Source organism: Mongoliibacter ruber (assembly GCF_003003005.1).
GTDB classification, from domain to species: domain Bacteria; phylum Bacteroidota; class Bacteroidia; order Cytophagales; family Cyclobacteriaceae; genus Mongoliibacter; species Mongoliibacter ruber.
The window spans coordinates 108890-166560 of sequence record NZ_PVTR01000003.1; the positions used below are offsets into that span (position 1 = coordinate 108890).

A 57671-nucleotide genomic window follows, 5' to 3' on the forward strand; every position below is an offset into this window, starting at 1 on the left:
TGACTCAAGAATCCGAAGGTCCAACCTTCGGATAACGCACCACCTTAACCATCAATTGATTTAAATAGCTTCTTAAAAAAAACAAATTTGCGCTGAAAGATGCGTTGTCACGCGGTTGTACCGCGGGACTGATAAGTATTGAGTTTTTAACTCCAGCACTTCAAAATCAATATAGCAAAACATCCACCAATCCCTTCTTCCCCGCATAATCCCTGGCAGAACTGTAAATGTAATGTTCAGCTTCTTCTACAATCAAAGCCCTAACAGGATTTTGATGGATGTAATCCAGTTTCTGTTCTAAAAATTTTGAAGAAGTAATGCTAATCCCATGATAGCCATCTTTCCAAAACTTATATTCCTCAACTCTTTGGAGGATGTTTCCTCTAAATTTCATTTGATTCAAAATCCATTTTCTTCTGGATTCAATGGATTCATCTTGAAGACTTTTTAAAATAATTCTGGCTGTGAATCTTTTAAAATCTCTAATTATATCACTCAGTTTGCCTGGTTCTGCTGCTCTGCAAATCAAATGCAGGTGATTTGACATCAGGCACCAACCATAAACTTCCAAACCCTTGTTTTTGATACAGAAATTAAGACTATCAACTATATCAATTTTGTAATCTTTCCTAGTAAAAACATCTATCCAATCAATGACTGTAAAAGTCAAAAATTGAACTTCGTTTTGATCGTTAATTTTAAAAGGTTTATTCATCGGTTAAAAAGTTAAAAACTAAAAGAAATTTAGCTAAATATAGAATGAAATCAAACAATCATTAAAAAAAGAGCTACAAGCTCTTGACTCAAGAATCCGAAGGTGCAACCTTCGGATAACGCACCAGCTTTACCAGCAAATGATTTTCCCAGCTGCTCAAAAAAAACCGAATTTGCGCTGAAAGATACGTTGTCACGCGGTTGTACCGCGGGACTGATAAGTATTGAGTTTTTAACTCATGTATTATCGAGCTACAAGCTCTTGACTCAAAAATCCGAAGGTGCAACCTTCGGATAACGCATCACCTTAACCATCAATTGATTTCCATCACAACGTAAAAAAAGTTTAAAGTTTTTGGAGTAGCGTTGTCACGCGGTTGTACCGCGGGATAACGCATCACCTTAACCATCAATTGATTTCAACCGCTGCTCAAAAACGAGTAAAACAATGAGAGAAGTGGGTAGCGCAGTGTTAGATTTTTATATCGCCGAAGGAATATATCAATTTATATCGCAAAGCATATATGTATCAAATTCCGGTTGTACCGCCGGAGGACTGATGAATAAGTCAATCGTTTGCATAAAATTTGACAGCTTTTTTAGCTTCAAAATATACCCAACAACAAGCCGAATTATGTACTTTAGCCCTATGAGAAAAAGGCTTTTACTTTCCCTTGCAATAATTTCGGCAGGTGTGTGCATCTTTTCCTGTCAACGTGAACAATCACAAAACCTTGAAGAACTTGCCATGAAGGAGCAACATAAGATAGTAGTATACCAGGTTTTTACCCGACTTTTTGGGAACACCAACGACAATAACCAACCATGGGGCACTTTGGAAGAAAATGGAGTGGGTAAGTTCAATGATTTTACGGATAAAGCTTTGGAAGAAATCAAAGCCTTAGGCATAAGCCATATCTGGTACACAGGCGTGCCACATCATGCTGTGATCAGAGATTATACTGCATATGGAATTTCAAATGATGACCCAGATGTAGTCAAGGGAAGGGCAGGTTCACCCTATGCTGTCAAAGATTACTACCAGGTCAATCCAGATCTGGCTGAAGACCCAGCAAAGCGCATGGAGGAATTTGAAGCATTGATTGCCCGAACCCATAAACATGGCATGAAAGTCATCATAGATATCGTGCCCAACCATGTGGCAAGAAAGTATGTGGGTAAAAACAATCCTGAAGGAATTAGTGATTTTGGTGCTGAAGACGATACGTCTGTGGAGTACAAAAGAGACAATAACTTCTATTACATCCCAGGCAAAGACTTCAAAGTACCCGAACCTATGGATGGATATAAACCATTAGGTGGGGAAGAGCATCCATTGGCAGATGGTAAATTTGACGAATCACCAGCCAAATGGACAGGAAATGGATCCAGAGAAGCACAACCTCATTTTCATGATTGGTATGAGACAGTAAAGGTCAATTATGGCGTCAAACCGGATGGAACCAAAGATTTCCCACTCCTTCCCGGAGAATTTGCGGAGCAAGATTATCAGGCCCATTATGAATTTTGGGAAAACAAGGATGTCCCTGATTCATGGAAAAAATTCAGGGACATTGCACTTTTTTGGACGAAAAAAGGAGTTGATGGATTCCGCTTCGACATGGCTGAAATGGTTCCCGTGGAATTTTGGTCTTACATGAATTCTGCTATCAAAAAAGAAAACCCAGAGGCATTTCTACTCGCTGAAATTTACAATCCACAAGCTTACAGAGACTATATCCATTTGGGAAAAATGGATTACCTCTATGACAAGGTTGAATTGTACGACACGCTCAAAAACATCATGCAGGGTAAAGGTTCTACCGATAACCTCATCCCTATTCAAAGTGGACTTTCTGATATCAATAAACACATGCTGCACTTTTTGGAAAACCACGACGAACAGCGGATTGCAAGTCCTGAGTTTGCCGGAAATGCCAAAAAAGGCAAACCTGCCGCAGTCGTATCCGCCACCATAGACACTGCTCCAATGATGGTATATTTTGGGCAAGAAGTGGGTGAACCTGGGGCTGAGGATGCAGGTTTTGGCAGCCCGAGCCGTACTTCAATTTTCGATTACATAGGCGTCCCACATCACCAAAGATGGGTGAATGATGGTAAATTTGATGGAGGCAGACTTTCAGAGGAAGAAAAAGAACTAAGGGATTTTTACAAGCGCTTGTTGAATTTGACACTTTACAGCCCTGCATTGGGTGGAGAATACCTGGAAATCCATTCCTATAACCGGGAAAACACAGAATGGTACAACGATCGGGTATTTTCATTTGCCAGATGGGGCAAAGGACAAAGATTGCTCATCATCAGCAATTTTGATACAAGCGAAAGCTTCGGTTTTGAACTCCAACTCCCCAAAGACCTGATTAGCAAGTGGGGCTTGCAAGATGGTGATTACACTTTGGAGGAGCAGCTTTACAAAGAAAATAAAGCTACATTAATCGTGGAAAACAGAACTGCAAGGGTTAGAGTTGATTTAAAGCCTCTCGAAAGTTGGATATTGGAATTGAGGTAAAAATCTTTCAGCTTGGAACCCACTATTGATATTGAACCTTTATTTAGATAATTTCGATAATATATCAAGTATAAAAATTACTAATGTGCTAAATAGAAATATAATTCTTTGAAAATGAAACAATTGACTTTAAATATAGACAGCAACAAGTTCAAAACATTTCTTGAGTTTGTCAAGACTTTAGACTATGTCGAGATTGAAGAAATTGATGGAAAGACCTTGGAAGAGCTTCAAATCAGCCTCAGGCAAGTAAAGTTGATGCAAGAGGGTAAGTTGGAGAAACAAAGCGCAGAAGACTTTCTCAATGAGTTTTAATGTAATTCCTACTCCAGAGTTTAAAAAGCTTTTTAAGAGGCTTGCAAAAAAATACCCGTCACTAAAAAATGACTTAAGCCGACTTATTGAAATACTTAAAGAAAAACCAACAATCGGTATCCCTCTAGGCCATAATCTTTTTAAAATACGGATGGCTATTTCTTCAAAAGGCAAGGATAAATCCGGAGGTGCGAGAGTGATAACCTTCTTGATAAATACAGACAACGAAATTTTTCTAGTCCACATTTATGACAAAAGTCAACTCGGAAATTTATCTAAGGAACAGATTATTTTAATCTTAAAAAATGCTGGTTTAATGTAAATCTCTAACCAGACATTTATATCAATGGATATTTTCAAAAGAAAAGATAATTTACCACCAAAACAACCCCACTTTTAAAACTGTTTTTTTTATTAACTTAGAAGAACTAACCTGATCAGTGATGTCGAATTTTGACCGTGTATCCCTTTTTGTAGTTTTTATCTCATTACTATCTGCTTGCTCGAAACCTGAAAGTCCGGAAGAGCTATTGCAGCGGAGTCAAGAAAAATATTTCTCATCCATGGCTTATAGTTACAATACCACTTTGATATGGCCACATCCTATGTTTGATGAAGTGGATACTTTTCGATATGAATTGCAATTTGAAAAACACCCCAATGAATTACTGGACTACAATTTCATAGGAACAAGTGCCAGAAGTACTAGTATCTATCAGGATAACACCCTCACGCTATACATTCATAAAGACAGCACAGTACAAATGCTGGATGCTGACACCCTCAGAAAAAGTCCTGATAGACTGATGTCTAATATGCAGCTTACCTTTTCCCCATTGAAAATATTGAAAAATGGAGACTTGCTCTATAAAGGCGATACGGCAATACAGAACAAAACTTACCGGCTTTTTTATAAGGTTTTGCTGGATAAAGTATTTGAAGAAACCAAGGTGTATTCGGAAAATCAGGTCCTCATCAACCCTGCCAATGCACAGATAGCGCTCATAAGGCACCTTTTGTTTCACGATGATAAACCCAAGCAATTTATTGATGCCTGGTTCGATAAGCAGGAGTTTTTTGATAATCCTAGGGCCTTGGAAATCAACCTTCATCAAGGATATGTGACTGCAACAAATGACAAAAAGAAGTCAAACAGAAAACTATTGCAGCCCGGCAAAAATGCTCCTGATTTTTTACTTTCAGATTTGGAAGGAAATAAAGTCAATCTCAAAGATTACAGAGGAAAAAGAGTCCTCTTAGACTTTTCCATGATCAATTGCGGTTTTTGCAAACATGCATTGGATCATTTCAATAAGGCTGATTTTTCTTTTGCATCTGATGTGGAGGTATTTTACATCAATCCTGTTGACAGTCTGGAAAGGATGCAAATGTACGTGGAGAAGGTAAATATTCCTTTCACAGTTCTCCTGAGTTCTGATGAATTGGCAGCGTTATATGGTGTTTCAGGCTATCCAAGTTTTTTTATACTTGATGAGAAAGGAACCATTACCGATGCTTTTGCGGGGTATTTCCCAGAAAAGTTTGAAGGCTTAAGAGAATCATTGTAAGCTGGTTGTATTCCGTATTCCCCAAAGAATCACCTCTTGCCCTCCCAAGGCACATAAACCACTTTTTTGGTTTCGAAGAAGTCCTCTTTGAAATAATCTTCTAAATGGTAGGTAATGTATCCAACATTCCTTTCTTCCATCTCTTCATCTACATCACCACCTTTCAACAATAAAAGCCCGTTTTGCATCTCGTTGATGTCTTCTTTACGAAACTTATTTTTTACCCAAGGAATAAAATTGGCGAACCTGGTAACTGCCCTACTGACCACAAAATCATATCTCCTGACCAAAGTCTCAGCCCTCGCCTGTTGTGCCTCCACATTGCTCAACTTCAATTGGCGGGCAATATCCTTCACCACTGTGATTTTTTTACCAATGGAATCAACCAAGTGGAAATGACATTCGGGAAAAAGTATAGCCAAAGGAATCCCCGGAAAACCTCCACCTGTGCCAATATCCAAAATCTTAGTTCCAGGCTCAAACTGTAACACTTTGGCAATTCCCAAAGAATGTAAGACATGCCTTTCATAGAAATGCTCCACATCTTTACGGCTGATCACATTGATCTTCTCGTTCCATTCGGTGTAGAGCTCTTCAAGTTTTTTGAATTTATCAATTTGATCTTCAGTAAGGTCGGGGAAATATTGTAGGAGCAATTCCATAAGCTTTGTTTAATGAAAGCCAAAATTAATCTTTTAAATCAATTCTCCGCTAAATTTTCAGATTTGGTATTTACCCTTCCAAGCAAATGATGTCCGACTTTCTGCCCTTTACTTGCTCCATTTACGATGGCCGGCATGTAATGAATCCCACCATAAAGTCTACTGATAGCTGCCTCATCTGCTGCTCCTCTAAAAGAATCAAATTCTCTGATCGGCAAACCATAGGCTACTTCGGTAGAGTCCACAAAATGAAACGGCTCTCCAAAAACTTTGGTTAGGGTTTCTGCCGCGGCATTGGAAATCACACTATGCCCTGATGTGTACTCAGGAAATGGTGGAGTCTGCAATAGCGGCAACCAATCTTCGTCGATGTATTTGTTGATATAAGTTTCAGGGCGGATCAATACAGACCTGTATTTCTCATCCCAACAAGCTATAAATCCATCAAAAAGCGCTATACCTGTTAATGCCAAGGCTTCAGTAGTTCCTTTCCAATCAAGCTCAGCTGTTTTGGCAGCAATGGCTGCTATTCCCATCCAATGTCCCCCTGGAGTGATTTTTTTCTCTGCAAACATCACGTGCCCCTTGACATTCACTTTGTATGGGTTGCAATCCCAGAAGTATGCGATATCTTTTTGGTCCTCGGTGATATCTTTTACCACTTTGAATACTTCCTCAGCTTCTCTAAAAAAAACAGAGTTGGGATCTGCTGAAAACTCAGTAGGCGGTTCCGATTTAAACTGTGCCGCAGAATCCAACACGAAAGGCCTGATTTTATTCCAGTGTGGCTCTATTCCCTCCATATATGCTGGAGGCGTAGGCTGCCATGTATTCGGATTGTTGCTTACAGTGTATTTTTCATAGGACCGGCTTTGATGGTAGGTATCCTTCTTAGAATATTCAATTACATGATCCGCTACCTCTTCGCCAAAAGCCACAGAAAGATCAAATATTCTCTTAGGAACTCCCTTTTTGCGAATTTCCTCATAAGCCATATCTCTGTGATCAGTCATCATGTCTTCTGAAAAAATAAGGGCTGTAGCCACTTTATAGTATGCCGCCAACGAAGCCAATGGGAAATACACTTCTTCATGAACCTCAAACTCCTTTTTCTCAAAATCATTTAACTGACCCATGAGGGTTTTATACTGAGGATCTGCCATTACAGCGACTTCATAAGCAGCTATCGATGGATAAGCATATATTCTACTCGCTACAGGCGGAGAGAAAATATCATGTATAATCACATTGGTCAGCCTGATTTGAGCTGCTGTCTGGTAAGATCCGTCAGTGATTACCTCATGGTAATCTTTATTTTCCTGACAAGCCATCAAGACAAGTATAGCTAATACAGACAGCATCAGGTTGTTAAGTACTCTTTTCATGCGTGTTTGTTATTGGGTATTGTTCTTCAAAGATAATAAATCCCTCTTAGTCAGTCAAAAACACGAGAGATAAGGTGCTTGGTTCTCAAATCTAATGAAATATTTATTATGATTATCCGCAATTATGCCACTAATCAATTAAACGAGGGTTTTATGGCGAAGAGATACTAATAGATATTTTATATTTATTCTTGGTTCGAAATCACAGGTTAATTCAATTATTTAGATACTACTGGTATTAAAGCAGTTATACATAATATTCATTATGCGTATCTTCAATGCTAAAACTAAATAGATGACACATTTATTTTATTCAATTCGATATTCATTGATACTTACCTGCCGTCAGCAGCTTGGATATTTACTGATATTATCTCTACACTGAAATAAATATTTTATGCTCGTACGGAATTATACCGCAATGCCTAAATCTCAAAACAAACATTGAGACGGAACTTAATATCTATCAATATCCATGAATACTATATTTTTCTATACAGGAAATCAATTGACCTTTAAAAATACCGGGCTATCATTATTCCTCAAGGCAACGATGTGTTTTTCTCCTTTGATGGTTATGACCTGACATTGTCTATATTCTCCCCAAAATGCATCAGAGGGGAAGTCCAAAAGTATTTTTTCTATCCCTTTCTCAGTGACTTCCATCAGTGTAAGGGGTTGGGCAGAAGCATTTCCCAAATCTGTTCTGAATCCAAAAAAATTACCAAGTGACAGGATCAATTGCCTACCGTTTTCATCATCAAAAATAATAAAATCCCTGATCGGACTGAATTGGGCTTCTAAAGGGAATGGGAAAAACCGACTAGGACCATTTTTTTCAAAACTCAACATACCGGATTCTTGATGGTTAAAGACCAATTTATTGGCCTCCGCTAAGACAGACTTTTCAAACAAATCCTCTGGAGTCTTGACCTGACTGTAAGCTTTGTAATCTATATGCACCCGCTTGATCCCTGGCAACTGGCGCATCAAATCGTCTCTACTAGCAAAAGGGACCAGGTAACCACTCATATAATGGAAGATTACAGGCTCATTTTGGCCATTATTATCAAAATCATGGTGGTACAGGTACACAGGATTTTCCTCACTCGCTTTCAATTTGGAATTCAAACCTAAGTTCCCCAAAAGCAATTGTTGACCAGAGTCCGATTCTATCAAGCGCAAACCTGTGTACCAACCTGCGAAAGCGCCCAATTCTTTTTCCCAAAGCCTTTCAAAATGCCCTTCTCTGTTTTGCTTGTAAATCTGAAGTGGATTCCACTCCCCTGCCAATACCAATTCTTTTTCGCCATCTACTGTAAGGTCTGCCCATATGGCTTTTTGAATCATGCCAAATGAGATGTCTTTCCCGAAATACTTTTCGGTCATGTCAGTAAACCTCCCTTTACCATCATTGACCAGCAAATAAGACTTCGGACTCGCCCCATAATCTCCCGTCACTGAAGAAGCACCCACAAAAATGTCTGGGTAGCCATCTCCGTTGATATCATGTAGAGCTACCGTAGAGGTGTTTTCTCCAATCGGAGGAAGGGCATTCATGGCAAATGAAAAACCCCCTTTACCGTCGTTGATAAATACCCGATCAAAATTAAAAATCTCTCCTGTCTTAAATTCATTGCCTCCACTTCCTACATACAGATCCGGATAGCCATCTCCATTCAAATCTTCCAAGACAGCAACCACATCTTCTGCCATTTTGAGTTGTTCAAAAACAGGCATATCCTGCTTGCTGAAGCTACCATCCTGATTTTGAAAGAAAACCGAAGAAGCTTGTCCTTTGGCGCCACCCAAAAACAAATCATCTAAACCATCCCCATTTACATCACCTACGGCCAATGCCGGACCTTCTGTTCCATACCTTCTGGGCATAAGGTATTCCCTTCTAAATTCGTCAAATGCTATATTCTCTTCATGCTTCCAATCCAAATCAACCTCAGCTATAGAAAGAACAGGTGAAGAAAAAGACTTCTTGGGGAATAAGGTAGTCTTACCCTTCCCTTTTTGAAGTTCTAGTTTTTGGTTGGCATCGAAACTCCCAAAATTCTCTGTCTGATCTACAGCCCAGCTGACAAGTACGGAATCCACCTTTTCTTTTTCACCCAATCCGAATGTCAAAACTGTCGATCCACCGGACTGAAATCCCCTAGAGGTACTCAAAGTTTGATGATAAACATCACCATTAGCATATATCCAAACTTGGGCACCTATACCAAACACATTTTGGGTATCTCCTTTAAGTTCTACCTGGAAAAATGCATTTTCTGATTTTTCAGAACTCCAATTTCTATAAATAAAAGCTTCTTGGTCGAGGTTATTGATCACCAAATCCAGATCTCCATCATTATCCAAATCAGCATATGCGGAACCATTGGAATAGGAAACTTGGTCAAGCCCCCATTGGGCAGCAACATTTTCAAATTGCAATTTGGAAGATTGCCTGAAGGCATAATTGGGCAGCTTCATGGTAGGCAACATGTCCACCTGTTTCTGTTGGATTTCCTTTTCAGATAATCCTGGCGAAGGTTCCTGACTGTATTGAATAAAATCCAGGTCATTGGGTCTTTTGACAATGCCATTGGTCACATGAATATCAGGAAAACCATCATTGTCCATGTCAAAAATCAAAGGTGACCAACTCCAGTCTGTGGCAAAAGTATTGGTCAACAAGGCGATGTCACTGAATTTACCATTACCGCGGTTCAATTGCAGGTGGTTGCGTACATACTGGTCACCATAACCCATTCTCTTTTTCACATCAAAGACTTCCTGTTTGTCCTCTCCAACGGATTTCATCCAAATCTCAGGGTCTTCAGGAAGCATATCTGTGGTAAATATATCAGGCAACCCATCCAAATTGATGTCAGACAAATCATTCCCCATGCTGTAGCGGCTGGTGCTGGCGATATAATCTTTGAGCGATTCCACAAAAGTCCCATCACCCTGATTGATGTACAGGTAATCGTCTTCCGTAAAATCGTTAGACACATAAATATCCAACCAACCGTCTTGATTAACGTCAGCAATACCCACTCCCAATCCAAAACCCAAGCTACTGGAAAGTATGCCAGCTTCCAGTGTGACATCCTCCATTTTTTCTACGCCTTCACTTAGTAGGTTTTTGTATAGCCTGTCTCCTCCTTTTTCATCTACTGAAGTAAACTTGGTGTCTGCATGGGAAAAAACTTCGGGTTTTTTGATAGAATGATTCAATAAATAAAGGTCCAAATCCCCATCCTGATCATAATCAAAAAATAAGGCATGCGTGGAAAACCCAACAAAGTCAATCCCATATTTTTCGGCTTCTTCGGTAAATGTAAGGTCACCGTTATTGATATAAAGACGATTTTTACCTTCCAAGCCTTTGTAGTCTCCTACTTGGCAGACATAAATATCCAACAATCCATCCCCGTTGACATCCGCCATGGTCACCCCTGTAGACCAACCTCCAGCACCGTTTACACCGGCAGATTGTGTAATGTCTTCAAACTGGAAATCACCCTTGTTGAGGTACAGCTTGTTTTCTCCCTGATTGGATGTAAAGTAAATATCAACCAGACCATCATTGTTGATGTCCCCTAGAGCCACACCGCCGCCATTGTAGAAATAGAGGTACTCAATGATATTCAGGCTATCAGATGACGTGAGGTCATTTCGAAAGTCAATACCCGTCTCATCCGAAGAGAGAAGCTCAAATAGGGTGTCTTCCCGGGAGTCCGGAGCACAGGAAAAGCAAGCAATTGTGATCAAAAAAACACATATTCCAAACTTCCTCATTTCTGTATATCTCATTAATGTTAAAAACTCAGAACGTCCAAAATTCTACGGCGTCATTGTTTTTGATCACCATCAAAAGATTTTTGTCATTTCTTTTGACCAAGTGAAGGTCTCTTATATCTCCGTGCAATTGCAGTCCATGTTGCTTATTGGGTAAATAATTGAAGGTTCCATCTCCATTCCCGATCAAGACTTCGCCATAGCTGCCATCATACTGCCCAACCTCAGGTTTGGCTCCTTTCAGATTTCCTCCTAAAATCAGGTCCTCAATCCCATCTCCATTCACATCCGTCACCAAAATACTGTAGATCCATGACCGTTGTGCCATTCTTGGCAATGGTTTGATCTCAAATTTACCCTCTCCTTTATTCAACATAATGGCTGATTCCCTGAAATTCAATTCCTGCATCACTGCATTTCTCAATTCAGTAGGGGTGAAAATATCCTCCATGTACTTGTTGTTGTAAGTGCTGTATTTCAAGAATCTCTTCTTGATAGAAGGCACCTGCATTTCTAATTGGTGCTTCAGCGTAAAGGGTATATGACGGCTGCCTTCCTTTTGTACAAACAAATGCTCAACTGAGCCATTTTGATCGAAATCATTGACAAACATCCGAATAGGTCGTTCAGTAGTCGGCTTAAATCGACTGTTTAACCCATGATTTCCCAACACAAAATCAGGCTTTCCATCTCCATTGAAATCTCCCACCGCAATGGCCTGATACCAGCCTTTGAAATCATCAAGCTCAGGCATTTCAAGTTTTTCGAATTGCCCACCTGTATTGCGCAAAATGGTTGGAGCCATCCATTCCCCCACCAAAATCAAGTCTTCTACACCATCTCCATCATAATCCACCAAGACAGCATCAGTGACCATACCTATCTCTTTCAGGTCAGGAGCAAATTGTTCTGTACCGTCGGTAAACTTCCCGTTTCCATCATTGAGCAAGATCATACTGCTCGCGTTGACACCATAAAGAAAAGGAATCACCCTTGCTCCAACAAAAAGATCCAAGTCCCCGTCTCCGTCAATATCCATGACTTTGACCACTTTGCTGCTGTGACGAAAACTGCCCAAACCGCTGTCCTCTGATTTTGAAAAATTTCCACGACCATCGTTGAGATAAAGCCTGTCTGCCAAGTCCAAGGCCCCAAAACCGGATTCATTTCCTCCCGAAGTCACAAATAGATCTAAGTGCCCATTGCCATTGGCATCAAAAAACACACCATGGGTATCTTCTGAAATCCTGTCCGACCTGAATGCTTCCTGTGGTGAAGCTTTGAATTGCCCTTCAGAAACCTGCAAAAACAATTGCCCGGGGAAACCTTTCGCTCCACCCAGATACAAATCCTGCAAGCCGTTGCCATTGACATCACCCCAAACAGCCTTAGGTCCCTCGGTGGATAGCATATGATAGGTCAGTCTGTCTCTATCAAAATCAACAGCCTGATTTTCTTTGTGCGTATATTCCAATATTGATGAAGCTTCTATTTTCTCGAAAATCTTCCCTTCAGGTTTTTTGAAAAAATGAAAATCTTCAGGAGCATCCTCAGCATCATCCCATTTCAAGGTCAGTGTTTGATTGCTGCTGATATCTTTCAATATATTGATCTTTCCATCAGGCCATCTTACTTGGATTTCATCAATTGTGTCTATCTGACCCAGCCCAAAATTCAACCTTGGGTCAACAGAAGACTGAAAACCCCTGTTTGGCATTTGTTCCAAGTAAAATTCCTTGTCATCAACCAACAACCTTACTTGAGCACCAATCGCAGCCGTATTGCCACCTTTTCCTTCCAGAACTACTTTGAGGTAATTGTTTTCCGGAAGAAATTCCAAGGTTCTATTTTTGAAGATAAGCACCTCATTGTTGACATTGTTGACCACCAAGTCCATGGTTCCGTCATTATTCAAGTCGCCGTAAGCGGAACCATTAGAGTGGATAGGATCACCCAAGCCCCATTCATGGATCACATTTTCAAAGATTAAATCGCCTTTGTTTTTGTAGGCATAATTTGACACTGGATTGACAGGCATGGGATCAATCAACTTCCGATAATCCACACCATCCTGTGAGATGATAGCCCTTTTGGTCTCTTCATTGTCAATAAAATTGAGGTAATCCAAGTCAGTCAGGTCTTGGTAAATACCATTGGCTACAAAAATATCCTTGAGGCCATCATTATCCATATCAAACATCAAGGCTGCCCATGACCAATCAGTGGCCTCCACATTGGCCATTCTACCCATATCGCTGTAAGTGCCATCTCCATTGTTAATATGGAGCATATTCCGGGTGTATTGATAATGATAGCCATGCTCTACATTGAACTGAAATTTATCCCAAGATTCGAAGGTGGTAATCTGTTTCAATCTCTCAGGTGGCTCAGGAAGCATCTCAGTCACAAAAATATCGAGATAGCCGTCATTGTTAATGTCTGCAATATCTGCTCCCATGGAAGCGGCGGAAGTCGAACGCATATAATCTGTGAGAGATTCAGAAAAGGTGCCATCCTGATTGTTGATATACAGGTAGTCCCTTTCAAAGAAATCATTTGAAATAAAAATATCCATCCAACCGTCTCTATTGACATCGCCAATCGTGATCCCCAAACCAAATCCGATTATCGAGCCATAGATCCCAGCCTCTTCAGACACGTCGGTAAACTTATCTCCATCGTTCCTGAAAAGCTTATCTCCACCAACAGGGTCTCTTCTCGGCCTTTCGTTCTGCATTTTATTGAAACTCCCAATTGCCTGATAACTATTATTGAGCAGATAAACATCCAAGTCTCCATCATTGTCGAAATCAAAAAATACTGCATGCGTAGAAAAGCCCTGGTCAGCAAGACCATATTGCTCGGCCATTTCGGTGAAAGTTCCGTCTCCGTTGTTGATAAATAACTCGTTCTGCTTATTATCACCTTTGATATCGCCTGAATTGCAGACGTAAATATCCAACAAGCCATCTCCATTGATATCGGCCATGGCAACTCCCGTGCTCCAAGCACGGGTACCAGCCACACCAGCCTCCTTGGTGACATCTCTGAATTTGAAATCTCCTTCGTTGAGATAAAGCTTATTTTCCCCCATATTGGAAGTAAGGTAAATATCCAAAAGCCCATCATTATTGACATCACCCAAGGCTACTCCTCCCCCATTGTAAAAATTTCTATAGGTGAAAATGTTGAACTTCTCATCAAATTCCAGGTCATTTCTAAAATCCACTCCTGAATAAGACGAGTCAATTTTTTGAAAAAGGGTGTCTTTCTGTTCCTTTTTTTTCTCAGCACAAGAAAAGGAAGTAACAGCTACTACAAATATGAATATATATCCTAAACTCTTAAGCCTCATCTTCCATTTTGATCATGTCCGAAATATCCTTCACCCTCAAATCTAGCATTTCAACCCGTACAGAAGTCATACTCTTTTTAAAAATCCTAATCAACCTGTTTCCTTCTACACTGACCATGGCCTTGACGGACTTGTTTTTATTGCTTACTTCAAAAAATGAGTCTCCATACCAAGTTTCCATCAGGCCTACAACATCCTCCATCAATCTATCTACTTCAAATTCTTCATTTCCTGGAAACCATCCCGGATAACTGAATTCAATCGGCATAAAAAAAAGTCTGCCCTCTTCGAATGCAGGATAGAAATGCATGTTGACTTCTTTGCCAGATGGCACTTCAGGTTTATACAACACCTGAAGGTAATGAGAACCGTTGGTCAGAACACCTTTTTTATTCCATTCCCAGCAAGTCCCAAAAAACTCTTTTCTATCCATCCCGAATTTAAGATCCAAAAAAAGCTCTTCCACTACCTTGCCAGAAGCCAGCTCCTTTTCCTTTACTCTATCAAATTCTGTCTTAGGTTGGCATGCCATCACAACCGCTGTAATGGCAATGAAGTAAAACATATTAATAATTAACCCAAATCTCATATCTATAACTTCTCCTAATATTTAGTCTCTGAACATATACCACTTGGGAAAATTATTGTTGCGGCTAACCATCAACAATACTCCCTGGTCGGTTTTTACCTTTTGAATATTTCGGATTTCTCCTTCCACATAAAGCCCTGATCTTTCGGCAGGAACGACGATGATTTCACCTGAGCTATTTTGCTGAAGAAGCCATCCATAACTCCCCATTTGTATTCCCAACTCCGGTTTTATTCTACTTTGGTTTCCCCCTAAAATCAAGTGCTTTTCGTTATTTTTGGCCAAAACTCCAAGGCTTGCGTAAATCGGGGCATATTGTACTTCAGTGGGTAGATTTTCCCGTGTAAAGGTACCATTTCCTTTATTTTTATAAAGGGCAGACGACAAAGTCTTAGCTTCTAAAACCAAACTATTGTCAAGTATATCCTGGGAGAATAAATCCTCCATTTTCTTGTCTTTATATGCATCATAAGTCAAGAGTTGCTTTCTCAGCCCTGGCAACTGTTTGAGCAGGCTGGACTTGAGTACAAAAGGAAATTCTTCACCATTTTCATAGACAGTGAGGATTTGTTCCACACTTCCATTTTGATCAAAATCATTGACATACATGCGTAGAGGTTCGCTTTCAGAAGCCTGAAGCCGGGTATTTGTCCCAGAATTCCCAAAGAACAAATCCATCCGTCCATCTCCATCCCAATCCAAAACACTTACTGAATTCCAAAGACCTGAGGTGTTTTCAAATCCCAAATCCGTAGAAATATCTTCAAATGAACCTCCAGAAATTTTATATATCTTAATAGGCATCCACTCTCCTACTACTACCAATTCATCCTGACCATCACCATCTACATCTGCCAACACTGCATCGGTCAACATGCCCATTTTTTCAAATTCTGGCACATTTACTCTTTCAAAGGTAGCATCACCTTTATTCCTAAACAATTTCAAATCTCCAGGCAATCCATATGCAAATGGTAAGTTCCGTACCCCTACCAACAAGTCTATATTCCCATCCTGATCGTAATCCCAAGGCAAGGTGAAAGCGGAACTTTCTAAGTCTCGGGGCAAACCATTTTCTGACTGGGCAAAACTCCCTTTCCCATCATTAAGGTAGAGCCTATTTTGGTAATTAGCATTCCCAATCCCAAACTCCAAGCCACCACTGACCACATACAAGTCCATCAACCCGTTGCCATTGGCATCAAAAAACACTCCTGCAACATCTTCCGACAATTTGTTTTCTTCAAAAGTTTGAGAAACTTCAAAAGCCCCATTTCTCTTTTGCTTCAAGATGACAGAAGCTTGTCCTTTTGCTCCCGGGAAAAAAACATCATCCAAACCATCCCCATTGATGTCAGCCACGGCAGGGTTTGGGCCTTCGTTAGAAATCATATGGAACCGCAACCTGTCCCTATCAAAGTCAATAAAATCACTTTCCTGGTGCTGCCAAGGAAAATCAACCTGCACTTCTTCCAAGAAGGTACTGAATTCTTCCCTTGAAAAATCATATTCCTCAGTTATTTCATTTGGGCAAAGCACATGAATGGTATCCAATGCTGGATTATCAATTTGGGTCACCGAACCGTTTGGCCAAATTACTTCCAAAGCATCAATTGCTGATATTTCGCCCAATCCAAAATGCATGCGTGGATCAACAGAAGACATGTAGCCCTTGACAGGATTGTGTTCAGCATACCACATCTTCTCCCCTGACCGGATAGTCACCTGGGCTCCGAAATGCCTACCCAGATCCAATTGCACAAAATGATTGGTATAAAGCGATTCACTGTTATTTTTGAAAATAAAGACCTCGCCATTGAGGTTGTTGACTATCAAATCAAGGTCTCCGTCATTGTCCAAGTCAGCATAAGCTGCTCCTGTGGAAAATGTCTCTTGGTCCATCCCGACCTGGGCGGCCAATTCGGTAAAGTCAAAACCTCCATTATTTTTGAACAGAAAATTCCTCTGAGGTACTGAGGGAAAATTGTCAATCATGCTGATGAGCAGGGTTGAATCCTTTTTGTTTTGGGCAATCTGACTTTGATTGTGCACGTAATAGTCCACGTAGTCAAAGTCCGTCAAATCTTTTACTATTCCATTGGCTACAAAAATATCCCTATAGCCATCATTATCCATATCAAAAATCAAAGCTCCCCAAGACCAATCTGTGGCATGCACACCGGCCATTCTGGAGATTTCAGCAAAATGAACTTGATCAGAATTAGGCTTGAAACCTAAGTTTCGCTGTAGTGTATTCCTGGTGAATTGATGAAAATAACCCGCCTTTACATTGGCCTGGTATTTATCCCACTCTTCAAAAGGTGTCTTTGTCTTTACCCTTTCCAGTCTATTTGGAAGCATTTCGGTAATAAAAATATCCAACCAGCCATCATTGTCTAAGTCCGCAATATCTGCACCCATAGATCCCATGCTGATTTCTGTCATCATTTCTTCCAAGGCTTCTGTAAATGTCCCATCTCCATTGTTGATGTACAGGTAATCTTTTTCAAAAAAATCATTGGAAACATACAAGTCCGGCCATCCATCTTTGTTAAGGTCAGCCACGGTGACACCAAGTCCATATCCTATTGCAGAACCGTAAATCCCGGCTTCTTCACTCACATCTGTAAAAAATCCACCATCATTCCGGTAGAGTTTATTTCCACCCATAGGATCTCTGACATCTCTTTGACCTATTCTCAGGTCATTCACCCCAACAGACCGGGCAGAGTTGTTCAGGAGGTACATATCCAGATCACCATCTTTGTCAAAGTCAAAAAAAACAGCATGTTGAGATAATCCTTCATCAGCAATACCGTATGCTTTGGCACTTTCAGTAAAGGTCAAATCTCCATTATTGATGTAAAGAGAATTATACCTTTCCTCTCCACCTAATGGGCCTGACTTACAGATATAAATATCCAACAAACCGTCACCGTTCACATCTGCCATGGAAACACCAGTCGACCATATTCCAGGGACCGCCAGTCCAGCCTTCTCTGTAATGTCTTCGAATTGGAAATTCCCCTTGTTCAAATAGAGTTTATTTTCCGTTTGATTCCCCGCCAAAAAAATGTCGATCAGTCCATCATTATTGATGTCTCCCAAAGCCACCCCGGCACCATTGTAAAAGTTCCTGAAAGTATATGGGTTGAAATTTTCATTATAGCTCAGGTCATTTCGAAATGAAACACCAGTATCATCACTATCCATCAACTCAAACAGCATTTTTCCTTGCTGGGACTTTTCAGCACAGGAAAATAAGAGTAGTAAGATGGGCGCAAATGTGCTTAGAAAGGATCTCAAAGCTATTAGAGTAATATTGGGCTAATTATTTCTATTTGGTATAAATCAAAAAGAAGTGCACAAACGTGCACTTCTTTCATGTTTTAGTATGTCAAACCTGATTAATAACCAGGATTTTGAGACAAGCTTGGATTAGCCTGTAGCTGATTCTCTGGGATTGGGAATAGATTTCTGAATGCCGGTGAAGCTGCTTTTTCCCACCATGCATCATTGAATCTTCCAAACCTGATCAAATCAGATCTTCTATGACCTTCAGCAAACAACTCTCTACCTCTTTCTGCCAATAGAACATTCGCATCCAAAGAAGAAAGTAATGGCGCATTGGCTCTTTCTCTCAATTGGTTGACCAATTGAAGAGCTGTAGAATTGTTACCCAATCTCCACTCTGCTTCTGCTTTCATCAACAAAACATCAGCGAACCTGTATATTGGAAAGTCATTGCTCAAGTTAGGCGCTGCACCCATAGCAATTTCAAACTTACCTATCCTAGTACCTGCCTGACGGAAAGCATTAGGTCCAAGTTGATTGATTTCAGGAGTAAAGTTGATTTCAGGTCCATCAGGATCACCATCAAAGGCGTCATCTATCAATGGCGTAACACCATCAGCAGCGAATTGAGGACCTTCTCTTAAAGATGCCTTTCTGGTATCTCCCTCTTCAAAACTATTGTAAAATTCTTCCAAAGCCGCATACCCGTTCCATGGCTGCTCTTGCAACTCAAATGTCAATTGATTAGAGTAATGCAGAGACATTTGGTGAATATTGAATCCTGGAGCGTTGTTTGCATCATAAGGAACTGTAAACATGTTCTCAGGTGAATTGTCATTGTTAGTAGAAAAGTTCGAGAAGAAGTTTGGCGCTAACGAATAAGGACCTTCATTGATGATGACATCCAAAATTGTATTGGCGTCAGCCCACCTTGGTGATCCTGTATACACTTCTGCATTTAGGTATAACTTGGCCAACATCATATGTGCTGTCCAATAGTTAAGGTTTGACCTAGTATTTTCTCTTGTCAAAGTCTCAACATTTTCCAAAATTGAAGACTCAATGAAATCGAATACTTCCTGTCTTGTGCTTTGCACAGGGCTACCGCCTCTATCTGTTTCTCTGATAATTGGGACATTTCCAAAATTATCAATCAACAGAAGGTAACCAAAAGCTCTAAGCACTCTTAATTCAGCTGCCAGCTCGTCAAGATCTGGGTATTGCTGTAGCAACAAGTTTGACTCAGCCACAATTCTGAATCCATATTGCCAGGCACCATTCAAAGGACCATCTACTGAGATCCAAGTATGCCTATGCGTTCTCAACCAAATACCACCATCTTCCCAATCCGCACCTTTCTGCGGGATGGCCAATTCGTCCGATGATACTTCTACCACTGCATAATAACCGCCGTGACCACCAAATCCGCCTTGATCACTTGCTACTACTGCACCATATGCAGATTGCTTCAATACTTCGATCAGCTCGGGAGTAACATTCGCCTCCAACTCCTCCTGCGTGATACCCGAAAGTACCTCCTGCTCCAATTCCCAACAAGACCCCATGGCAACTGCCACCAAGCCTCCCATTAATACTGTTTTAATTGATCGTAACATATTTATTTTTGAGTTTATGTTATTTAAATGTTAGGGTTAATCCCAAAGTCACAATTCTTGGCAAGAAATAAGTATTTCTTCTTTCAATACCAGGAGCCAAAGGATTAGGGTTTAATACATCTTCTGTATCCGTCCATCTTACTTCTGGGTCAACTCCTGAGAATTGAGTAAACGTGATCAGGTTTTGCACCCCACCATAGAATCTTAAGTTGTTGATACTTTCAGAATTTGTCGGAAAGTTATACCCTATTTGAAGGTTGTCCAACCTGATGAAATCTCCTCTTTCCAAATACAAATCAGAGAAAGTAGGTGTAGATGTAACAAGCGGATTGGTCGGAGTGTTTCGAGTAACCACTGAATTCCAGGAATTTGAAGCACCATCAGCGTTTTCATAGAATCCTCTGAATGAGTTGTAGATCATATGACCGAAGCTACCTCTTGCCAAGAAATTCAAATCCCAGTTACCATAAATGAACGTATTTGAGAAACCAAAGTCACCTACAGGTAAACCATTGCCTAATCTTTCAAATTCAGCAGGATTTTCTCCTGAAAGAATATATTCTCCTCCATCAGTAAATCCTTCCATCCTTGGACCGTAGAAATCACCAATTCTTTCACCTTCTCTGTTCCATACAATTGGGTTGTTGTTTTGACCCGGAGCGCCCGGAATACCTTGACGGATTTCAGGAAGCTGAATAGAACCTACACCGATATTTTCAATTCTTGTCCTTTTGTAGATGGTGAAGTTTACTGTTGGTGTCCAAGAAACAGGACCCAATTTCAAGTCATTCACACTTGCAATAAATTCGAAACCTGCAGATGTCAGGTCACCTACGTTAGCCCAAATATTTGGTGCAGTGTAGAAGTTGCCTGGAAGGAACTCATTTGGTGCACCAACTGGAACGGTTGTATTGAATATCAAATCAGAGATTGTTCTCTGGTAATAATCCATTTGACCGGTAATCCTACCATTAAATAACCCGAAATCTAAACCAACAGTAAATTCTTGTGTGGTTTCCCATCTCAACTGAGGGTTAGGGTTTGAAAGTTGGTTGATACCCACAAATACTGAATTTGGGTCAGTCGGGTCCAAAGGAATCCTGTTACCGTTTCCATAAATACCCAAAGCCAATGTTGGATTAGGAGGAAGCTGTCCAACCACTCCAAATGAAGCCCTTGGCTTGAACTGATTGAAAATACCCATGTCAAAAACCTGAGTCAGGTCAGCACCCGCACTTACTGCAGGAAATAGACCTGTTTGGTTTTCTCTACCAAATCCTGAATAAGTCTCTGCTCTTAAAGAAGCAGAAAGGAAATAAGTATTGGCATAATTGAAATTTGCTCTTGTGAATAAAGAGTTCAAAATAGCTCTTGTAGCAAAAGACCCCATGCCTGTACCTGGGCCTAATCTAAGTCCACCAGCACCTAAATTATTAGGACCTTGATCAAAAAGGAATCTTGTAGAAGAGGCATTCATTCCTCTCTCTTCAAAAACTTGAGTCTCAGCACCCGCCAAAAGGGCAAAATTTAACCTATCTGCAATCTCGTCTTCAAATCTGATAGTACCATTCCAGATACTTGTAGTTCTGTCAAAAAGGTTTTGACCAGCCTGTCCGTTTCTACCAAAACCTGTTTCAAAATCTTGTCTTGAATAAAATTGGGTTGAAAGATCAGTAAACCTATCTTGGGAAAACTGAGATGAGATTGTAAACTTATCAGAAAGGTCATACTCCGCTCTAAAAGAATAAATTGCGGCTCTTTGTTCATTTGTAAATCTTTGCTGATTGATTAAAGCAACAGGATTGTAGAAATCAAACAATGGTCTTTGGAAATATCCACCGAAATCTCTGTTTGCGCCTTCAGTGTTTTCAAAAACAGGAGCTGTAGGATTATAAATAGTGGCGTACCTTACTGCCTCTGAATTTACATTTTGTCCATCTGTATTGGTGAAAGACAAATTGAGATTCAATCTCAATCTATTGTTCAATGCACCATGCGACATATTGAACCTCGTATTCAAAGATTCTCTATTTGTATTCTGAACAATACCGTCATTATTACGATAGTTGACAGAAGCTAAAAATTGAGTATTTTCAAATCCACCTGTTATGGAAGCATTGACCGTCCCATTGTAAGCAGTCTGCAAGACCTCATCTCTCCAATTTGTTTGTGAACCGTAGTTGGTTCCACCTCTTTCTACAAATTCTTCTGCAGATAAAACCGGAATCAAATTGGTTGGAGATTCAGCTGTACCAAAGGTGTTGATGGTTACAGAAGAAATTCCTTTTTTAGAAGTTCCTTTTTTGGTCGTTATCAAAATTACACCGGCAGCACCTCTTGTACCATAGATGGCAGCTGCAGAAGCATCTTTCAACACATCAAATGTTTCGATATCATTTGGATCGACTGCATCGATAGAAGCACCGATTACACCATCCAATACAATCAGAGGAGACTGTGAAGCTCCAAAAGAGGAAATACCTCTTAAACGAACAGTAGGTGCTTCGTTAGGGTTACCACCTGGCCTTGTTACTGAAAGGCCCGCTACTTTACCTTGTAGCAATTGGGTAGGATTAGTGAAGTTACCTCTGTTGAATTGTTCTGAACTAACAGAAGCTACAGCAGATGTAATCTCCTTTTTATCCTGTGTACCATAACCGATCACGACAGCTTCCTGTAAGCTTTGGATATCTTCTTCCAATTGGATATCGACGATGGATTGGTTACCAATTGTTACTTCTTGTGCAGTAAATCCAACAAAAGAAAAAACTAGAACCTGATCTCCAGGTTGAACACTGATGGTGTATCTACCATCTAAATCGGTAGTAGTACCTCGGGTGGTGCCTTTCACCAAAACTGTTACGCCTGGTAGTGGGTCACCAAATTCGGTATCCAGGACTGTACCTGATACCTCCCTGCCTTGTGCATTTGCTGCTGCAATACTGAATACCATCAGTACGGTTACCAGCATAAATGCTTTTAATTTTTGTAAATAATTTCTCATAGGGTTTGTTGTTTTGAAAAAAACGAAATGGTTTAATAGTTAATTTCAAATCTAAAATGATTGTTTAAATTTAATTTTGCAATATTTAACAAAAGCCCCCTACGCCTTTTGAATCAGCCCGCGTTAACAGAATAAAGGTATTTTTTCCTTATTGTTAACAATAGTTGAATATTATTAATGAATACATAACCGAAAACGTTTGAACTTTTCGAATAGTTAAAATTTTTCGATTTTATTAAAAATGTGAAAATAGACCATGTATTTTTCAATTAAGCAGAGTAAAAGCAAAATCTTTGAAAACAGGCGAATTTCAAAGATTTGGGCTAAAAGTTGATTTCTTAACAAATCTTAAAATTAGATAAGAGGATCATAATTGAAATACAGTAGAAATAAGAAGACCGAATTGTAGATCTTAGATTTAAGATTTTAGAATTGGGTTTGAGGTTGTTCATGGGTTTAGGTAAGAAAGAAGAATATGAAAGTATGATGCTGGGCATATTTTTCTATTTTATTTCACGAAGTATATTTCTACCTTATTTCACAAAGTATATCTCAATTAGAAACCTCATGAACAAAAGAACCTTTGTCAAAAACACCACCGTCCTAATCGGGGCAGCATTTGTTTCGCCCTGGATTTCCTGTTCACCCAAAAAACCTGAATCAATGCAAGCTGATTACCTTTTGAACTGGGCTGAGAATTTCCGTTTCAGCACCAACAATGTCCACTACCCCAAATCAATTGCCGAAGTGCAAGAGTTAGTCAAAAAAAGCAGTTCCCTCAGGGTTTTGGGCTCAAGACATTCTTTTAATAGCATTGCAGATTCTGATGAGATGTTGGTTTCTTTTGACCATTTGAACAAAATCATTTCCCTCGATAAAGAAAAAATGGAGGTGACTGTAGAAGGTGGAATCAAATATGGTGAACTTTGTACTTTTCTGCATGAGAATGGTTTTGCTTTGCATAATCTCGCTTCCCTTCCTCATATCTCCGTCGCAGGGACGATTGCTACCGCCACCCACGGATCTGGACTGGAAAATGGCAACCTGTCCACTGGAGTCGCTGCTTTAGAATTTGTAAACGCAAAAGGTCAAATAGTCAGTTTAGGTAAAGAGGATGAGGAATTCTATGGCGCAGTGGTCGGGTTGGGCGCTTTAGGTCCGGTGACCCAAGTAACCTTGGAATTGCAACCGGCTTTCGAGGTCGCACAGGTAGTCTACTTAGACATGCCCATGGAAGCGCTCAAAGATAACTTTCGCGAAATCATGGGTTCGGCATACAGTGTAAGTTTGTTTTTAGACTGGGCTAGCGACAAAGTAAATGAGGTCTGGATAAAAAAAAGGGTGACCACGGGTGAAGAGCCTGAATTTCCTGAGGAGTTTTTTGGAGCCAAAAAGGCAAGTATCAAGATGCACCCTGTACCATCAATGGACGCAGAAAGTTGTTCAGAGCAATTGGGTACACCGGGACCATGGTACGACAGACTTCCCCATTTCAAGATGGAGTTTCAACCCAGTGCCGGTAAAGAACTGCAATCGGAATTCTTTGTCTCATTGGAAAAGGGGTATGAAGCCATTATGGCTGTCAAAGAAATGTCCGAACAAATTCATCCTCATCTTTTTATTTCAGAAATCAGGACCATCAAAGCGGATGACCTGTGGATGAGCACCGCCTATCAGAGGGATTCCGTTGCCATCCATACCACCTGGAAACAGGAAATCCCTGAAGTGATGGCTTTGCTTCCTCAAATGGAATCCAAGCTGGAAAAATTTAATCCAAGACCGCACTGGGCAAAGTTGTTTACCATCCCCTATAGCACCCTAAGTAGCCGCTACCCCAAGCTGGAAGCATTCAAGACCCTGTTGGCCAAACACGACCCCGACGGAAAATTCAGGAATGAATTTGTGAAGAGGAATGTGTTTGGGGAGGAAAGGTGAGGAATAAAAAAAAGAAGCGAGAAGCGAGAGTCTAGAAATTTACGAAATACGAATTACGAGGCTTCCTTAAGCTCAATACATCAGTTCATTTGAAAGAGTGAGAATTCAGAAACAGAAGTCAAGATACAAGATGGGAATGAAGTGTGTGAAAACAAGGTGTTTTAGGCACAAAAATGCCGTAGGATTTCCTGCCGGAGGCACGGCATGGCCGAAATAATAGCCCGGCAATTTATTGCCGGGATCAAAGATTAGGTGTGGGTTATAAAGTGCCATAGGCACGGACGATATTAAATCGAAAAGAGTCAAGTAATATCAGGATCCGACAATAGACAGTATTCATATTTTTAGCTAAATCTATGAAGTATAGTTCATTTTTTTAGCTAAAATTACGAGTTAGACTACATCGAAGAAGTAGACGGAAAGCTCCAATCCTATTCAAGCCATAGGCTTTATTACCAATAATCCGAAGCCACAGGCTCCGGATAACGTTCCCCAATTCAAGCAAAAGACCATAAAGTTGTCCGAAGGTTCCGCCTTCGGACTACTGATAAAGGAGTTTCAAGCTCCAATTCTATTTAAGCCAAAGGCTTTATACCATCAATCCGAAGCCACAGGCTCCGGATAATCTTCCCCTTCAATCCTCAATCAAACCTCCACCATTCTGGAGTCACCGTATTCCATCTTCTCCCCATTGCCTTTTCTTCACAATCAAAACAAAGAGCAGGAGGATTTGCAGCATTGGTACAGGGATTGGGTATAAAAAAAGGCACATCAGCACTGGTAGTGAAAACCCTTGAAATGGAAACCTTGGCCACTTCAAAATATCCCAAAACCCTGTCATCGGGATCTGAAAAATTTCTAATATTGCTCTGAATAGGTGCAGGGGGAATATCAAATAAAGAACCCTGATTGTTCAGTACCTGCTTTACCCTATTCCAATACTCAAATGTCTCCCTACTGACACTCAACTGACGTACTGTGACAAAAAATGGATACAAAAACGAATCATCCACCAATCTGCTACCCAAGTTCAAACTGAAATTTCTGGATCCTGTGCCAGCAGAAGTAAGCAATGGAAGGGTACTTGGATCAATATCATCATAAATAAAACAATTCGGAGGGGGTGGTTCAAATGGACCTCCCCCCCATAAACGCACCCAGAGGAAAGTTTCCTCCAAGGTCCAGCGGAGGTAAACGTCTTCTTCGGACTCTGGCAAGGTCACATCAGCATCAACCGAAAGGAAAGGTCTGGTTCTCATACCTTCGCTTTCTGAAAAAAAGGAATAATTTATATTCTGTTGGGCACTTTGCTTTGGCAATTCCTGAAATTCCGATTCATAGATTTGCTCTCCAGATGCAACCCTAAGGGCATATCTTTCTCCCTCCCTAGCCCGAAAATCCCGCAGTTCATACCTCCCATCTTCTACATGCATATAAATATGTGAACTTCCACTTTCTTCCAATAAAACAACCGTTGCATTTGTTTCTCCTCTCGGCAACAAACCAAATAGATCTGTACGTCCCACATCAACACTATGTACACCAAATTCATCCGTAAGTAAGCCATATATTACGAGTTGGCCTTCTTCGGTGACAGTTCCAAAATCAAGCGTATCTATACATCCACTTGGGATCAATCCAAATACCAGGAAAACCATAGCGCTCATTATATAGGTGTATAACTTTTTCATTTGCTGAAATTGACTGAGTAGGTGATGGATGGAAATACGGCACCAAGAATAGAAATCTGATAAGGCCTCAGCCTCCTTGACATTCCTTCCCGCTGGTAGAAAACAGAGTAGGCATTCCTCCTACCAAGCAAGTTATAAATAGAGAAGTTGAATTTATCATCCCAAGTGCGCACGATACCATTGGTCAGGTAACTCAGGTCTATCCTGAAATAATTGGGAATACGGAACTGATTCCTATCCCCAAAATCAGGAATAAAAATCCCCCCTACGACATAATTTGCACTAGGTGCAGTGACAGGTCTTCCTGTTGAATAGTTGGCGTGCATATTCAAGAATCTTGACTTTCCCAAATGAAGATTTGCCACCAAAGACACAATATGAGGTCGGTCAAAATTGGTCGGAAACCAATTGCCTCGATTGACCTGAATTTCTTGGAACTCAGATACTGTCCTGATCAATGACCTGCTGTACGTGTAAGCCAACCAACCTGTGAGCGCTCCTCTATTCCTCTGGATCATCAATTCACCTCCAAATGCCTTCCCTTCTCCTTGGATCAATTCTGTCTCCAAGCCTCTATTGAGAAAAAGGTCGGCAAAATCCCTATACTCTAACTGATTATCTGTCATCCTGTAGAATCCTTCTATAGAAGTAGACCATTCATCTTCGTCGAAATTCCTGAAAAAGCCCAATGAGAAATTGTGGGAACGCTGGGGCAAAATATAATTGGTACTCAACTGCCAAAGGTCAATAGGTGTAGGTCCAGTGGCATTGGAAACGGTCTGTAAATATTGATACATCTTTGAGTAACCACCTTTGATAGAATTGGCCTCATCAATACTCCAGCGAAAGGATACCCTTGGTTCAAAACCTCCATACCTCAGTATCTCACCCGAACCGAAGATTTCTTCTCCTGTACGTGTCAGGCCACTGATTGGCAATCCCTGCTCGTAGGTAAAAACAGTATCCGGCCCAAGTTGCATATAGGTGGAATACCGCAAACCGGCTGTCAATGCAAAATTTTCGTGGGGATTCCATTCTCCTGATACAAAAGGAGCCAATTCCATTCCCCTCTGTTTGCTGACCTGTTCAGGAATAATGCCAGAACCTCCACTTAAAGGAGACAAGGTTTCTGGTCGCATTTGGTATTGAATTCCTTCTCCTCCAAAAGTCAGTTCAAAATTATCTTTAGTCCAAAGTCCGGATATTTTTCCCTGCAAATAATAAAGTCCATTATCAACTTGAAAAGCATCTTCCTGAGAGGGCTCGAAAAAACCGTTGTTAAAAGACCCATATGCCAAAAGGCCAACCAAGGAGAAATTATCTGTAATCAGATTTTTGGAAGTCAATGAGGTGACAAAGTTGTTCCACTCAAATCCAAACTGATTGGAAAACTGGAAAAAATCTCCTGTGTTCAATACATTCAGATCTAGGGTATTTTTCTCAGAAAACTTATGACTGAGACCTAGATAAATATCATGGAAACGGATATTGCTGTTTCTAACATCATATTGATCAACGGTGTTGAGCATCCAATTGGCATTGGAACGTCGGATACCTGCTATCATACTTGTTTTGTCAGGATTTAGTGGGCCCTCCACCATGATCTTGCTGGTGGCCGTCCCGAAAGAAAGACCATAATTCCATTCTTCAAAATCACCCTTTCTCATTTCAATGTTCAAGGCCGCTGCACTTCTGCCACCAAAATAACTGGGCACAGCACCTTTATATAAGGAGAAGTTTTGTAAGACGTCCCCATTGAATGCACTGAGAAATCCCAACGCATGGTTGTTGCTCAGGACAATCGCCTCATTCATCATGATAAGATTTTGGTCGGCCTGACCACCACGGATATTCAAACCCGGTGATCCTTCTCCCACTGAGTTCACACCTGGCATGGCTTGCAGCACATTGAACACATCGGGTTCACCCATCATAGCAGGTACCAATTTGATCTCTTCAATACTCATCCTAGTCAGACCGGTGATTGCACTTCGTACATTTCTATCCCGCTCTTCAGCCATCACTGTAAAAACATCGAGTTGGAAATTCAAGTCATTCAGTTCTACATTTATAACTCCGTTACCATACATTTCTATAATATAGTAGTCTGCAGTTTTGGCAAATTTCCGAAATACAATTCTATGCCTTCCCGAGTCCAAAGGGACAACATATTGACCGCTAATGTCAGAATTAACACCCGTAAAAAATCCATCGATATGCACTGACACTCCTGAAAGCGGAGTACCCGTTTCTTTTTCCTTTATGGTTCCGGTCAAAAAGTAACGTCCTTGTTTTTCTCCTTCTTCTGCCTGAAACCTGATTTCTTTAAATTCATTTTGTGCAAGAGCCTGATTAGTAAAGCATAAAAAGAAAATTGTACAGCAAAAAAGTATACTAATTATCCTAAGAAAAATTTTATAGAAGTATTGCATATAAACTTTAACACAATCAATTAAACCCTAAGTTATAAAAATGAAATTTAGATTCTAATAATCACCGGCGATTATTTTTATGGGGTAAATATTGATGCAGATTTTTTTATTAAAAAAACAAGGAAGCTTAAAATTTGAAAATCATTACTGATCAGTGGTTATTAAAAAATTAGGCCTCATTAAATACCACCAACAATTCTATAAGGTAAGTATTTTGGGTTTTCAGTAATTTAAATTTAGAAAATAAAGAATGTGAAATTCAGTTTTGTCAATTCTCATAAATTGCAAACTTCGAGAAGCTACATTCCTTCATTATTTCAAGAAACAATCATCCGTTCCTCCACCAAATCTCTTTTTATTCCTTTTAGCAATCGTTTAGCTGTTCCTTTTCTAATAATATTTCCTGGATTATGATACCCATACCCAGACCAAATGTGCGTACCCGTTTGGATATCGATAAGGTATACTTGAAATATCCTTCTAATGACCTCTCCTCTTGGCTCATTGATTTTCATATTGATCAACAATACATAATCTACCTCAACAGCTTTGGTTTTCTCCTGAAAATCATTGAAAGTGTACTCATTATGATTTTCAAAAACCTTCCTGAAATCATGAGAGACTAGAGGAAGAAAAATGTCCCAGCCAACATCGTTTAAGTGATTTCTGAAGCGTTCGTATTCAAGATTATTGAATTTATCTTTTACGGCTTTGTCATAAGTATCTTCGTTCCATCCTGAAATTTCACCTTGATATTCGGTGAATACCAACATCATGTTGTCAATAGGTTTTTCAGGTTGATGGACAATTTTAGAACTGACTGCCCTTCTCCAATTATTGCAACTGCTGAAAAGCAAAGACATCATACAAACAGAAATTAAAAAAAAGACGCGGTTTTTAAGCATAGCAGTTTGGCTTTTTTTGGTGTTTCGGGCTTACATCAACATCCCATCCGATTTCAAGTCCCTTTTGATACGGTTGCTTAACCTTTGGGCAGCAGGCCTTCTGATAATATTTCCCTGATTATAATACCCAAATCCAGTCCATAATGGCTGCTCAATTCCCTTATCAAACAGGTATACTTGAAAGTTTTGTTGGGAAAACTCTCCCCTATCCATGTTATTCCGCATAGAAATGATCAATAAGTGTTGAAAATCAGAGTCATTGATAACCGTATTGAATTCTTCAAAAGAGTAATCCTGATGTACTTCAAAAAAATCCTTGCTATCAAAAGTTTTTACTGCATCAAATGTATACCTAGTAGCTGATGCAAGGTGGTCTCTGAACCTTCTATGTTCCAGATTATTGAATTTGCCTCGAATACTTTTATTATAAAACTCCTCATCCAATTGAAGAATCTCATTGTCGGTTTCCACAAAGAGAATTAAAAAACCTTCAAGTGGTTTTTCCAAGTCGCCTGATTTTTTGGTATGGACAGCACGGTTGAAATTGGTGCAGCTATTGAATACCAACAACATTACGAAGAACAATAGCGGATGGATAACTTTCATAAGTAGGATTGATTTGACCGTACCTATGCACACGGATAACTAAAAAATAGGTTTGGAATAGAATTCTATTTTTACAGTATTTTTAAAATTTTGATTTGAAAATTTCCAATCTAACAAAATTAAACCTATTTAACAATTGTATTTAAAAGCACCTGCACATCAGCATTTTAGATGGATTTCCAAAACATGTTTTTAAAAAAATCCTTAATACTGATTCAAAAGTTAAACTTCGCAAAAAAACTTAGTCAACATATTCACGTTCGAAGGAAAAGTAGTATTTTTCCACCTCTTTATCAACGCTATGACTAGACCAACAAGCGCAATTAAGTTTGCAATTCCACTTTTAATTTTTACACTACTTTTACCTCTTAGTACTCTTGCACAAGGGATTAAGGGAAAAATAACAAATAAAGAAGGTGAAGCATTGCCTTTTGCTTCTATCTACATTCGAAACACAGGAGACGGTGTTCCAGCTAACCAAAACGGTGATTATGAAATAAGACTAAAATCCGGTTATTATGATGTGGTCGCACAGTATTTAGGCTATGCTACCCAAGTCGGTACTATCGAGGTGAAAGACAATTGGGCCACTTTAGATTTCCAGCTGGAGGAACAAACCTATGCCCTTCAGGAAGTCACAGTAAAGACAGGACAGGAAGACCCGGCCCTGACCATTATGAGGAAAGCGATTTCCAAAGCCAAATTCCACAGACTTCAGGTGCAGGAATACAGCATGATGGTCTACCTCAAAGGGACTGGTAAATTGACCAATGCCCCATTTTTCCTCAAAAAAGAAATAGAAAAAGACGGATTCAAACTGAATGAGGCTTATACCTCAGAATCAGTTTCCAAAATCCACTTCCAGCAACCCAATAAGGTAGAAGAAACAGTTATCAGCATCCGAACAAGCGGTGACAACAACCAAACCTCACCAGCTCCCTACATTGCCACCAGTTTTTACAATGCCAAAATCAATGAAGCGGTATCCCCTTTGGCTCCCTCAGCTTTCGCATATTATAAATTCAAATATGAGGGTTCTTTCGTAGAAAACGGGGTTATGATCAATAAAATCAGGGTCACCCCGAGGTCAAGGGGCGAGCGGGTATTTGAAGGACATATCTATATTATCGAAAACCTCTGGGCCATCCACAGTCTGGACTTGAAAACTTCTCTTTTGGGATTTCAGATAGAGGTGCAGCAAATCTATCAACCTGTAGCCGAAAACGTGTGGATGCCCTCCACCCATACCTACACTTTTGGAGGGAAGTTTTTTGGCTTTGCCGGAGAATTCAAATACCTAGCATCTACCCGTGATTATGACATCACCCTGAATCCCGATCTCATTGTCGAGACCACCATCATTGATGAAAAAATCGATGAGGTGCCAAAAGACATCAAGCTGGACAAAAGCCTCTCTACCATGGAGCAGATGGCACAGTCTGACAAGCTCACCAGAAAGGATTTCCGTAAAATGATCAATGAATACGAAAAGGAGGCTTTAAAAGAAAGGGAGGAAGAGGATGTTGTTTCCGAGAGAACTTACAAAGTAGATTCACTGGCAACCAAAAGAAGCCTGAGTTATTGGGACAGTATTCGGCCGGTCAAACTCACCGATGAAGAAGTCAGGGGCTACACTCGGGATGATAGTTTGGCGGTCATAGAAGCTGCAAAAGAATCCAAGGTAGATTCCGTAGCCAGAAAAGCCAGAAGAAAATTCCAGCCCCTTGATATAGTCACAGGAGGAGGATACAATTTTGGAAAAGGCAGAAGACTAGCCTTCCGCAATAACCTGACGAAGTTTTCTTTTAACACCGTAGAAGGCTACAAAGTGGGCTTAGGTGCTTACTACAGGATCTCCAGTTCAGAAAAAATGGCTGATTCGGTAAGCCAGCACACACGGTCGCTTACCATAAGTCCGGAATTTAGGTATGGATTTGCGAGCAAACAAGCTTATGGCACCTTGGATATCCGAAGGGCCATTACCAAAGAAGAAATGGGGCTGACTTTTGGCGCGGCAGGTGGTTCTTATATTTACCAGTTTAATGCTGACAACCCGATTCAGGAACAGGTAAATGCTCTTTATTCCATATTGCTTAGACAGAATTACATGAAACTCTATGAGCAGGATTTTGCCAAAGCTTACCTCTATCACCGTGTGAATGATAAGTTGACTTACAGGTCCACCTTCAGCTATGCCAACAGGCGGGAGCTTTTCAACAATTCTGACTTTAGCCTATACAACAGACCTGAAAGGGTCTATACTCCAAACAGACCTGAAAATGTAGAAGCCACTGATGCAAATTTTGAAAACAGCCAAGCCCTCATTTTCGAAGGTTCGCTGGAATGGCGTCCGGGGATGAAATACTACATCAGGAATGGGCGAAAAAGACCTATTTATGAATCAGCTCCTTTGGTGAATCTTAAGTACTCCAAGGCTTTTGGGGGTCTTCTCAATACACCGAATGCCGCCAATTTTGACATGGTAGAAGCGAATTTGGAACACTTTTTTAATTTTGGGGTGAGTGGCAAGTTGAATTTCAACTTAACAGCAGGTGCCTTTTTTAATAATTCCCAAGTGTACTTCATGGATTTCAAGCACTTTGGAGGCAACAGGACCATCTTTGCCAATATGGGTGTGGCTGACAACTTCAGGTTTTTGGATTACTACCAATACTCCACGCAAAGCCAATACGTCTCTGCCATAGTGCATTACCAATTCAGGAAATTTTTGCTTACCCAATTGCCGATGTTGAGATTTTCAGGGGTGAGAGAAAATATATTCTTCAACTACCTCAAAACAGCTGAGTCCCCGCATTACTGGGAAGTTGGCTATTCCCTGGACAACCTGTTCAGGATCTTCCGACTGGAAATGGGTGCAGGCTTTGAAAACAGCGCTTACCAAAGATCAGGCGTAAGGGTTGGGATTGCCAGCTTTATCAATATCAGTATGGGAGATTGAGATTAGAAAGGATGAGAGCCTGCCCCGAAGTATTTCGGGGGAGGAGGGATGAAGGATGAAAATTGTAGATTTTAGATTTTAGAATTTAGAATTGGGTTCGAGGTTGTTCAAGGGTTTAATTTAGGTGAAGAAAGGATGAAATTAATGACCCTGAAGTGCCTGTCCCGAAAATCGGGAGGTCAAGTATATATTAGCCCCGGGTTGCTACCCGGGGTAAATATGATCATAAACCTTCATTTTTTTTGTCCGAATAATGGTCAATTGTGTAAAATACTTTTCGCCAAAAACAGGGATATTTTTAAATTATTCCCCTTGGAATCTGTCCTAATTAGATTTCTCCTCCTTCGTCGTCGAAATGACAAAGAAAGGCCTTATTATACCCTCTTTTATCTGCGATTATCTGCGCCATCCGCGGGATAAAAATTTAATGTCTTTGCGTCCTTGCGGGAAACAATTTTTCTCCCGATTCGGGACAAGTCCTACGTGAAACCATACCGCGTGAAACCCCTCTCACAATTAGATTTCTCCTCCTTCGTCGTCGAAATGACAAAGGAAGGCCTTATTATACCCTCTTTTATCTGCGATTATCTGCGCCATCCGCGGGAAACAAAACCCTCCCGATTCTCGGGACAAGTTCTGCGTGAACCCAATCTCCTACTCCAAACTATACCACTCCACCTCAAGTGGCTTTCTTCTTCCTTTGGCCTCGGGAGCGAAATGAGTGGAAAGATAATCCACAATAGGGTCCTCATTAGAACCTAAATCCCAAAAACCCTGTGTCTCTTGCATCCATCTTATCACCTGAATCCAGCCCTCACGGGTGAACCTGTTTTGGGTCACCAACTTGGCTGAATGGCAATTGGTGCAATTGGCCAAGACCAACTGCAATCCCTCTCCCTGTACCAAACCTACCTCTTCGATTTTTTCGTCTGTCCACTCTTCGTCCACAACTTGTACTTCCACCGCTGGGACTTCTTCTTTGGAATCAGCAAACCAATTTGTAAGTATTTCCGGTTGAAACTGTACCATCACGATCAAGCCAATGGCGGACACAATCAAAAAAACCATCATCAAACCCAAGGCAGCAACAGCAGTCAATAACTTCCTGATATCATTTGATTGCATACTATATTACCTTTACCGCTATCCTGTGACATGCATTGTTGAGGTAGCCTTTTGGATTCCAACCTGGAACCACCATAGGCTGGCTACGTCCCTGATCGTCTGTAGCCATTGCCCAAACTTCATAATAACCTTTTTTAGGAAACTTGATATTGGCCTTGAAATGCTGCCAGGCAAACCTATTGACGGGAGCATCCAACTGACAGGCGTGCCAAGTCGTGCCAAAATCTATTGAATAAGCCACTTTACTGATCATCTCCTCTCCGGCCCAAGCATGCCCGCGGATATCCAGGTTTTTGCCAAAAGAAAACTCAGCTCCTGATTTAGGGTAAGTAATGATAGACTTCACTGGCATGGATTCGATGATCCGCATATTTTCATCTGGAGATCGTTCCCCTGGTTCAACAGGTTCTATAGGAACCCTATAAGAAGGAGATTCCATTTTGGAACCATCATGTATTTTATTTCTAATCGAAAGTCCATTGATCCACTTCCCTGAAGCTGAGGCAGGAAATCCTCCTGCTACCAACCGAAGTGGATAGCCATGGGCCATGGGAATATCTTTTCCATTCATCTGAAAGGCAATCAAAGTCTCATCTTGCTTGGCTTTGTCAATGGGGATTCCCCTTGATATGGACTCTTTTGAAGGATCTCCGCTGAGGTGGGCATCAGTGCCGTGATAGCCAACATACACTGCATCGTTATTGATCCCCACATCATCCAATAAATCTTTTACCCGGATACCAGTCCAAGTCGCACAGGAGACTGCACCCTGACCCCATTGGTTGCCTTCGGCAGGTGGGTAAAACTCACCTCTGCCATTGCCACCACATTCTAGCGTCAATTGGTAGGTATGGGTTTTGAATTTGCTTTTCAATTCCGCCAAGGTATATGTCTTCTCTTGGGAGACCGATTCTCCCTTGATAGTCAAGGTCCAATTGGAAGGATCAATCTTTTCCGGCAAAAGCCCATTGTTGCGTAAAAACATCTTTTCAGCAGGTGTGACTTTATCATCCAACAGATGAATGGGGGTCTCTACATTCCAAGGCCTATCATTCAAAACCTTGAGAGCAGGATCTTTCCCTAATGACTTCAAATTGTCCTGATCTTCCAAAAAAACAGGGAGATAACCCTTAGGCATATTTTCCGCAAAAACAATTTCAGCACCTAAAACTGAAGCAAAAGATGCCAAACTTATTTTTTTTATAAATGATCTTCTTTCCTTTTTCACAAACTTTCTGATTATACCTGAAAAATAAGAACTCATATGACCTTATCCAAGACACCGGTGTAAATGATGTCTTCTCGCTTTTGAATAAAACAATATGATGGTAAGCCTGTTAGGTAATTACTAAACCATAAAATATTTTAACCATGTCAGAATCAAAACAAAACATTCAATCTTGGCCGGATTTGGCCATTGGTCTTTATGAAAAACTTACTGGAAAAGGAGCTGTAATTTCCTATGAATTTGAAGACTTCAGTCTTGGAGTACCAAGGGAGGTGGGTTCCAATGATGTGACCACTTGGAAAATCAACGGAAAGCTAAAAATTTCAACATCTGAAAGTAAATAGCCATGAACCCTGTAGAGGTCATTTCTGATTTGCATATCGAAGGAGAAAATTTCCAAATAGATGTGTTAAGCAATAAGGAAGAAATTGCTGTCGCCATCAATGGTGCAAGTATTCCTAAAGTAGGTTTACCGCTGAAACAATTGTTTTCATTGGTGAAAAATCAGCCTTTCTCTACGAACCAGACCATTTCGGTAGTCTACAACCAAAAAGAGATTTACCATTCCGGTAAATCTCTTTTCTCTAGGTACAATTACTTATTTCTGTTAAGGACTTTTTTCAAAAACCTCTTTTAAGCTGCATCAAGTGCCAAAGTAGGTGTTGAGTTCATCTACCATCAATTCTTTTTCTTTGATATCCTTGATCACAAGACCTTTTTCCAAAAGTACAATCCTTTCGCAGATTTCGGTAACGTGGTTGAGGTCATGGCTGGAAATCAAAAACGTGATTTGGGAATTTTCTTTCTCACTCAAAATCAGTTTTTTCAACCTGTTTTGCGAACTAGGGTCCAGGTTTTCAAATGGTTCATCCAGCAAGACCACTTCAGGATTTCCCATTAAGGCTGCCGCAATACCCACTTTTTTCAAATTTCCCTTTGACAGGTCACGGATATACTTCTTTTTTCCCAAAATCTCATCATTAAAAAGCTCATGAAACTTTTCCAGGTGCATGACCATATCCGCATCAGACATCCTGTACATTTTGCGAAGCGCTTCAAAATATTCATCCGGGGTAAGGTATGACAACAACATATGCTCATCCAAGTAAGCACCTACTTTCCACTTCCAATCTTCAGACTGACTGACAACTTCCTGATCGATCATGACCTGACCTTCTGTGGTACGGACCAAATCGAGGATAATCCTGAAAAGAGTCGTTTTACCTGCACCATTGTTTCCGACTAAACCGAAACATTCAGCCTTAGGGATAAAAAGGTTGGGCACATCCAGTACCACTACTTCCTTATACTTTTTTTTGAGTCCTTCTATTGTGATCATATTTCTTGTCTGAATGATGATGAAATTTCATATCTATTGTCAAGTACACGCTGTACCGCTAATCTCGAGAGTGGTTTGAAGGCGATAATGCCTGCCATACCCACGATAGCCAGAGCTGAAAGCCCAATGTATTGGTTGAAAAACAAGGCAAAAGGCAGGTATACCACATATGGAGCAATCAGCATTGGGATAATCATCAGAAATTGGGCAATCCCCACACCTTCGTAATTGAACATGGCGCCTTTGTTGAGATCCATTGGCTTTGGCTTCCAAAGCGAAAGGTATATGACCATGTGTATCACTACTCCCATATTGAAAAGAAAAGTAGCCAAATGAATCAAAAGGATATCCCATCCAAAATATACGTACGGGATTGAAAGAAGCAGACAGAGTATTGAAACTACTATGAAAAGTAAGTATTTACCCTTGATCAAAGCTTCCACACCATCTCTTTTCTGTAAGAAAAAATCAAAATTGGCAGAATTCCAACTCAAAAAAAGCTGACCATATTGCAGCATGAAAATCCCTGTAATGAATGAGCCTACAAAAACAAACAGGTGGCTGAAACCTTCTTCTGAGGCATATTGTGGGTTATTATAAAATATCAAACCGTATAATAAGAAAAAGCCTGCAAGCATCAAGTATGTCCTCGGTTTCTTATGTCTGATGATCAACTTCCACTCCAAATTGGCAAACTCCCCTGCCAAGCCAAACCGTGATAAAAAACCAAGTTCTTGATTGACAAAACGGATATTTTCCTCCTGTGACAAGTCCTCTAAATAAGCATTGTTCTTATAATATACATATGCCATTTGGTACATGGCTACAAAAACCCCCAACAACAAAAGTACTGGAATCGGTGAAGTCAATGACCAATCAAAAACAGGTTTAATGATCTCCCCGAGGTTGTACCATCCGAGGTAAGTGGAACCTGCACCCAACAAAAGCACTAGAAAAACTATACCTATCCCCGTCAAGCTATCTTCAAATTTTTGCTTGAACCACAGCATCAACCAATGTAAAGACCAACTCGTCAGAACCACTGCAGCAATCCATGAAATGGCCGCCACATCTCCAAACTTTGGCAGGATTTCTCTGTAGGCAAAAGGTCCAAAAAGCAATGGTGCTATCAAGGTCAGAGGCGAAATGAATGACCGTCCCAAAAGAAAATGAATGATATTGCTTTTTTTGATAGGCAGGTGTAAAAAACGCTCTAACTCCATCACAGGCAGTTGTTGGGTAAAATACCTGTACATAAATTCAAAAAGGAAAAAGTATACCAGACCTGCACTAAGTGTGGTATAAGCATCTGAACTTTCCATTACTTTTTCCAAGACATCTTTCAAGACAATTCCCAACAGCAGGACATAAGCCAACAAGACAACTGCTAAAAAGGCCAAAAATATTGCCACCAATGCAGACTTTGCAAAGGATGTCGATCGCATACTTTTAAGTATTTCTAATCTGATGAGCTGCAAAACCATATTTAGGAGTTTAAAATAGAATTCGTGAAATTTCAGGCTGAATTTAAGAAAAGCAAATTAAAGCTTAAGGATTAAGTTAATTATTTTGACCAAATGACTGATTTTATACAGCAAACAGAATTTTCTGAGATCATTAAGACTAGACGATCGGTAAGAGTTTTTGACCAAAAGGAAAAGTTTAACCATCAAACTGTGCAGGAATGCCTCGAACTGGCCACATTGGCTCCAAATAGCTCAAATCTTCAACTTTGGGAATTTTATAGGGTGCCAGAAACTTCATCTCTCAAAACTCCCTTAGCTGAATTGTGCATGAAGCAGAGTGCGGCGAGAACAGCCAGGGAATTAGTGGTGATTGTGGCCCGGAGGGATAATTGGAAAAAGAGGGCAAAATCCAACTATGAAAATGTCAAAAAAGCCTACAAAGGAAAAAGTGGTAAGAAAGAAAAGCAAGTACTCTCCTATTATGGCAAATTGATTCCAAGGCTATATTCCAAATTTCCGCTTTGGTCACTGGGAAAGAGACTGATCGCTTGGTCGGTAGGGTTGAAAAGACCTATGGTGAGGGAAGTCTCAGAAACAGATGTGCGCATTTCAGTTCACAAAAGCGTTGCTTTGGCTGCCATGACATTCATGTATGCCTTGAAATCCAGGGGCTATGACACCTGTCCTTTAGAAGGCTTTGATTCCAAAAGAGTGAAGAAGCTTTTGGAATTACCAGACTCCGCTGAGATTTCTATGATCATTGCCTGTGGCAAAGGACTTCCTGAAGGGATTTATGGAGAGAGGTTCAGGGTGCCTAGTGAAGAGGTGATTTTTGAGAAATGAATGGTGGATATATGCTTCGCGATATAAAGTTGATATATGCCTACGGCGATATAAATCCCCAACATCAAATCTCATTTTCAGGTTTAAAATTAAGTCGGCCTCACCTTGTCATTTAGAACGTAGAGAGAAATCTTATTTTGATGGTAAAAATGGTGCGTTATCCGAAGGTTGTACCTTCGGATTCCTGAGTCAAGAGCTTAAAGCTCAAAAAATAAGAGTTAAAAACTCAGAATTAAGAAGCGATAAAAATAATGACCCTGAAATGCCTGTCCCGAAAATCGGGAGGTCAAACGTATATTAGCTCTGGGTAGCTACCCGGGGTTTAAAGTGTAAGCCAAGTATAAGTTTTTGGCGGAATAATGATCAATGGTGGAAAATACTTTCCGCCAAAAACAGAGATGGCATGCCATTGAAGATTGAGGTCACTGTTGAGTTTAATAAATAGTATATCGATTTCAGTTTACCAGCTTCACCACTTATACACCTCCTCCATTCATCACAAACCCAACTTTTAACAAAAAAAATTAACCTTTAACCTTTTTAACGGTTAACGACTTCATCATCAGTTACACAATTCATCAGTTAATCAATCACTTAACCAATAATTTACATTTTTTTCGTAGAATTACGAAAATTTCGTAGTATTATTAAATAATTAGTATTACTTTTATTGTCATGGAAGCATTGACACAAAACGAAGAACAATTGATGCAGGTATTTTGGAAATTGGAAAAGGCTTTGGTCAGGGATGTGCTGAACGAAATCCCGGAGCCAAAACCTCCTTATACCACGCTCGCATCCAACATCAAGCAACTGGAAAAGAAGGGCTATCTCAAACATAATACATATGGCAATATCCATGAGTATTACCCCGTAGTGACCCAAGAGGCCTACAGGAAAAAGAGCTTCAATAACCTGATCAAAAACTACTTTGATGGCTCCGTCCAAAACGTACTCTCTTTTATGGTAAAAGAGAAAGGGATTTCCGAAAAGGAAATGAAAGAACTTAAAAAGTTAATCGATGAGCACGATAACCCTGAAAAATCATGAGCCAGTTATTCAATTACCTATGGGAGGCGAGTTTAGCCTTGTTCCTACTTTACGGATTTTATAAAATATTTCTGTCAAGACTGACATTTTTCACCTGGAACAGGGCTTATTTATTAGGCGCTTTGGTTTTTGCAATGGTGTTGCCATTCTTAAGTTTCAGTACAAGCAATACAACAACACTCGTTCCTGAAATACTGACATATAGTCTACCGGAATTCCAGTTTTCCGGCAAGGAATCGGGTTCAGGTTCAATCGGTTTCCTTCATTTTTTATTGATCATATACCTTACTGGTTTTATATGGAAAATAAGCATGCTCCTAATCGGTTTGCTTGTGACATTTAAGCGAATTTACCAATCTGAAAAGATTGAGAAAAACGGTCTTTGTTTCGTCATCAATCCTGAATTTCAACCATCTTCATTTTTCCATTTTGTATTCCTCCCTCATTATGATGAGCAAGACGCTGAACAAAAACCTATTGTCTATCATGAAGCCGTGCATGTCAAAAAATTACATACACTTGATTTACTGGTCTTGCAGATTGCAAATGCCATCCTTTGGTCCCATCCCATATGGAGTTTTTATGAGGCCAATCTTAGGGAAGTCCACGAATTTGAGGCCGACCAGGAGGTGACCTCCACCTATTCCAAAACCGCTTATGCCAAATTGCTCCTAGGGCTTCTGATTACTGAAAGCAACGGACAATTGGTCAACAACTTTAACCATTTTCAAACCAAAAAAAGAATCAAAATGATGATGAATTCTAAAAAATCCAAAGCGATCCAAAAGTCCGTGTTTCTTTTGGCTATCCCCTTGATGGCAGCCTTGCTGCTGGTATTTGCCTGCGAAACTGAAAAAGAAGAAAGTTTCGCTGAAACATTGGAAATTCCCATGGAATTGGAAAAACAAAATGCCGCTTCTACAGAAATTTTTGACGTAGTCGAAGATTCCCCTGAATTCAAGGGTGGTTGGGAAGCTTGGAGCAAGTTTCTTTCCGAAAATCTTCACTATCCTGAGCAAGCCAAGAAGGCGGGAATCGAAGGAAAGGTATTTGTGGTATTTGAAATTCAGCCTGATGGAAGGGTCACCAACCCTGAAATTCTCCGCGGCATAGGTGGAGGTTGTGATGAAGAAGCGCTGCGTGTCATCCGTCAATCTCCTGATTGGATCCCAGGTAAGCAAAGAGGAAAGGAAGTAGCTGTAAGGATGAGAGTTCCTATTCGATTTAAGCTGAGTGAATAAAAGTATATTTAATGAACAAAAAAGAAGCAGGGCAATTCACCCTGCTTTTTGTGCATTTATGTAAATGGTTGGTTCTGCATGTTGGAAATGGGTATTTTGCTTTCGAAAAACCAATCAACCAAACACTATGAAAAACAAAACAGAGAGAAGAACTTTTATCCGCAACATCGGCCTGCTCAGTCTAGGTGCTGGCCTAAGCCCCATGATGCTTCAAGGTTGCGGTGGGACAGAAAGTGGGAGCAGTGAAAAAGAGGCAGAAACAAGCGCCGCAAATATGTTTTTTAAAATCTCCCTTGCCCAATGGTCATTGCACAAGATGCTTTTTGGTGGTGAACTTGACAACATGGATTTCGCAAAATTCACCAAGGACAACTTTGATATTCATGCCTTAGAATATGTCAATGCATTTTTCAAGGACAAAGCCAGAGATATGGACTATTTGGGGGAGATGAAAAAAAGAGTAGAAGACAATGGAATGGAGTCCGTGTTGATCATGGTAGATGGTGAGGGATTCTTAGGTGATCTGAACGAGCAAGCTAGAATGAAATCGGTAGACGACCATAAAAAATGGGTTGAAGCAGCTCAATTTTTAGGATGTCATTCTATCAGGGTAAATGCTTTTGGCCGTGGTACAGCAGAAGAAGTTGGTGCTGCAGCAACAGAAGGGTTGAGATCTCTTTCTGAATTTGCCAAACCTTTTGATATCAATGTTATTGTTGAAAATCACGGCAGCTACTCCTCCAATGGGCAATGGCTAAGCACAGTGATTCAAAATACCGGAATGGACAATTGCGGTACACTTCCTGATTTTGGCAATTTCTGTATCAAACGCTCAGGAGAGTCCGAGTGGGAGGGTGAATGTGTGGAAGAATACGACAGGTACCAAGGGGTTGAGGAAATGATGCCTTATGCCAAAGGAGTCAGTGCCAAGACAAACAATTTTGACGCGCAAGGTAATTGTGTGGAGACAGATTACAACAAAATGATGCAGATCGTCAAAGATGCTGGTTACACAGGGTATGTAGGTATTGAATATGAAGGAAATGAGCTTTCAGAAGTAGAAGGAATCAAGGCGACTAAGGCATTGCTGGAAAGAGTCGGGATGGAAATTTCTTGATTTTTTTCATGCCACAAGGACGCGAAGGCACTAAGATTAACACCAAGGAATTTGTGAAATCTTAGTGTCTTCCTTTCTTTGTGGCAATTTTAATTTTTCAAAAGGTACTTTGTGACTTTGTAACTAGTATCACCACCTTTCCAATCCCAAGAGTTTTTTACCCAATTCAGATAATTCCGCTCTATCATATTTGGTTTGTTCCCAATTTCTGGGGTCACCCGGAAAGGCATATCCAGAAGGGGCCACCCGGTTTTCCCAAGACTTGATTCGCCAATCTCTCAATTCCTCATTATCCTCCTCAGCAGGCATCATGGATATGTATTGTGCAATCCTGACTTTATCGGAACGGTTGGCACGTATGCCATGAGGCAACAGGCTGTTGAAAATCAAAAGATCACCTGCTTCCAACTTGACTTTGACAATGTCCTTTTCAAAGTCACTGATATCGGGCATAAACCTGTTTCTATCTTCAGGCTGGTTGAGTTTCCAGGTATCATAAGTGCGGTAAAGCTCGGGAATACACTGAAACCCACCCATATTTTCATCGGTTTGGTCTGCGAGGGCAAGTACTCCCTGAACATTTTGGGGTTTGGTTTCCGGATCATAATCCCAATGGATAAAGGCCTTGTATTCATATCCGGGACGGATGGGAAAATTAAGATTAGCCCGGTCAATGGTCACCCAAAGTTTTTCTGTCCCCCAGACATCCACAAAAGCATCATAGACTTTAGGCGCTTGCCTGTTGTTCCAGAGATGTTGGTTGTTATACACCTCCACCATTCCCGTACCCACCAATTCTTTCATCTCCATTTCATTGTAAGGATTCTTGTACCAAGTTTCAGGATTTTGAGGATCCTTGTCTTCAAATTCCCATAAAAAATCAGCGGTCTTGCTCACCTGTTCTTTCGGCACCGCATTCTTGACCACCACATATCCCTGATGAACCCAGAAGTCCCAGTCTTCCTCTGAGAGGATACGCAATGGTTTTCCATTAGAGCGGTCATTGAGTTTGGTTTTGCTGCTGGTGGCGGTGGATGGATTACCTGGTTTGTCTACGTGGTAGGGGTTGGGGTTCTTGTTCATGGCTATTAGGATTGAGAACATTAAGTTATTAAAAATCACATCAATATGCTAGCGAAGGAAAGATTCACGCAAAGATTACAAAGATGCTGAGGATCGCAGAGAATTTTATTTCACGCAAAGCTTGTCCCGAGAATCGGGAGACGCTATGAGGCAAAAAAAAGCGAAGCTTATCTGTGAATATCGGTGTTGATCAGTGGTTAATTTTTAAGAGGTCAGGCAAAAAGAGAAAACGGTTCACGAAAAGTTTACAAAGGTGCAAAGGAGACTCGCAAAGAAAATTGGTTCAAGCAAGGAAGCAAAGACTGTAAATTTTATCCCGCGGAATGCGCTGAGAAATGCAAACTTCAAGAGAGTCCAAAACTTTACCTTGTCATTTTGACGACGTAGGAGGAGAAATCTAATCAGTAAAGAGGATCAGGCACAATTATGGACAGAGGGAACCTTACACAGTTAATCAATTAATCTTTTATGTATATCCGCATTCATACCAGTAGAATCTAAATAATAGAAATAACCTGTGATTTCGAACCAATATCTATAAATATCCAATATCTATTAGTATCCGTTTGCCAATAACCCTCGTTTAATTGATTAGTGGCATGATTGCGGATAATCATATAATCTTTAAACGATTAATCATTTTTCAACTTCCAAAAGGCCCTCAATGCAGGAAGTTTTACAGTTCTCTTGGATAGGGTAAGCAGCGCAACTGTGATCACTACAAAAAATGTCCCCAACCAATCCATTCCGGTAAATGTCACTCCCAGCCAGGCTACTGCCACTAAGGCTGCGGACAGGGGTTCTACGGAACAAAGCAAACTGGCTGTCTGTGCGCCAATGATATTCAAGGAGGCTAGGAAAATAGAAAATGGAATAACTGTCCCCAAAATAATAATGTAGGCAAAAGCCAAATAAGTCCCCATATCCCAAGTGCCTGAAAGGTACCAAGGGTTGCTCACCATCAAGTAAATCATACCTCCGATAAACATTCCCCAACCAGTAACGGTCGGCGAAGAAAACCTTCTAAGCAACTGAACAGGTTGAATGGTGTAGACTGCTAAAGAAACTGCCGAAAGCAAGCCCCAGAACAAGGCTGCTTCTGATATCACCAAGGCATCAAAACTCCCATGGGTAACTAAAAGAAAAGTCCCGACCAGAGCCAATGCCAAAGCGATGTATTCATTGGGTTTGGGCAGGCGCCGTAACTTGATGGCATAAAATCCAACTACGAAAACAGGTCCCACATATTGAAGAACTGTAGCGGTGGCTGCATTGGAAAGGCTGATGCTGTAGAAATAGGTAAATTGTACAGCAACCATTCCAAGAGTGCTGAAAATCAAAATCTCGAATACATCCCTTCTTTTAAGCCAAATCCGCTTGGCATCTGATTTTTTTCTGAAGAGGGCAAAAAGCAATAGCAGGGTTCCTGCAATCACCATTCTCCAACAAACCAGCCAAGAGGGTGAAACTCCTTTTTCTTCAAACAAATATTGTGCACAGGTACCTGATACCCCCCACATAACAGCTGCCAATAGCGCCATTACATACCCCATTGCAAGGGGATTATTTTGATTTTGCATCATACGTTTTGCAAAGAAAAGCAAAAAAACTTCAAAGTTGCGAGGTCTTACAACTTGGGACAGGGTCATGTTGTCCCACGGTTGCGCCGTCGGACTTTTAGAGAAGCCGCATTTTGCGGCGATGGTCAAAACAAGCCACAGGCTATTTTATCAGAAATTCGAAGGCACAACCTCCGGATAACCTAGGCTGTTCGACGGTTGCGCCGTCGGACCTTTGGTGTAGTCGCATTTTGCGACGAATTAATATATCAAGCCAAAGGCTTACTTATCAGGAATCCGAAGGCACAGCCTCCGGATAACGTGGGTTGTCCGACGGTTGGGCCGTTGGACCTCTGGTATAGTCGCATTTTGCAACGAAATTATATGTCAAGCCTAAGGCTTAAATACCAAGGATCCAAAGGCACAGCCTCAGGATGGCGTAGGCTTTTGAGAATTCCTGAATATCCTCTACGACAGTAGATTTATTTCGAAGGTTTTACCTTTCACCATACTTTTTTTCACCCACCTATTGATTCAAAGGGAAATTCATCATGTAAAGTTTACAGGAAGGAAATTTATTTATTACTTTTAAAATCCTTCTATAACCAAGCACTATGAAAAATTCCACGCTTCTTCTTTTTGCTTTCCTAATTACTACCCTTGTTTCCTGTAGCAGCGAAAAATCGGAAACGCATAAAAAGGAAAGACCCAACATCATTTTTATCATGTCGGATGACCATGCTTATCAGGCGATTTCGGCTTATGACAATACTTTGATCGAAACCCCAAACATAGACCGGATCGCCAAGATGGGTATGCTTTTTACCAATGCCTCGGTAACCAACTCCATCTGCGCTCCAAGTCGGGCTACCATTCTCACCGGAAAGCATTCCCACCTCAACGGAAAAGTGGATAACCATTTTCATTTTGACACCACCAACATCACCTTTCCACAGCTTTTGCAGGATGCAGGCTATCAGACGGCTATGTTTGGCAAGCTCCATTTTGGCAACAATCCAAAAGGCTTTGACCAGTTCAAAATACTCCCGGGTCAAGGTGCCTATTACAACCCCGAATTTATCACCAAATACGATGGCAATATCGAAGTAGAAGGCTACGTGACCGATATCGTAACAGACATGACTTTGGATTGGCTGGAAAATGAGCGGAATGAAGAGGATCCTTTTATGCTGATGTACCTGCATAAGGCACCCCACCGCTCTTGGCTGATGGCTGAGCGTCATTTGGATGATTTTACCAACCGGACTTTCCCAGAGCCGAAAACGCTCTTTGATGACTATTCGGGAAGGACAGATCCTGCAGCTGAAGCAGAAATGAGCATCCTCCATCACATGGCATGGGCTGGTGATAATAAGGTTTTTCCAGAAGTGATGGATGAATTGGGAATTGCTGAAATCGGGTTTGACAAGCAGCGATATGCTTATGAATACAGCAGGTTTACGGATGAGCAAAGACAATCTTTTATGGAGGCCTACGGAAAGGTAAATGAAGATTTCAAAAGTAAATACCCCACCATGAGCGAGGAAGACAAGATGAAGTGGAAATACCAAAGATATATGCAGGATTACCTAGGAACCATTCAGGCTGTGGATGAAAACGTGGGACGGTTACTGGACTATTTGGAAGCCAATGATATGATGGAAAACACCATTATTGTCTATACTTCAGATCAGGGTTTTTATTTGGGAGAACACGGTTGGTACGACAAGCGATTTGTGTATGATGAGTCTTTCAAAACACCCCTTTTGGTATCTTGGCCTGATAGAATCAAAGCGGGCAGCAAGTCAGACGAATTGGTTCAAAACCTGGATTTTGCACAGACTTTCCTCGAAGCTGCGGGAGTAAAAGCGCCAGATGATATGCAAGGCGAAAGTCTGATTCCTTTACTTACAGGCAATAGTGCTCAGTGGGATCGTGATGCCGTATATTATCACTATTATGAGTATCCTGCCGAACACATGGTCAATAGACATTATGCCATCGTGACCAAGGAATACAAGTTGATACACTACTATTATGTAGAAGACCAATGGGAATTATTGGATAGGAAAAAGGATCCTTTGGAATTGAAAAACTTTTATGATGACCCAGAATATGCTGAAATCAAAGATGACCTGCACTCTCGATTGGTTGCAATACGAGAGAAGTATGGGGATAATGAGGAGATATCCCAAGATTATATCGACCGCTTACTCCAAGACGCCTCAGAAGGAAAAGTATTTGGGGTGACTAAAGAAAGAGTAGAAGAAATCAAGGAGAGAAGTAGAAAGATAGAGCAAGAGAAAAAGTGAATAGAAAAAAATAAAAAAGGAGGGGTAAACCTCTTCTCCTTTTTCAAGCTGTCCGATGGTTGCGCCGTCGGACTTTTGGTAAAGCCGCATTTTGCGGCGAATTTAGACATCAAGCCACAGGCTTACATACCAAAAATCCGAAGGCATAGCCTCCAGATAGCGAAGGTTGTCCGATGGTTGCGCCGTCGGACTTCTAGTAAAGCCGCATTTTGCGGTGAAATTATATATTTAAGCCACAGGCTTACATACCAAAAATCCGAAGGCATAGCCTCCGGATAGCGAAGGTTGTTCGACGGTTGCGCCGTCGGACTTCTGGTTCAGCCGCATTTTGCGGCAATTATCCAACTAAGCCAAAGGCTTATATATCAGAAATCCGAAGGTATAGCCTTCGGATAACGTAAGTTGAGCTGTCGGACTTCTGGTAAAGTCGCATTTTACGACAACAATCAATACAAGGAAATATTAACCAAACCTTTGATTCCCGTATAATCCCTTGCCGAACTGAAAAGGTAATGATGATCTTCTTCTACAATCATCGCCCTTAATGGATTTTGATGAATGTATTTTAGTTTTTGTTCAAAAAAATTGGCAGACGTAATCTCAACTGGGTGAAATCCATTTTCCCAAAATCTGTAATCTTTTACTTTGGAAGAAATATTCCCTCTATACTTAAAGTGGTTAAGGATCCATCTAGCCCTTGATTCAATGGATTCTTTTTCCAGACTTTCTAAAACTTTACGTGCAACATGGCTTTTAAAATCTCTCAGAATATCGCTCAGCCGAAATGGCTCAATTGCTCTGGCAAGTAGATGTAAATGATTTGTCATCAAGCACCAGGAATACACTTCTAGCCCTTTGTTTTTGATACAATAATTGAGACTGTCCACAACTTCTAATTTGAATTCCTTTCTTGAGAAAATATCGATCCAATCTACAACCGTCATGGTCAAAAAATGCACAGCATGCTGATCAGAAATACTAAAAGGTTTATCCATGATTTTTCAGGTTAAAAATTTTGAACTAATACAATAAAAATATGATATAAAGGTGAAAAAACTAAATGCTAATGAATCAAAAATTTTTGGGATCAGTTTTTTGGATAGCTCAGGCTATCCGATGGTTGTGCCGTCGGACTCTTGATACAGTCGCGTTTTGCGATGAGTTTATATATTAAGCCACAGGCTCTTTTATCAGGAATCCGAAGGCACAGCCTCCATTTAGCGGGGGTTGTCCGATGGTTGTGCCGTCGGACTTCTGGTAAAGCCGCATTTTGCGGCGGGTTTATCTATTAAGCCATAGGCTTATTTATCAGGGATCCGAAGGCATAACCTCCGGTTAGCGAAGGCTGTCCGACGGTTGCGCCGTCGGACTTTTGGTAAAGCCGCATTTTGCGGCGAGTTTATATATTAAGCCACAGGCTTATACATCAAAAATCCGAAGGCACAGCCTTCGGATAACGTAAGTTGAGCCGTTGGACTTCTAGTAAAGCCGCATTTTGTGGCGATTATCCAATCAAGCGACAGGCTTACATATCAGTTATCCCAATGCCTTTCTACAATACTCCAAGCATTTTTGGACTTCCGCTACTGCATCTGAATTTGCTGGTACCTCATATTCCAGTTCGATGGTAGCGGGGAATTTAAACTTTTTGTCACGCATCATGGTCAATAGCTCCTTCAAGGGAGTGTCTCCCTGTCCCCAAGGCAAGTTTCCTTTTCCATTGGCAGGCGCTTGACGGTCCTTGATATGCATGCTGTAAATATGCTTATTTTGCTTTTGGATCAACTCCATCATATCTGTATGTCCGGCGGCCACATAATGCCCAGAATCGAAGTTTAGACCGTTTTTGGAGCTTTGCTCCAAAGCAGTGTCCCAAAAAGTGAAAGTCTGTTGCTCATGACCATGGTACCCGATTCCCATTTTATGTTTTTCACCCAATTTGCCTAACCTTAAAGTATGTGCATCATCATCAGGATGTTCTAAGGTCACGTGGCTGGCACCAAGAATTTTTGCTGCTTTCATGCCGTATGCGATTTCTGCATCACTGTTGCTTTGGTTAAAGGCATTTGGCTTGAATGCATAGATGCCCACACCTGCATCTTTGAACATCTTTTTGACCTGTTCAAATTTTTTGAAGTCGACATTGGACCTCCACTCGGCAACCTGCTTCCCATAAGCGTCCATTTCTTTTCTCAATTCAGTCCATTCGGCTTGTTCATCGGATGAAAGACTTTCCCCGCTTCTTTGCTTCCAACCTAGTTGGAAGCCCCTCCTCCTATCAAATTCCGGCGTTGGCATCCCAGCAAAGTATTCTACAGGTTCACCCATCAACTCCACGGCACTGATGCCACTATCTAGGATATACTTGAGGTTGGCTTCTAAACTTTGGTCAGGCATAGATCGGTAGGAATAAGTGATGGTTCCAATCTGTACGCCGTTGATCAATGAATTGGGTTTGTTGAAAGATTTGATAATGGCTGGAGCACCATGCAACCAAGATGGGGCTGTGATTAGTCCACCTACTCCCAAGGCTGATTTGATCAAAAATTCTCTTCTGTTTTTCATATTATTCTAGGTTTAATAGTATTGGCTAACAATTTATGTTTATGTGTACAAATTACATAATGAATGCGATTGAAAAAATAAACTTTTACAAACCCTTTATATTCTGAGATAGAGATGGATTTTTTTCAATTAAAGAATATTTCCCTAAATTATAGTTTATAGTAAACAGACAAACATGGAAATCAAACATCAAGAAGAAGAGAAAAAAGGCTATTTCTTTATTGAAAAAGATGGAGAGAGGAAGGCCGAAATGGTTTATTCCAAAGCTGGGGAATCATTATTCATCATAGAGCATACCGAAGTGGACGACAGTTTACGGGGAGAAGGAGCCGGCAAAAAAATGGTCCTAAAGGCCGTGGCACTCGCGAGAAAAGAGAGCAAAAAAATCATGCCTCTCTGTCCTTTTGCCAAATCTGTTTTTGACAAAGATGAGGAAATAAGGGATGTGTTGAAGTAGATATTAGTTGATATTGGATATTGATGGATATTGGATCAAAACTATCTTTCATTTAAAGTTTTTAGCTTAATGGTGAAGTAATAGTTAAGCTTAGTGAATAGATATTAACTGATATTGGATATTGGTTCAATTGTACCACCACATATCCTTACTCAAATATCCACGCATATCAAAAAGTATCTATGAATATCGAAAATATCCATAAGTATCATTCAAAATCTATCCGTATCCATTTTATAAAATAAGGAAACCCAATTATATCCTTCAGCTCTCTAATATCAATTTTTTGTAGCAACAATCACCCCTCTAAAATACCCTATGGACTCAGCAATACCGGAAAATGGATTGTCCATGTTTCTTTCGTGTTCCAAACTGCACACCCCTGTATAACCTGTTTCTCTCAGCATCTGCACAAAGGCAGGAATATCCAAAATCCCTCTTCCGATTTCGATGGACTTCCCTTCTTTGGTATTTGCCGTTACGTCCTTGATATGCATGTCATAAATGCGGTCTTTGTATTTTTTCAAGTCGGCAACAGGATCTTTGCCATTTCTTGCTGTATGTCCGATGTCCAGACACATCCCCATCCTTGGATCCAAATCCTTGACATGTGACCAAATATCGTCCGCATCTGGATACAAGTCTATGTCGGGACCATGCATATGAATGGCGTAATTGAAATCATATTCCTGCACCTTTTCATTGATATAGCCAAGTAATTCGTGAGCAGGTACTCCCACGATCAACTTCACTCCTACCCTTTTCGCATATGCAAAAGCCACATCCACCTCTTCTTTAGACCTCATATAAATGGGCCCAACTGCATATCCATGTACTTCTTTGGAGGCTAATTTTTCATGGAATTTTCGGATATCTTCTTCTGAACTGTCAAAAGGCAAGTGAAAGTCTTTGATACATAAGTACTGAACCTGATTGGTTTCCAAATCGGCCAATGTCCTGTCTAGGTCAAATTTGTGATAGGTATATCCGGCCATCCCGATTTTGAAAGATTCATCTTTTTCAGCAGTGTGTTGGCCGAAAACAGTTTTTGGGAATATCAGGGCCAAAACAAAAATAAAGTATAAGAATCGGGACATTTGGGTATTCATAGGTTTTAAGGTTTAATGTTATTAATATTAGAATCTGAGCATAAGTTACCTGAAATTAAAGTTTTTGAAAACTTATATTCTTTGGTTTATCTGTTTTTTATTTTAAAGTACTCGGCTAAATCAAATGGGATTACCTTACAATTAGGAAATGTACAGAAAAGAAAATGACATCTGTTACTGAGTCATTCTGAGTTTTTAAAATTTGGCATTTACAGGAAGGGGATGACATCCACTGCGTCATCCTAATGGAGGTACGACTGAAGAATCCCAAGCTTAAACATAGAGACTCTACCTACGTCAGGGGGACGTGCCTTACAAATCTGTCAATGGTAACTTAGTGAAGAATCTCCTACTCTCAAGGGAAGGAGACTCTTCTCCCGTATAGCTATCGGGATCAAAGTGACGCCAAGATACAATCTGTCATTGGTACTCTCTGTCACATTACAGGAATGGTTTTTAGCTAAAGTCCAAAACTGATAGATTTGGAAAAAAGAATATGTAAACCCCTATGAAAAATATTTATCTCATCATCATCCTATGTTTTTTCTTCATTGCATGCAGTTCAGATTCCGCGAACAAAGCCGATAAGGTTTTTATCAATGGAATCGTCTATACCGTTGATGAAGCCAATCCCAAAACGGAAGCTGTGGCAGTCAAGGACGGACTGATTTTAGCTGTCGGGACTACTGAAGAAATACAGGAGTTTGTCGGCAACGACACAGAAGTGATTGACCTTCAAGGAAGCACCATGACGCCAGGATTTATCGAATCCCATGGCCATTTGATGGGCATTGGTTACAACAAACTGGACATAGACCTGATGCATGTGCAGACTTATGAGGAATTGATAGAAAAAGTAGCTGAAGCAGCCGGTCAGGCAGAACCTGGAGAATGGATTACCGGTAGAGGATGGCATCAGGACAAGTGGGTCAAGCTTCCCGAAAATGCTGTTAAAGGATTCCAAACCCACAAAGAACTGAGTGAAGTCACACCCAATAACCCAGTCTACCTTGCCCATGCTTCAGGACATGCTTCTTTTGTCAACCAAAAAGCCATGGAAATTGCAGGAATCACTCCTCTGGGAAGCGAAAACCCAAGGCAGGAAGTAGAAGGCGGTGAGGTCTTGAGAGATGAACTTGGAAATCCGACAGGGGTCTTGGTAGAAAGGGCTTCAACATTGGTCTCCAAGTTGATCCCTGATGACACCCCTGAAAGGAAGGAAAAAGCCTTGGAATTGGCTTTGCAGGAACTTGCAGAAAAAGGGATCACTTCTTTTCATGATGCAGGCGGCAATCAGGAATTGATCGACAACTTGGAGAAATTCCAGTCTGAAGGGAAATTGACTTCCCGCATGTACGTGATGCTTTCCAGCCGAATTCCCGAACTGATAGATGCTTGGTATGAGAAGGGGCCAAAAATTGACCCCGAGCATAAAGTCACCGTGAGATCCATCAAACTCAATATGGATGGGGCTTTGGGTCCTTGGGGCGCTTGGTTATTGGAGGATTACGAAGACAAACCTGGCCATAGAGGACATGAAACCATGCCCATTGACTTGGTGACCAGGGTTTCAGAAAAAGGTTTGGAGCTTGGGTTCCAGGTTTGTTCACATGCCATAGGTGACCGTACAAATAGAGAAGTACTGGACCGCTATGAGGCTGCATTTGCCAAATATCCTGATGCGAAAGACCATAGATTCCGTGTAGAACATGCACAACACCTTCACCCGGATGATATCAGTAGATTTGGAGAAATGGGCGTGATAGCAGCCATTCAGGCCATACATTTGAGTTCTGACAGGCCTTGGGCCATCGGCAGACTGGGCGCCAAAAGAATCAAAGATGGTGCATATGTCTGGCAAAAACTCTTGCAATCAGGTGCTGTCATTTCCAACGGAACCGATGCACCGGTAGAACCTTTGGATCCAATTCCTTCATTTTATGCTTCTGTAACACGAAAAACACTTAAAATGACCCCTGAGGGTGGATTTGAACCTGATCAGAAATTGACAAGGGAACAGGCATTGAAGTCTTACACCTTGGATGGAGCATATGCAGAATTCGAAGAAGATTTTAAAGGCTCCATAGTTGTTGGAAAAGCTGCGGACTTTACTGTGTTCAATCAAAACATCATGGAAGTCCCTGATGATAAGCTCTTAGATACGAAAGTAAAAATGACTGTTGTAGAAGGAAAAGTTGTTTATCAGGCGGATTGAGGAGAGAGTTGAGCCTCGGATTATTGAGTCTTGAGCTTTCAGCTCAAAGTAAAAAGAGTTGAAAACTCAGGACTCAAAGGTCCCGCGGTTCAACCGCGTGACAACGCTACTCTTTATGTTTAACTGGATTTTTGAGCAGCAATGAGACTCCCATCAAGAGAAAAGTCCCTCGGATTTCAGTTTCAGGCTTGAACTTATTCAGCTTAACCTTGTCATTTCGAACGTAGAGAGAAATCTATTTAATAGAGTTGACAATAGATTTCTTAGTCGTTACTTCTTCGAAATGACAAAGTGAAGCTATTATAATTAATATTGACCATCTCCTTTATTAATTTCAAAAATCATGATTACCTTGGCAGCATCGGAAACAACCTCCTAATCTCTTCTTTTCCTGGTTGGGTGCCGTATTCGCAGATTTCAAAGGCTTCAGCAAACTGCACCGCTGAAGCTTTTTCTTTTCCATACCATTTTTCCAATGCTTCTTTTACCTTAGATTGTGGTGCTGAAGTCCGCTTCTTTTTGAGCCAAGCCAGTCTTGCTTCCTTTCCTTCCGGAATCGGGTCAGGGTCGTTGGCTATCCATGGCAGCCATTCGTAAAACTGGGATTCATGCGCATCCATAGCATGAATTTTTTGATCGATGACCTCAGAAATGTCTATGGCAATGTCTGCCTGAAAAGGATAAGGTTTTTGGAAATTGTCCTGAAAATAAAGGAAAACAGGATTCTTTTTTAGCGGAGGAGTATCTGCCGCAATGTTGGGAACTCCTACCATAAATGCGGCATCCTGCACCAAAATCGCCGTGTACCTGTGATCAGGATGGTAATCGTTGGCCCGGTGAGAAATGACCACATCGGCATCCCACTCCCTGATTTTACGGATGATTTCCAATCGGATGGGAAGTGTCGCCAGGAGTTCTCCATCATGATGGTCCAACACATCATAGGTGATCCCCAATCTTTTGGCTGATTCTTGACTTTCAGCCACTCTTCTTTTTGCCAAAACACCTCCACCCATATCCATATGTCCCGCATCACCATTGGTCACTGAGATAAATTTGACTTGATGGCCCATTTTAGCAAACAAAGCAGCTGTTCCGCCACCTTTGATGTCGCAATCATCTGGATGGGCTCCAATCATCAGGATCTTTATTGGTTTTTCTTGGGCATTTACAGGAATGTAAAAGCAGCCAAATAGCAATAGGAATAAGAGAAAGGTATTTTTCATAGGTTTGGGTTAATTGGTTTCGCTATTTTTTTCAATGTAAAATTTTTCAAATCTTTCCATGGCAACTTCAAGTTCTGTATGGGATACAGAAGTAATCACTACCCGAAACATGCCCAATTTGCTGTGACCAAAACCATTTCCTGGAGTGATCAGAATTCCTGTTTTTTGGAAAATTTCCAGCCATAATTGATGCTGCGCTTCTTTTGATTGCATATCCATTAAGGCAGAAAGGTCAATCCAAACGAATAAACTACCGTAGGATGGATTAAAAGGAATTTGAAGTTTTTTCAGCGTACTACGAACAATTATATAGGATTTGGTCAATGCCTGCTGAAAAGATTTCAAATATTTTTTGACAAAGGCCTGATCACTCAAAACTTCCTGAAGCAGCCATTGGGTGTGGTTGGAAATAGCATGCGTCAAGCCGATATTCCTGTATCCAGCTATCAGTTGCTCATTGTATGAATGAAATATCCCAACCCTATATCCAGAAATCCCAAAATCCTTGGAAAGAGAATACCACAGGTGTAAATAAGGACTTTTCCTTTCTTTCATGATCCCTCCAAAGGATTTGAATTCAATTGCTTTCGGGTAATCTTTACGAATTTCAGGATGATCAATATCTATGAGGGTAAGCCCATAGATTTCATTGACGATCAGGTGAATTTCTTCTTTTTCGCACCAATCAGCAATTTGTATCAGCTGATTTTCACTGTAAATACCACCAGTAGGATTATCCGGACTGGTGAGGATCAACATTCGGAAACGGCTCCCTTTTTCCTCAATGTCTTTCTTGGCATTTTCCAAATGAGACAATGTTACCGGAAATCCATCTGCCAATTCTGAAACCTCATGGTGGGTTTGCAGGTCAAACCTTTTCAATCCTGCCATCACTCCTATATCCGCTGTATACACAGGATAACTGGGTGCAGGAATTACAGCAGTATCTCCTGATTCACCCAATAAAAACGAAGTCATTTCTATCACAGAAGTGGCTCCTACAGAGCAGGCAAGTGTATTGGGGTCAATCTTATCTTTCACCAGAAACTCACCTAAAAATCCTGAAATAGCTTCTCTAAAAGTCAGCACACCTGCAGGATCACCATAGCTCGCCACCCATTCCGGTATTTCCTGATTTCTGGATATCTCCTGCATTTTATCCCGCAACATTTCCCAACAAAGGTGGTTTTCTGCAACGGTCATGGGAAAGGTTCCTTCAGGTTTGAAACTAGGATGATAACGATTTTGTATCGCCTCATTATAGATTTCCAAATCCATACGAAGAGGTTTAGATGCAGCTGATTCCCCTCTTTGCGAGAGGCGTTTGTTGTTTGTCATGATATATTTCTAATGCATGCCTAATTTAAAGAAAGTTAATTTAATCCCTGGAAAGTGGGTACACAAATAGGCATTCTCAAAATCAAATAGCGAAATGCTATCCATTCCTGTAATTACTGATTTCAATTTATGTGAATTTATCTATCTTATTTTGAAATCAAGCCCAACTGTCGTTAAGATAGGCATTTAAGATGAATTAAAACTTTTCCAAAGTTCGCTCAGTCCTTAATTTTACCCTACATAGCAGCCCTGAACTTTGGAAAAGTTGATCTGAATTTTCTTAACCGATGATAATTAAATCAAACCCTATTGATCTATATGAAAAAAATAAACCTATTGTTCTTTCTGACTGCATTGATCAGTCAAGTCCTTTTTGGAGGGCATCTTGCTACAGCTTCAAATGGAGATAAAAACCAGCCATTTGCCCAAGGTGATTACCGATGGGTAGTGGAAGGCTTTGACTGGGGGCCAGCTGTCAACAAGGTAATCTTATCCCTTGGTGAAAATGTCAAGGAAGCCAAGGCCAACCAATACCAAGTCTACGCGACAAGAAGTTTGGAAGGCGTTGAAATCTCAGCGGAAAGTGCCTCTGGAACCCGTTCAGTAACTTATGCCTATGTGTCTGATGAAAATGGCAATAGGGTTGAGGAAGGTCAACATATCACTTTAGTACTTACAGTCAGTCCAACATTACCATTGGGATCTCCCTTTCAATATGCCCGAATCAATAATCGGGGAAGCAATTACTGGGTGGACTATAAACTGACAGTGATCCATACTGGTTCGGGCCAAGTCTGGAACAATCCGGTGGGCAAAGTCATGCCTTTGGTAGATCAGTTTGACCTCAGCAAAAAATTTAAATATGGAGATAATCTCAGCATGTCTTATGCTACCTATACACCTACCACAAAAACAAAAGCCCCGCTGATCATTTGGCTGCATGGCGGAGGAGAAGGTGGCGATGACCCTACCATTGCATTGCTAGGTAACAAAGCTGCAAATTATGCCTCTCCTGAGATTCAGGTCTTGTTCGGAGGTGCTCA

General features: G+C 40.7%; 40 protein-coding genes (1 of these 40 cut by a window edge). 16 read left to right on the plus strand and 24 right to left on the minus strand.

The genetic code is table 11. From position 1 onward, the window contains the following. Positions 1–166: 166 nt before the first annotated feature. Complete coding sequence (locus CLW00_RS06155) at positions 167–715, minus strand: REP-associated tyrosine transposase (protein ID WP_106132790.1); 549 nt, start codon at positions 713–715, stop codon at positions 167–169. Positions 716–1363: 648 nt separating this feature from the next. Here CLW00_RS06155 and CLW00_RS06160 point away from each other — a divergent pair. From CLW00_RS06160 to CLW00_RS06175, 4 genes are all read left to right on the plus strand, one after another. Beyond that, positions 1364–3244 carry an alpha-amylase family glycosyl hydrolase gene (locus tag CLW00_RS06160; protein ID WP_106133068.1) on the plus strand — a complete coding sequence of 627 codons (1881 nt, stop codon included), beginning with the start codon at positions 1364–1366 and terminating at the stop codon, positions 3242–3244. 114 nt (positions 3245–3358) lie between these two features. Then, positions 3359–3559: a hypothetical protein gene (locus CLW00_RS06165; RefSeq protein ID WP_106132791.1), complete on the plus strand. Its 201-nt coding sequence runs from the start codon at positions 3359–3361 to the stop codon at positions 3557–3559. Next, complete coding sequence (locus CLW00_RS06170) at positions 3549–3881, plus strand: type II toxin-antitoxin system RelE/ParE family toxin (RefSeq protein WP_106132792.1); 333 nt, start codon at positions 3549–3551, stop codon at positions 3879–3881. Before CLW00_RS06165 ends, CLW00_RS06170 begins: the two co-directional genes overlap by 11 nt. A 121-nt stretch (positions 3882–4002) precedes the next feature. After that, positions 4003–5127, plus strand: a complete 1125-nt coding sequence (locus CLW00_RS06175; protein ID WP_106132793.1) for a peroxiredoxin family protein — start codon at positions 4003–4005, stop codon at positions 5125–5127. A gap of 29 nt (positions 5128–5156) precedes the next feature. Here the strand turns inward: CLW00_RS06175 and rsmG are convergent, their stop codons facing one another. From rsmG to CLW00_RS06215, 8 genes are all read right to left on the minus strand, one after another. Beyond that, entirely contained in the window at positions 5157–5789 is a 633-nt protein-coding gene (gene rsmG / locus CLW00_RS06180) for a 16S rRNA (guanine(527)-N(7))-methyltransferase RsmG (RefSeq protein ID WP_106132794.1), read from the minus strand. A gap of 38 nt (positions 5790–5827) precedes the next feature. Then, positions 5828–7174, minus strand: a complete 1347-nt coding sequence (locus CLW00_RS06185; RefSeq protein WP_106132795.1) for a vanadium-dependent haloperoxidase — start codon at positions 7172–7174, stop codon at positions 5828–5830. Between the two features lie 504 nt (positions 7175–7678). Beyond that, positions 7679–10984 (minus strand): VCBS repeat-containing protein, encoded by a 3306-nt coding sequence (locus CLW00_RS06190; protein ID WP_245917183.1) that lies wholly within the window; start codon positions 10982–10984, stop codon positions 7679–7681. 13 nt (positions 10985–10997) lie between these two features. Beyond that, positions 10998–14324, minus strand: coding sequence for a VCBS repeat-containing protein (locus tag CLW00_RS06195; protein WP_106132796.1), 3327 nt, complete (start codon positions 14322–14324; stop codon positions 10998–11000). Further along, positions 14314–14889: a hypothetical protein gene (locus tag CLW00_RS06200; RefSeq protein ID WP_106132797.1), complete on the minus strand. Its 576-nt coding sequence runs from the start codon at positions 14887–14889 to the stop codon at positions 14314–14316. The genes CLW00_RS06195 and CLW00_RS06200 overlap by 11 nt, the downstream gene beginning before the upstream one ends. Before the next feature lie 45 nt (positions 14890–14934). Continuing rightward, positions 14935–18219, minus strand: a complete 3285-nt coding sequence (locus CLW00_RS06205; protein WP_245917184.1) for a VCBS repeat-containing protein — start codon at positions 18217–18219, stop codon at positions 14935–14937. 101 nt (positions 18220–18320) lie between these two features. Then, positions 18321–19823, minus strand: coding sequence for a RagB/SusD family nutrient uptake outer membrane protein (locus CLW00_RS06210; protein ID WP_106132799.1), 1503 nt, complete (start codon positions 19821–19823; stop codon positions 18321–18323). A 19-nt stretch (positions 19824–19842) separates the two neighbouring features. Next, the gene (locus tag CLW00_RS06215; RefSeq protein WP_106132800.1) at positions 19843–22827 is read right to left on the minus strand and encodes a SusC/RagA family TonB-linked outer membrane protein; all 2985 of its coding nucleotides are present in this window, start codon (positions 22825–22827) and stop codon (positions 19843–19845) included. A 567-nt stretch (positions 22828–23394) separates the two neighbouring features. On the opposite strand from CLW00_RS06215, the gene CLW00_RS06220 reads away from it, so the two are divergent. Beyond that, positions 23395–24762 carry an FAD-binding protein gene (locus CLW00_RS06220; RefSeq protein WP_106133070.1) on the plus strand — a complete coding sequence of 456 codons (1368 nt, stop codon included), beginning with the start codon at positions 23395–23397 and terminating at the stop codon, positions 24760–24762. 641 nt (positions 24763–25403) lie between these two features. Here the strand turns inward: CLW00_RS06220 and CLW00_RS06225 are convergent. The 4 genes from CLW00_RS06225 to CLW00_RS06240 all read right to left on the minus strand — a co-directional run bounded on the left by CLW00_RS06225 (position 25404) and on the right by CLW00_RS06240 (position 30396). After that, positions 25404–26453, minus strand: a complete 1050-nt coding sequence (locus tag CLW00_RS06225) for a DUF4249 domain-containing protein (protein WP_106132801.1) — start codon at positions 26451–26453, stop codon at positions 25404–25406. Then, entirely contained in the window at positions 26450–28885 is a 2436-nt protein-coding gene (locus CLW00_RS06230; RefSeq protein ID WP_106132802.1) for a TonB-dependent receptor, read from the minus strand. The genes CLW00_RS06225 and CLW00_RS06230 overlap by 4 nt, the downstream gene beginning before the upstream one ends. 317 nt (positions 28886–29202) lie before the next feature. After that, entirely contained in the window at positions 29203–29751 is a 549-nt protein-coding gene (locus tag CLW00_RS06235; protein WP_146131371.1) for a hypothetical protein, read from the minus strand. A gap of 69 nt (positions 29752–29820) precedes the next feature. Continuing rightward, entirely contained in the window at positions 29821–30396 is a 576-nt protein-coding gene (locus CLW00_RS06240; RefSeq protein WP_146131372.1) for a hypothetical protein, read from the minus strand. 301 nt (positions 30397–30697) lie between these two features. Here CLW00_RS06240 and CLW00_RS06245 point away from each other — a divergent pair, with 301 nt between their 5' ends. After that, positions 30698–33355 (plus strand): DUF5686 and carboxypeptidase regulatory-like domain-containing protein, encoded by a 2658-nt coding sequence (locus CLW00_RS06245; protein WP_106132805.1) that lies wholly within the window; start codon positions 30698–30700, stop codon positions 33353–33355. 654 nt (positions 33356–34009) lie between these two features. Here CLW00_RS06245 and CLW00_RS06250 read toward each other — a convergent pair. Both CLW00_RS06250 and CLW00_RS06255 read right to left on the minus strand, forming a co-directional pair. Next, positions 34010–34480: a cytochrome C gene (locus tag CLW00_RS06250; protein ID WP_106132806.1), complete on the minus strand. Its 471-nt coding sequence runs from the start codon at positions 34478–34480 to the stop codon at positions 34010–34012. Position 34481: 1 nt separating this feature from the next. Further along, the gene (locus CLW00_RS06255) at positions 34482–35744 is read right to left on the minus strand and encodes a sulfite oxidase (protein ID WP_211300158.1); all 1263 of its coding nucleotides are present in this window, start codon (positions 35742–35744) and stop codon (positions 34482–34484) included. A gap of 107 nt (positions 35745–35851) precedes the next feature. Between CLW00_RS06255 and CLW00_RS06260 the strand changes: the two genes are divergently transcribed. Beyond that, a complete protein-coding gene (locus CLW00_RS06260; RefSeq protein ID WP_106132807.1) occupies positions 35852–36052 on the plus strand; it encodes a hypothetical protein in 201 nt (66 codons plus the stop codon). 2 nt (positions 36053–36054) lie between these two features. Beyond that, complete coding sequence (locus CLW00_RS06265) at positions 36055–36345, plus strand: hypothetical protein (protein WP_106132808.1); 291 nt, start codon at positions 36055–36057, stop codon at positions 36343–36345. Positions 36346–36351: 6 nt separating this feature from the next. Here the strand turns inward: CLW00_RS06265 and CLW00_RS06270 are convergent, their stop codons facing one another. Both CLW00_RS06270 and CLW00_RS06275 read right to left on the minus strand, forming a co-directional pair. Beyond that, positions 36352–37047: an ABC transporter ATP-binding protein gene (locus CLW00_RS06270; protein ID WP_106132809.1), complete on the minus strand. Its 696-nt coding sequence runs from the start codon at positions 37045–37047 to the stop codon at positions 36352–36354. Further along, complete coding sequence (locus tag CLW00_RS06275; protein WP_106132810.1) at positions 37044–38531, minus strand: DUF5687 family protein; 1488 nt, start codon at positions 38529–38531, stop codon at positions 37044–37046. Before CLW00_RS06275 ends, CLW00_RS06270 begins: the two co-directional genes overlap by 4 nt. Positions 38532–38624: 93 nt before the next feature. On the opposite strand from CLW00_RS06275, the gene CLW00_RS06280 reads away from it, so the two are divergent. The 4 genes from CLW00_RS06280 (at position 38625) to CLW00_RS06295 (ending at position 42764) form a co-directional block, all read left to right on the plus strand. Beyond that, positions 38625–39356 (plus strand): nitroreductase family protein, encoded by a 732-nt coding sequence (locus tag CLW00_RS06280; RefSeq protein WP_106132811.1) that lies wholly within the window; start codon positions 38625–38627, stop codon positions 39354–39356. Between the two features lie 675 nt (positions 39357–40031). After that, entirely contained in the window at positions 40032–40406 is a 375-nt protein-coding gene (locus CLW00_RS06285; protein WP_106132812.1) for a BlaI/MecI/CopY family transcriptional regulator, read from the plus strand. After that, on the plus strand, positions 40403–41647 hold the full coding sequence (locus CLW00_RS06290) for a TonB family protein (RefSeq protein WP_106132813.1): 1245 nt from the start codon (positions 40403–40405) through the stop codon (positions 41645–41647). The genes CLW00_RS06285 and CLW00_RS06290 overlap by 4 nt, the downstream gene beginning before the upstream one ends. Before the next feature lie 127 nt (positions 41648–41774). Continuing rightward, positions 41775–42764, plus strand: a complete 990-nt coding sequence (locus CLW00_RS06295) for a sugar phosphate isomerase/epimerase family protein (protein WP_106132814.1) — start codon at positions 41775–41777, stop codon at positions 42762–42764. 129 nt (positions 42765–42893) lie between these two features. Here CLW00_RS06295 and CLW00_RS06300 read toward each other — a convergent pair whose 3' ends face one another. Both CLW00_RS06300 and CLW00_RS06305 read right to left on the minus strand, forming a co-directional pair. Next, positions 42894–43847, minus strand: a complete 954-nt coding sequence (locus CLW00_RS06300) for a phytanoyl-CoA dioxygenase family protein (protein WP_106132815.1) — start codon at positions 43845–43847, stop codon at positions 42894–42896. Between the two features lie 632 nt (positions 43848–44479). Continuing rightward, positions 44480–45430, minus strand: a complete 951-nt coding sequence (locus CLW00_RS06305; protein ID WP_245917185.1) for an EamA family transporter — start codon at positions 45428–45430, stop codon at positions 44480–44482. 590 nt (positions 45431–46020) lie between these two features. On the opposite strand from CLW00_RS06305, the gene CLW00_RS06310 reads away from it, so the two are divergent. Further along, entirely contained in the window at positions 46021–47718 is a 1698-nt protein-coding gene (locus CLW00_RS06310) for a sulfatase family protein (protein ID WP_106132816.1), read from the plus strand. A 446-nt stretch (positions 47719–48164) separates the two neighbouring features. Here the strand turns inward: CLW00_RS06310 and CLW00_RS06315 are convergent, their stop codons facing one another. Both CLW00_RS06315 and CLW00_RS06320 read right to left on the minus strand, forming a co-directional pair. After that, positions 48165–48713, minus strand: a complete 549-nt coding sequence (locus CLW00_RS06315; RefSeq protein WP_106132817.1) for an REP-associated tyrosine transposase — start codon at positions 48711–48713, stop codon at positions 48165–48167. Positions 48714–49254: 541 nt separating this feature from the next. Then, positions 49255–50283 carry a sugar phosphate isomerase/epimerase family protein gene (locus CLW00_RS06320; protein WP_106132818.1) on the minus strand — a complete coding sequence of 343 codons (1029 nt, stop codon included), beginning with the start codon at positions 50281–50283 and terminating at the stop codon, positions 49255–49257. 175 nt (positions 50284–50458) lie between these two features. On the opposite strand from CLW00_RS06320, the gene CLW00_RS06325 reads away from it, so the two are divergent. Continuing rightward, the gene (locus tag CLW00_RS06325; RefSeq protein WP_106132819.1) at positions 50459–50740 is read left to right on the plus strand and encodes a GNAT family N-acetyltransferase; all 282 of its coding nucleotides are present in this window, start codon (positions 50459–50461) and stop codon (positions 50738–50740) included. Positions 50741–51018: 278 nt separating this feature from the next. On the opposite strand, the gene CLW00_RS06330 is transcribed toward CLW00_RS06325, so the two are convergent. Continuing rightward, positions 51019–51837 carry a sugar phosphate isomerase/epimerase family protein gene (locus CLW00_RS06330; RefSeq protein ID WP_106133073.1) on the minus strand — a complete coding sequence of 273 codons (819 nt, stop codon included), beginning with the start codon at positions 51835–51837 and terminating at the stop codon, positions 51019–51021. 520 nt (positions 51838–52357) lie between these two features. Between CLW00_RS06330 and CLW00_RS06335 the strand changes: the two genes are divergently transcribed. After that, positions 52358–54064, plus strand: coding sequence for an amidohydrolase (locus CLW00_RS06335; RefSeq protein WP_106132820.1), 1707 nt, complete (start codon positions 52358–52360; stop codon positions 54062–54064). 347 nt (positions 54065–54411) lie between these two features. Here the strand turns inward: CLW00_RS06335 and CLW00_RS06340 are convergent, their stop codons facing one another. Continuing rightward, positions 54412–55290 (minus strand): PIG-L deacetylase family protein, encoded by an 879-nt coding sequence (locus CLW00_RS06340; protein ID WP_106132821.1) that lies wholly within the window; start codon positions 55288–55290, stop codon positions 54412–54414. A gap of 9 nt (positions 55291–55299) precedes the next feature. Beyond that, entirely contained in the window at positions 55300–56568 is a 1269-nt protein-coding gene (locus CLW00_RS06345; protein WP_245917186.1) for an aminotransferase class I/II-fold pyridoxal phosphate-dependent enzyme, read from the minus strand. Positions 56569–56946: 378 nt separating this feature from the next. Here CLW00_RS06345 and CLW00_RS06350 point away from each other — a divergent pair, with 378 nt between their 5' ends. After that, a protein-coding gene (locus tag CLW00_RS06350) for a prolyl oligopeptidase family serine peptidase (protein ID WP_106132823.1) crosses the window boundary here: on the plus strand, positions 56947–57671 show its 5' portion. Its footprint extends 592 nt past the window's final position; the window shows 725 of its 1317 coding nt (coding positions 1–725); it begins with the start codon at positions 56947–56949; the stop codon falls past the right edge of the window.

What these genes read in the sequence shown, in the direction of transcription:
- CLW00_RS06315 (WP_106132817.1), bottom strand. Translation starts at nt 48,713, where the DNA reads ATGGATAAACCTTTTAGTATTTCTGATCAGCATGCTGTGCATTTTTTG.
- CLW00_RS06195 (WP_106132796.1), bottom strand. Translation starts at nt 14,324, where the DNA reads ATGAGGCTTAAGAGTTTAGGATATATATTCATATTTGTAGTAGCTGTT.
- CLW00_RS06310 (WP_106132816.1), top strand. Translation starts at nt 46,021, where the DNA reads ATGAAAAATTCCACGCTTCTTCTTTTTGCTTTCCTAATTACTACCCTT.
- CLW00_RS06330 (WP_106133073.1), bottom strand. Translation starts at nt 51,837, where the DNA reads ATGTCCCGATTCTTATACTTTATTTTTGTTTTGGCCCTGATATTCCCA.
- CLW00_RS06155 (WP_106132790.1), bottom strand. Translation starts at nt 715, where the DNA reads ATGAATAAACCTTTTAAAATTAACGATCAAAACGAAGTTCAATTTTTG.
- rsmG (WP_106132794.1), bottom strand. Translation starts at nt 5,789, where the DNA reads ATGGAATTGCTCCTACAATATTTCCCCGACCTTACTGAAGATCAAATT.
- CLW00_RS06325 (WP_106132819.1), top strand. Translation starts at nt 50,459, where the DNA reads ATGGAAATCAAACATCAAGAAGAAGAGAAAAAAGGCTATTTCTTTATT.
- CLW00_RS06280 (WP_106132811.1), top strand. Translation starts at nt 38,625, where the DNA reads ATGACTGATTTTATACAGCAAACAGAATTTTCTGAGATCATTAAGACT.
- CLW00_RS06265 (WP_106132808.1), top strand. Translation starts at nt 36,055, where the DNA reads ATGAACCCTGTAGAGGTCATTTCTGATTTGCATATCGAAGGAGAAAAT.
- CLW00_RS06230 (WP_106132802.1), bottom strand. Translation starts at nt 28,885, where the DNA reads ATGCAATACTTCTATAAAATTTTTCTTAGGATAATTAGTATACTTTTT.
- CLW00_RS06255 (WP_211300158.1), bottom strand. Translation starts at nt 35,744, where the DNA reads ATGAGTTCTTATTTTTCAGGTATAATCAGAAAGTTTGTGAAAAAGGAA.
- CLW00_RS06260 (WP_106132807.1), top strand. Translation starts at nt 35,852, where the DNA reads ATGTCAGAATCAAAACAAAACATTCAATCTTGGCCGGATTTGGCCATT.
- CLW00_RS06170 (WP_106132792.1), top strand. Translation starts at nt 3,549, where the DNA reads ATGAGTTTTAATGTAATTCCTACTCCAGAGTTTAAAAAGCTTTTTAAG.
- CLW00_RS06300 (WP_106132815.1), bottom strand. Translation starts at nt 43,847, where the DNA reads ATGAACAAGAACCCCAACCCCTACCACGTAGACAAACCAGGTAATCCA.
- CLW00_RS06225 (WP_106132801.1), bottom strand. Translation starts at nt 26,453, where the DNA reads ATGAAAAAGTTATACACCTATATAATGAGCGCTATGGTTTTCCTGGTA.
- CLW00_RS06320 (WP_106132818.1), bottom strand. Translation starts at nt 50,283, where the DNA reads ATGAAAAACAGAAGAGAATTTTTGATCAAATCAGCCTTGGGAGTAGGT.
- CLW00_RS06285 (WP_106132812.1), top strand. Translation starts at nt 40,032, where the DNA reads ATGGAAGCATTGACACAAAACGAAGAACAATTGATGCAGGTATTTTGG.
- CLW00_RS06210 (WP_106132799.1), bottom strand. Translation starts at nt 19,823, where the DNA reads ATGTTACGATCAATTAAAACAGTATTAATGGGAGGCTTGGTGGCAGTT.
- CLW00_RS06345 (WP_245917186.1), bottom strand. Translation starts at nt 56,568, where the DNA reads ATGGATTTGGAAATCTATAATGAGGCGATACAAAATCGTTATCATCCT.
- CLW00_RS06250 (WP_106132806.1), bottom strand. Translation starts at nt 34,480, where the DNA reads ATGCAATCAAATGATATCAGGAAGTTATTGACTGCTGTTGCTGCCTTG.
- CLW00_RS06290 (WP_106132813.1), top strand. Translation starts at nt 40,403, where the DNA reads ATGAGCCAGTTATTCAATTACCTATGGGAGGCGAGTTTAGCCTTGTTC.
- CLW00_RS06190 (WP_245917183.1), bottom strand. Translation starts at nt 10,984, where the DNA reads ATGAGATATACAGAAATGAGGAAGTTTGGAATATGTGTTTTTTTGATC.
- CLW00_RS06270 (WP_106132809.1), bottom strand. Translation starts at nt 37,047, where the DNA reads ATGATCACAATAGAAGGACTCAAAAAAAAGTATAAGGAAGTAGTGGTA.
- CLW00_RS06305 (WP_245917185.1), bottom strand. Translation starts at nt 45,430, where the DNA reads ATGATGCAAAATCAAAATAATCCCCTTGCAATGGGGTATGTAATGGCG.
- CLW00_RS06160 (WP_106133068.1), top strand. Translation starts at nt 1,364, where the DNA reads ATGAGAAAAAGGCTTTTACTTTCCCTTGCAATAATTTCGGCAGGTGTG.
- CLW00_RS06185 (WP_106132795.1), bottom strand. Translation starts at nt 7,174, where the DNA reads ATGAAAAGAGTACTTAACAACCTGATGCTGTCTGTATTAGCTATACTT.
- CLW00_RS06275 (WP_106132810.1), bottom strand. Translation starts at nt 38,531, where the DNA reads ATGGTTTTGCAGCTCATCAGATTAGAAATACTTAAAAGTATGCGATCG.
- CLW00_RS06215 (WP_106132800.1), bottom strand. Translation starts at nt 22,827, where the DNA reads ATGAGAAATTATTTACAAAAATTAAAAGCATTTATGCTGGTAACCGTA.
- CLW00_RS06200 (WP_106132797.1), bottom strand. Translation starts at nt 14,889, where the DNA reads ATGTTTTACTTCATTGCCATTACAGCGGTTGTGATGGCATGCCAACCT.
- CLW00_RS06220 (WP_106133070.1), top strand. Translation starts at nt 23,395, where the DNA reads ATGAACAAAAGAACCTTTGTCAAAAACACCACCGTCCTAATCGGGGCA.
- CLW00_RS06295 (WP_106132814.1), top strand. Translation starts at nt 41,775, where the DNA reads ATGAAAAACAAAACAGAGAGAAGAACTTTTATCCGCAACATCGGCCTG.
- CLW00_RS06165 (WP_106132791.1), top strand. Translation starts at nt 3,359, where the DNA reads ATGAAACAATTGACTTTAAATATAGACAGCAACAAGTTCAAAACATTT.
- CLW00_RS06245 (WP_106132805.1), top strand. Translation starts at nt 30,698, where the DNA reads ATGACTAGACCAACAAGCGCAATTAAGTTTGCAATTCCACTTTTAATT.
- CLW00_RS06335 (WP_106132820.1), top strand. Translation starts at nt 52,358, where the DNA reads ATGAAAAATATTTATCTCATCATCATCCTATGTTTTTTCTTCATTGCA.
- CLW00_RS06175 (WP_106132793.1), top strand. Translation starts at nt 4,003, where the DNA reads ATGTCGAATTTTGACCGTGTATCCCTTTTTGTAGTTTTTATCTCATTA.
- CLW00_RS06340 (WP_106132821.1), bottom strand. Translation starts at nt 55,290, where the DNA reads ATGAAAAATACCTTTCTCTTATTCCTATTGCTATTTGGCTGCTTTTAC.
- CLW00_RS06235 (WP_146131371.1), bottom strand. Translation starts at nt 29,751, where the DNA reads ATGATGTCTTTGCTTTTCAGCAGTTGCAATAATTGGAGAAGGGCAGTC.
- CLW00_RS06240 (WP_146131372.1), bottom strand. Translation starts at nt 30,396, where the DNA reads ATGAAAGTTATCCATCCGCTATTGTTCTTCGTAATGTTGTTGGTATTC.